Genomic DNA, 57,311 nt, shown 5'->3' on the forward strand with positions numbered 1-57,311 from the left:
CCCCCCCACCGCAGCCGCCGCAGCGGTCAGACCGCCCAAGCCCAAGGGACGCGCGGGCAAAGCTCTCTTGAGCTTCCTCGCGCTTGGCCTCCTGGGGGGCACTGGCTACTACCTTTGGGCCAGCCAAGAACAGCCCGACTCCCCTTACGTGAAGCAGATTGACGAATGGCTGGGGATGATCCCCCCCATCAGCGGTTCTAGTGAACCCGACCCAGAACCGTCCGCGCCTGAACCGGAAGTCACCTCACCTGAAGAACCCGTCGAAGAGGAAGTCGCTTCGCTTGGCCCAGAGCCGTCTGAGGAAGTCATGGTCGCCGACGTGACGGAGAACGACCCGGAAACTCGGGAAAGTCCCACGCCCGAGCCAGCAGCCGAAGCAGACCTCTCTTTTGAGGACTCCGAAATCGTAGAAGCCGAAGCGCGCGATTTTCTTCTGGAAGCGCCCAATCGCTTTCTCGACGAATTTCTCCAAGGTCCGACCAATCTGGAGGAGCGCGCCCCCTATTTTGACATCGCCTTGACTCCCGAGCTGCGGAGCCTTCTGGCCGAAACGCCCCTCGCCCGGCCGCTCACCACCCTCCGGCATGACTACGTCGATCTTTTTGGCGAAAAAGGGAGCCGGGAATTTTTCTATCTCTTTCGCGAGAATGGCAGTCGCTTCTTTGATGAAGAGGCCGAGCGCGATCCCATCCTGGTCCATGTCTATGAAGTGGGGGGCCAATTGAAATTCAATCTTCGCGCCTTTCTCCAGGCCTACCAGGGTTCGGCCGAGCAATTCACCAACTCCTCGACCGATCGCACGGAGCGATTCTTCGTCATCGCCAACCGCTCCAGCTCTCCTTCGACCGAACTAGAAAACCCCGACCAATGGATGGCCTTCCGCTTCTCGCTCTACCATAATGGCCCGACCGTGGCCTACGCCTTCACGCTGAAAGATTCGGACCTCGGGAAAAAAATGGCGGATGACATCCCTTGGATGTCGAGTCCTTGGAGCATGCCCAAGCCCATCGTGGTGGAATTGGCGACTGATGAACGCCACGGCTTCCTCAAAGTGCGAAACTACTTCGAAGGCTGGCGCAAGCTTTGATCGCTAGCGGGCTTGCCAAGCCTCCCAACCGTTCGCCAAAACATAGACCTCGGCCGTCGGAATCACTCCCTCGTCCATCAAATCCTTCAGCCGGACGGCCACTCTCCCGCTGGCATCGCAGGAATCCGAGGCGCAATAGACCACCACCGGTCGATCTTCCGCCAGCGACCCCGAGGCCATCAATTCAAAAAACGACTCCTCCCATGAGACATCGGACGCTTCCGAAAGAAGAAACGAATGGGGAACATGCCCTTCCTCGAATTCCTTTTTCGATCTCGCGTCAATCCACGTGACCCCGGACCCGCTCTCCCAAGAGAGCGCCTCCTCCACCGAAACCTCGGGAATCCCATGAAGCGAGGCCGTGCTCCCGTAGAGGAAAAGCTGGGAAAGTCGCGCATCCAAGAAAAAGGCCGTCACTCCCAAGAGAGCCACCACAAAGACGATCACGCCAAAATCTCGCAGCAGATTTTTCATATTCTCTGACCGGGGCAGGGGGGAAAGTGGCCGTCTCCGTCCCGGAGCCGGCCCAGGCAGGACCGACCCGGGGAGCGGATCTTGAGAGCCCGCTGCAAGGACCCTGAAGACTCGCTCACCCTCCCCCTCCTTCCTGCTCTCCCATCCCAACCGGCTGATCAGTCGGTGGATGCACCCGGAAGTAGGCGAGCGCTTGAGAAGATTTGGACTTAGCGAAGTCGGTTTCAATCTTCAGCAGGCCGTAAAGGACCTGGTCGGTGGAATCCGGCAAAAGATGAATGCGATACCGTCGGCCCTCTTCCACCACCTCCACCCGATGCTGAAACCCCGGCCGGGATGACTGGATGCCCTCTGCCAGCAACCCAGCCTGATGCGTTTCCGCCACCTCCACTTGGAAAGACTTCTCTTGCAACGGATCGCCTTGAGCCCACTCGAGGATCTTGGGAGAGATACGGAGCAGCTTGGGAATCTCGGCCCGAATGCGCAACCTGATCTCCGCCTGGGTCGAGGAGTTGGTTCGCACCGAGATGGACTTCTCCACCAAGCCGGAAAAATTGGCATAGCTGAACACCACCTCGATCGCCCCCGTCTCCCCCGGCCCCACTTCCAATCTCCGCCACTTGGGCAAAGCCAGACAGCCGCAAGAACCTACGATCTTCTCAATCACGACCGGTTCGGAAGACCGATTGGCATACGGAAAAGAGACAGGGATTTCGGTCTCAGAAAGATCGAGCTGTGGCTCCACCAGCGTTCGCTCGAAGACCAAGCCATCCCCCGAAGCCATCGCGAGATCCGCGAGCAGCCAACCGGCCGCAATCAGGAAGATGTTTCGGGAAACCATTGATAAAGGAAAAAGTAAATCAGCACTCCAGTGACCGAGACATAATACCACATCGGGAAGGTCCAGACAGCAATCTTCCGATGCCGGGCGTGATCCCCTTTGAGCGCCCGGATCATAGTCATCAAAATCATGGGCACGATGGCCATGGCCAAGATGAGGTGAGAAATGAGCATGGTGTAATAAAACACCCGCCAAAACCCTTGGCCGGCAAAGGTGGTGTTCATGTCCAGTCCCGCTGCCTGTTTCAGGTATTTGTGAAGGAGATATCCGACCAGAAACACGGCCGAGACGCAGAAGGCGGAGATCATACACCGCCTGTGGCCTAGCTTGCGCCCCGTCTTGATGAAGTAAAAGCCGAGGGTCAGCAAGATGGTGGCGACCGTGTTGAGACCGGCGTTCCAAGCTGGGAGAAGCTCGATCATCTAGCCTCTTTTCGCGTCCACCGCTTCCACCACTAGAGAATTCAAATCCCGCCGCAGCCGAGCGTAGGGATCGTCTTTCAGTCCGTCGATGTGAATGGAGTAACCGTCTCCGCGAAGATTCCCGGCGTGGTCCACCAATCGGATGCTCAAGTCGTGGGCGATGTCGTTCTCATCTTCCTCATTTCGCACCGGCCTGGAATAGCGGAAATACTTGAAGAGATAATCGTAAAGCTCCTCCGCACTGCCCGTCAAAAACCACCAATTCGGCTTGGCAGCCTCTTGCATCTCGACCCAATCCTTGAACTCATCGGGCGTGTATCGAATGGGATCCACCTGGAAGGAAACAAAATGCACGTTCGGGTTCTCGCCAAACTCGGAATACAGCTCAAGAAGTTGCGCCACCACCGTGCCACAGCCAGTTGGGCAATAGGGATAGATGTTGCTGACGACCAGGACCTTTCCTTGGAGGTCTGACACTTGGACTGTTTCCCCGGAAACGGCCTCCGTCAGTTCGATGCTTTTTTCAATTCGCTCCCGGTAGGCCAGCCGAGGGTTGGCCTGCTCGTTCTGGAACCGGATGAGATAATTCCAAGCCACTAGGAACCCCAGGACGATCACAATGATGATCGACCAGAGTGTGATGGGAAAGGCAGCGGCGCCCGCCTGTTGGGGAGTTGGAGATTCGGTCTCGTTCATGGTCGTGAAGTATCTACGAAAGGGGCCCGCGCCAGGCGACGCCGTAAAGAATCAAGGTGGCCGGCATGTAAAGAAGCGTGGCAAAAAAGAGCTTTCGTGCGGAATCCAAACTCGGTTTTTGGCGAAAGGCCCAGCCCAAAACCAGGAGGACCAAAGCCAGCGCCGCTCCCAGCCCCACCCCCCACCAAGCCATGAAGCCGTAGACCCATGGCAGAGCGTTCAAAAGTAGAAGCGGAAGGGTGAAGGCCAACATCAACCCGGAAGTGCGCTGGCCGTCCTCATCCCCACATGCCCACATGCGAAAACCGGCCCGCTCATATTCTGCGCGATACATCCAGTTGATGGCCAGAAAGTGCGGCATCTGCCAAAAAAAGAGCAGGGCGAAGAGGAACCAAGCCTCCACGGTGTAGCCCTGCCCAGCGGCCACCCAGCCAATCATCGGAGGGATCCCACCCGTGACTGCTCCCACCACCGTGTTGAGGGGGGTTTTTCGCTTGAGGGGCGTGTAGACAAAGACATAGATCGCCAAAGTCAGGGCCGCCAAAAAGGCGGCCTGAGGATTTTCCGGCACCACCATTTGACCCAAGTGGACAATCCCAAAGGCCGCCAGAAGCCAGCCTAAGACAAAAGCCCCCACTCGGGGCAGTCGATTCCCCACCAAAGGACGATCCTCCGTCCGCTTCATGCGAGCGTCCGGCTCGATTTCCAATAGTTGATTGAAAATGGCGGCCGCGAAGGCCGTCGCCAAGGTCCCGAGGATGGTGTGGAAGAGGGTCCAGCCGCTCCAGCTGAGGTTCGAACCAAACCAATACCCAGCTAAGGTGGTGAAGACGACCAGGAAGCTCAAACGGAACTTCACCAGCTCCATGAGGTCTTCTCCCAGACCCAATTTTCGCGTAGCCGACCTCATGCGGGCTGCAGGATAGCGGAAGCTTGGCTCGACCGCATGCGGAGGAAGAGTTGGAGGAGGAAGAGATACTGGAGGGACAGCAAGACGACCGCTCCGATGAGGTGCAGCACCTGCGCGGCCGGTGGCAAGCCGCCATAGGCCAAGGAGATCCCCACCACGACCTGAAAGACCACCGACAAGAGAATCCAGAAAGGCAGCCGCGCCGTGTTCTCCACCTGCTCCCGGCCCGCAAACCACCAGAGGGCCGCCGCTAAAATCAAAACGAGCCAGGAAAGCGAGCGATGAAGGTGGTCCACGAAGCCCACCTCCTCCAGCCGCTCCTCTCGCGGAATCGGGTGGCTGACCTTGGCCATCATTTCCAGGGATTCCCGCACCTGGGATCCCAAAACCAGTTGGGCAATGGAAACCCCAAAAAGCAAAATCACCAACCAACGCAGGCGGAAGAGCGGTCCCGCATCGACCTCGCAAGCGAGCGCTTTGTCGTTCGCCACGTAGGTCACCGTCAGGAGCAGGCACAAAATGATGACCGCCAAAATCATATGGAGAGTGATGACCCCCGGGGTCAGCCCGGACTTGACCACCTCACCCCCGAGCCACGCTTGGACCAGAACCAACAGCAAGGAGAGGAAGGCCCCCGTGAAAACCCAGGGCTTTTGTTTCGCGAGGAATCCCGCCGCAATGGCTGTGGCCAAAACCAAGAACCCAATGGCCACTCCGATCAGACGATTGACATACTCGATCCACATCTTGGTCGCGTTGAACTGCGCCACATCATACTGGGAGGCATCGATCGCCTCCACCCCACTCGGAGGCAGCCACAAGCCCCAGCACTTCGGCCAATCAGGGCAGCCCAAGCCCGCGCCCGAGGCCCTCACCAGGCCGCCCACGAAAATGAGGAACAAAACCGCCAAGACCGTGGTCACGGCCAGCTTCTGAAACCAGGAGATGTTTTTCTCAGACGACATGCAGAAAAAGAACTACCCACCAAAACTACGGCAGGCTCTGCCCGAAAGTCTTGCAAAAAACACCCGCCACCTACCTAGGCGTCGGTCGGAGCCTCGGGGGCAGGCGCGTATTGCGCGTTCCACTCCTCGCTCGGCATAATCGTCAAGAGATTGGCCATATTGGCATGTCCCCCTCCGCAGAGTTGCCCGCAAATCACGTCGACTGTTCCCAGCTCCACCGGGGTGAACCACATCGGGACGAAGAGGCTGGGATTGGCATCCTGCGCGATTCGCATTTTGGGGATGGCGTAATTGTGAATGACATCCTTGGAGGTAATGTAGAGAATCGCTGGCCGTTCCAGAGGCAGATTGAGAACACCGGACTCGACGATGTCATCTTCGGAATTCGGATCCTCCGGGTCCATGCCGACCGGGTTTTCACTGGTGACCAAGAAAGGATCGTGTCGGCCAAATTTCCCATCGGGGCCGGGATACTGATAGAGCCAGCCATACTGGTAGCCATAAACCCGAACACGGACCGTATCCTCGGACTCCGGAAAATCGTTCACGCGAACGGCCCACAGCGGGAAGGCAAAACCCAGCAAAAGCATGGCTTCCACCACGATCACTCCCACCTCAAGGTGGCTCGAGGTGTGGTTTTTGACCCCGCCGTGATCGGCCTTGGGATTCCGACGCCGGCGGAACCGGATGAGCGTGTAGACGAAGAAAGTGGACCAGCCAACAAACAGCGCCAGCATGAAAAGATGCAACATGGCTAGCATGTGATCGATCATGGGGCCGTGCTCCGACATGGGAGGCGGCATCCCCATCCATTCATTGATCTTCTGAAACACGGTCGGTCAGCTTGGGGTGTGAAAGGAAACTCAGGGGGCCTTGGCCTCGGTGAGCTTGCGGTGTTTTTTGGCTTTGCGAGCCATCCCCACGATGAAAAAAATCAGACCACCGAAAATCACTAGCAGCATAGCCACCATGAAAAGAATGGCGTTCCCCGTGGCAATGTCCATGTGAGTCCCAGTCTTCATGCAGACCGGGCAGGCGAGGAGAGAAAACAGGTTAGAGAGCATACTCTTTTAGGAATTGTTGGTGATGATTTTCGAGGACTTTTTCCAAAGGAACCAAATGCCGTAGCTGCCCAAGCTTCCTCCGATGATGAGGCTGACGGTGCCCATTCCATGAAGAGAGTCTTCGAAGGAAGCTTCGGCCGTTGATGAGAAGCAATAGAGCCCAAAAGCGGTCGAAAGCACGAAGGAGGCGATGATGAAAACGATGTGAAAGTATTTGAGCGACATCAGTAAGAGTTACGCGTGAGACCCAAAAATCGCTGGTCAGTAGTCGAAGTTCAAGTCTTGGCCGATTCCGGTCCACATGTCAGCCCAGAGGGTCAGAAAGAGCATCCCGATGACGAAAACGACACAAAATCCGAGCACCCAATAGATCAGCTTTTTCTCGGAAATCAAGTGCATGAAGTAGAGGGCCACCAGAGTCGCTTTGAAAGCGGCAATCAGCATCCCCACCGTCAGGTTGAGGGCGTGATTGCCCAAATCGACGAAATACATCGCCACCGTGATGATGGTGAAGATGAAGAGAGTGAAACCAATCAGAAGAAAGGTTTTGGTCTGTTTCTTGATTTCTTCCGGGCTGCTGGCCATGAGGGGGAGATCGGTCAGAGAAGATAGAGGAGGGGGAAGAGGAAAATCCAGATCAGGTCCACCAAGTGCCAAAACAATCCAGTGGCCTCCACCCGATTCGCCATCCACTCGGGATTCTTATCGTAAAACTTCTTCCCCACGAAGAGAAGGTAGGCGAAGACCACCGCGCCACCGATCACGTGCAGTCCGTGCAGGCCTGTCATGGTGAAGTAAATCGCGTAGTAAGTGTTTTTGGCGGGGCCGTAGTTCGAGAAGAACCGGAGACCATCCCGTGGCACCTCCACCACCGGATGAAGGGCGTGGTCGTCTCCCTCGGCTGCCTTGCCCCCGATCCCGTAGTCCGCCTCGGGCTGGCTGCCATAATCGGACTCCTGGCCGTCTTTCTTTTTGGCGTATTTCTCAAATTTTTTGACAACGTAGGCTTCCCAACGCGGCTTGACCGCCCCCTCTTCCACGAGGGACTTTTTGACGTACTTTTTGTGTTTTTCCCAGAGCTCATAAAGCGCAGGGAAATTCTTGAGGTAAGACTTTTCGATTTCGATGGCGTCGGCGGTGAAAGTCTCCAGATCGGTGGCTTCCCCGCTGGTGGCCAATCGTTGGAGGTCAATCTTGTCGATTGCCATCACGATCGGGCTGTCGATCTCTTCTCCCAAAAGCCTCGATCCATCCCGCAAGGTGTAGGTATCGCCTGTCCGCTTGGCCACCTCAGATGGCTTCAGGACCACTTCCTCCCCGCCAAGATCGAGAGTGAGAGTGGTGCGAATGACCGAGGGCGCAAACAGGGCTGGCTCGGTCCGATCCTCTTTTTCGGCCTCCGAAAGAGCCTCCCAAGCCCGTCTCTCCTCCTCCCAGATCAATTTGGCAGCCGCACGATCCTTTTCTCGCTTGGCCTTGAGGGCCTTGGTCTCGACCGGAAAGCCAAGGCCCGAGAGATAGCCAGCGGTTTGTCTCTCTTGCCCATGGCCAGCCTTGATCTGCACGACCAAGGAATCCGCCCGAAACTTCAAGACATTGTCTTTTTTCTCGAGATGCCCCGCGATCTCCACCCCATCCTTAAACCGGGCGGCGTAGTGGGTCAGCTTTCCCTTGTATTCGAAGCTCTTGATCACCATGAATCCCAACGCACACAGGATCGTGATGATGATGTAAATCTGAAACTGGAGCCAACTGCGAAGTTTGAGCGCCGCCCAAGCAAAGACCACCGTGACGCTCGAGAGGATCAAGACGGCGGTGTTGATGGCGCCTGGCCAGATGTCGAGCTCATGGATCGGCCAAGGGTAGTCGGCCCCCATTCGCAAAAAGATGTAGCTTGAGAAAAGGCCACCGAAGAGCATGACCTCCGAGGCCAAGAACAACCAGATGGCAATCTTTGAGTTCCAAAGACCGGTATCAGGCCGGGCGGTGACAGTGTAGGGAATCTCCATATCGCGTCAGGACAAAGAGCCGATCAAACCTTGGCTCCTTCCGGCTCCGGCACCCCTTCCAACTCGGGAACCTCTTCCGGTGCCATCTCACTTTGCGGACTGAAGTCCTTTTCAGCTCCTGGAACGCTGTATTCGTAAGGACCCCGGTAGACGGTGGGAATCTCGATGAAGTTCCCATGCGGGGGGGGAGTGGGTGTTTGCCACTCCAAGGTCGTGGATTCCCAGGGGTTGTCGGATTCAACCTTTTTACCGAAAAACTTGGATCCAAAGACGTTGATGATGAAGGGTAGTTGGGCCGCTGCCATGATCCAGACCGCCCACGACATGAGTTCGTTCAACCAGAGAAGGTATTCAGAATTGGTGTTTTCATAGGCGATCCCACCATTATACCAACGCCGGTGAAAGCCGGCCATCCCTTGGATGAACATGGGCGCGAAGATCACATTGACCGCGATCAAGGAAGGCCAGAAGTGAATGTGACCCAAGAAGTTGCTCATATACCTTCCGGTGATTTTGGGATACCAATAATAGACTCCACCGATCAATCCAAAAAGAATCCCCGGCGCCACCACGTAGTGAAAGTGGCCGATCACGTAGTAGGTGTCGTGGAGGTAGAGGTCGGTTAGATTGAAGGCGAGAGGCAGACCCGTGAGACCGCCGATCCCAAACATCGGGAGAAAGGCACAGGCCCAAACCATCGGCATGGTGAAGCGAATCGACCCTCCCCAAAGCGAGATCAAAAGTGAGGTCAACAAGATGACCGATGGAATAGAAATCAGAGCCGTGGTGGTCTGGAAAAACATACTGACCCCGCTTCCCATGCCAGTGAGATACATGTGGTGAGCCCAGACGATGAAGCTCAAAAAGCCCAGGACGATCACTGAGTAAATCATCGAGCGATATCCCCAAATCGGACGGCGAGTGTTGTTGGGGATGATCTCGGCGACACAGGCAAAGGCCGGCAGGAGAAGGACATAGACCTCTGGATGCCCCAGAAACCAGAAAAGGTGCTGGTAAAGGAGCGGGCTTCCCCCACCCGCATAGTCAAGGAGTTCTCCTCCGACGCTCAGACCGGTTGGCATGAAGAAACTGGTCCCCGCCACTCGGTCCATCAGCTGCATGACGGCGGCCGCTTCCAAGGGAGGGAAGGCCAAGAGCAACAAAAAGGCCGCCACCAGCATGGCCCACACGAAGAAAGGCAACCTCATCCAAGTGAGGCCCTTAGCCCGGAGATTGATGATGGTCACGATCACGTTGACCGAACCGAGGAGAGACGAGGTGATGAGGAAGACCATCGAGAGCAGCCACCAGGTTTGGCCGGTCATCCAGACGTTGAGCACGTCGATGTCCTGAATGGTCGACAACGGCGGATAAAAGGTCCACCCGGTCTTGGCCGCCCCCGTGGGTAGGAAAAAGCTCAGCATCATCATGACCCCACCGATGAAATAGAGCCAATAGCTGGCGCAATTCAGCTTGGGAAAGGCCATGTCAGGCGCCCCAATCTGGAGCGGCATGACATAATTCCCAAAGGCCCCGAAGCCCAGAGGCACCACCGCCAGAAAGACCATGATGGTGCCGTGCATGGCGCCCAGCATGTTGTAGTAGTCGCCAGTGATTTTCCCGTTGGCCAGCCAGTAATCCCGGTTATCGCCCAAAAGGTACTGGAGGAAGCCCGGAAGCGGCTCGTCTGGGTAGGCGATGCTCCAGCGCATAATCATCATCAGGAAAAACCCGATCAAGAGGAAAATCATGGCGGTGATGCCATACTGAATCCCGATCATCTTGTGATCGGTCGACAAAATGTATTTTTGCCAAAAAGGAAGCTCATGATCGTGATCATGATCATGCGCGTGATCTTCCAAGGAGTCCGGTGTGGTGGCTTCAGCGCTCATCGAGTGGTCTGTCTGTGTGAGTGGTTGCTAGCATCGGATGTGTTACTGACCTTCGGCGGCCTCGGACGCACCCTCGTCGCCTGCTCCGACCAGATTTCCGGTCTCCATATCGATCGGCGTTCCCGGCAGCATCTGGCTGTCCGGGATTTGTAGCAAAAGTTCCTGGGTCATCTGCCCACTATACTGCTCCGAAACGGCGAAGGCGGCCTCCGCCATCTCTTCGGTCACGGGGCTGGCTCCTCCTCCAAATTCGGATCGGATGTAGGTCATGACCCCGGCCAACTTGGCTGGTTGGTTGACGGCCGCCGCCTGGCTAGCCATGTTATTGACCCAAGTCTTTCCCATGACCTCGATCGGTCCATTGAGACCGTTCAGAATGATGAGCGCCAAGCGTTCGGTCGATCCACTGACCCACTCCGCCCCCGCCAGAGGCGGAATGTTGCCGCCCGGGTTGCCCGAACCGTTGGGAGCGTGGCAGGCCGCGCACGTAGTGTAAATCTGCTTGCCGGTTGCCATGAGCTTCTCGAGATCCGTTTTTTCGATGACCACGGCCGAGCCGTCATCGGGCCCCTGCGGCACATAGCCGGCCAGACTCAGGGTATCCAGTCCAAAGCCGTTGGTATGAGAACCGAGAAGGGCACCGCCTGCCAAGAGGAAAAGAGAGCAGAGCGCGAAGACCCAGATCGGCATGGGTTGCTCCTGGGTCGTCGGCTCGGGCTGTTCCCGGGCCGTGGCCGAGTGGAAGCGGGTTACGTCGGCATTTTCCGCGTAATCCACTTTTTCACTCGAAGAATCGCTGAGAAGCTCACTACTCATTTCGCAGGCTGGATCGTGATCAGGGAATTGTAGAGAAGGGGTCGGGGGAAGAGAGGAAACAGGTTACTCGCTGGTTTGAGCGGCTAGGGTGGTGGAGTCTAGAAGGGATGCTGGAATGGGCTGATCTTTTCTCAAGGCCAGAAGATAATCGACCAGAGCGACGGCTCGCTCGGTCGGGACAATTTCGAAGCCGTCTTCCGGCTGAAGTTCACCCGGAAACCGTAAGGCTTCAGAGGACGGTTGTCCTTGAATTTTACGCTTCTGGAAGAGGTGGCGGAACCCTGGCATGCTGGACCATTCGACCTCACTCCGAGGGTCATAAAGATGCCGATAATGCCAGGCGCGATCCTGGATCCGCAGTCCGACATTAGAAAGGTCAGGGCCGAGCCGCTGCACCCCGAAGTGAGCGTAGGATTCACCGAGGTAATCTCGCGGACGAGTCGTCCGAATCGTCCCCTCCTCCAAACTTCCCGCCCAGCCTTCCCGCCAGGTGTCGGTTCCCGCATACTCCGGCCGAATGACCTGGGTGTGGCATTGGAAACAGCCCTCTTGGGCATAGACGCGGCTGCCCCCTTCCACCACGGCCATCGTCCGGGCCGGATAGACGCTCTGGAGGGCCTCCTCTTCAATCTCATAAGCCACCGGTGCCAGCCCGGAGAAACCAAAGTGCGGAAAGACAATGAAGAGCAACCAAGGAAGCCCGAAGGTGAGCGTCAGCCCGAAGTAGAACGTCTTGAGATTCATATCAGGCCTGGATGGTCCCTCCCTCGACCGCTGGTTCCTCCTGCCCTTCCACCACCGACTTCAACTTCGAGGGCATCTTTTGGAAAAGGGTCGGCCCCTGATCTGCCTCCGATTTCACGAAAGCCAATTTCACCAAGTGATAGAAATAGACCGCATTGGCTGACAAGAGGAACAGCCAGAGAACACAGCGCATTGCCAGGTAGGACTGGACAAAGTCGTGAGACAATTTCCAAGGCCGATCATAGGCGCCAGAGCCCTGCTGGATTCCCCCGATCACGGTCACAATCAGCATGAAGACCGTGCCATAGGCGTTGAAGAGGAAATGAAAGCCGATCATCTTCCCGGAGACCCATTCCCGGCCAGTCAATCGAGGGACGATGAAGTAGATCGCCCCGAACATCACCATCGTGAAAAACCCATAAAGGACGAGAAATTGGTAGCCGATCTTGGCAATCGTAAATTGGGCGTATTGACTCATCGTGAAGAGAGACATCAAAGCAGCCACGCCCCCGAGCACGGTGAAGGAAATCGTGCCGAAGACGGTGAATCGCAAAGTGGGACTGTATTTCACCAACGCCATCCGTCCCTGCGCCGTCATGTGGTGATTGACCGCGATGACACTGATCGGGATGAGCATGATGAAGGCCGCCGCCGCACTCACCCCGGGCAGCCAGACCGGGAGCGGCCCTCCATTGAGAGCATACATGCCACTCCAACCAGCCAAGACCGCAATGCCCCAGAAACCAATGAAGGAGAGGCTGTAGCTGTGAATGGGCTTGTTGGTGATCTTAGGGATCAAGTAGTAAGCCACGGCCAAGCCGATCGAGCCAAACCACAGGAGAAGCAGATTGCTCTGGTACCAAGCATTGACCGCCGAATTCATGACGGCTGCGCTGGGGAAGACCTCCGTCAAAAGGAGGGCCGTGATGGCAATCCAGGGAAACCAAAAAACGCTCCCCAAAATATACCACATGGAAACGAAGGGCTTTTCATCCCGTCGGCTGCGGAAGATGGCCACCAACTGCCCGCCCAGATAGACCTGGGTCACGATCAAAACCGGCCAGATCCCTATCGGAAATTCCATCAGCTCCATGCCACTGCCGTAGCCGAAAAGGATTCCCAGGAGGCCGAAGCTGACCGTCATGTTCCAAACCCCAGCCGCCACCAGGAGGCTGATCGGGTTGCGAATGGCCACTTTCGAAAGCCGGGCGGTCATCCAAAAGATCACTCCGAAAGCCACGTTGAATCCCCAGCCATAAATAAAGGCTGCCAAGTGCATAGGCTGGAGTCGCCCGTAATTCAAAAGCGAGGTGACATCGAGAAAGCCGGGGAAGACCAATTTGACCGAGGCCCATGCCCCCAGCAAGATCGCCACCACTAGCCAGAGCATGCCGCTCGTGAGAAAGAAAAGCACCGGCCAGCGAGCCGACGCATCCACTTCAGCGCGGAGAGCGGCTTCTTCAGACAAAGGGCTGGCGGTCGATTCACTCATACTCGGTTCGTTCACCCGGCGCTTTCGGGAGAATCATCCAGCTTGCTCGCCTCGGGATCCTCCTCGGTTTCTTCTTCTGGGACGGTTCCCTCGCTTTCGGAGGCCGGTTCGGCAGCGGGAGCCGTCAGTTCTTGTAAGAGTTTGTCGTGGGTGGGTGTTCCGGGCACCGCGTGATCCAACCCGCTCAAAGGAGCGGGCTCCAGGGCGAGGTAATAGGAGCCGGCCAGGTCCATGGCTTGTCCGATAGGCACTTTGACCAGGCCCTTTTCTTCATCGACCCAAGACCAGTCCGCAATATTGGATTGCTGGGTCGCGACCACTTTGGCGAGGTTCTTTTTACCCTCTTGGAAACCAGCGGAATAGCTCGTTTCCTCCTCCAAGCCCAGCTGGTAAATGACGACCGCGATCAAGCCAAAGACCGACACCCCGAGGACGGTCCACCAAAAGCCGGCCAACCGCTTCACAGGATAATCTTCTTGGTTGTTTTGAGCCATCTTCTTTGAGGAAACTTTCAGTTGTGTGCGTTGATTGATTCCAGCAAGCGCGGGTCGCGTCGCGGAAAGAGGCTCTGGCCGGAAAAGGTCCGCAGATAGAAATAGCCCCAGAGGCAGCCCACGGCGCCCAGTGCCACGATGTCGAGAAGGATGGCCCAAGGGATCACAATGCCTTCATAAACCAGCGAGATGGAGCGCTCAGGAATCACGATCCAGTAAAACTCATAAATATGAACAGCGAGGACGTAGATCGCTCCGATGACCAGGAAATCGGGGTTTCGTTTGACCCACGCTCCCACCAATCCCACAAAGGGAATCACAAAGTGGAGCAAAACCAGCCCAATGCTCATGGTGTTCCATCCCTCGGTATTCCGAATCAGAAAGAACTTCGTCTCTTCCGGGATGTTGGCATACCAAATCAGGAAGAATTGTCCGAAGGAAATGTAAGCCCAAAAGACGACGAAGGCGAACATGAGTTTCCCCATGATGTGAAAGTGCTCCACGGAAGTGACTTTTTTGAGGTAACCCGCCTTGCGGAGGAAGTAGAGCGTCACGATCAACATGGCCATGGAACTCAAGGCCGCTTCCGCAAACATGTAGACACCCCACATGGTCGAGAACCAAGTGTAGTCGAGAGCCTTGTAAAAATCGATTCCCGCAAAACTAAAACCCACTCCGAAAATTGCCAAGCCCCAGCAAGACGACCCACGCATTTTGAAAGTCAATTTGGTGCCGCCGACCGTGTCTTGTTTGATCGACCACTTTCGCATGCGGTAAATAATGAGTGAGAGCAGCCCGAAATAGAGGACAACGCGAGTCGTCCACAGGGTGGTGTTCATATAGGCGGATTTCTTGGAGATCAGGTAGTGCTCGGGATTCTTGCTGACCTCAAGAGTGTGCTTGATCTCCTTCATCTTCTTTTTGTCGAAGATCGAGAGCGCATTGCCGTCATGCTCTGCCACGGCACTCCGGTAGGGCTCCATCCACTCCCAAAGAGCGTCCTGCACAGGCGTGAACAAAAACGGAACCGCCAGCACCGCCAGAAACCACATCATGCTGCCCAAGTTTTCCATCAGCCGTCGAATGGCCGTGCCCCAGCCGGAATTGGTGGCGTGGTGCAAAAGGGTCCAAAAAATCCCGCCTGCCGTGATGCTAAAAAACACGCCAAAGCCGAAGAGCCACGAGTAGGCGAACTCCTCACTGGTGGCCGGGATCAGGAAAAAGAGCAAAGACAAGAGGGCCAGGGAGCCCCCCACGACCAACAAGATGAACGAAAATTTCGAGACCTTGGAAGGATCGAAATGTTCGCCATCTTCTGGCAGGTCTTTGACTGAAAAGTGATGTCCCATCTTGCTTGGCTCTCTTGAATCTTACTCCACTGAGGCCTGTTCGGCGCTGTCGAACTCGGGCTTCACCTCGGTGTAAATTGTCCGCTGGCTCTTCTGGAGCGCCCGCAAGTAGGCCACCACCGCCCAGCGATCATAAACATTCAGCTTGTCGCCATACTTGCCCATCAAGCCCTTCCCGTTTGCGATGACATCGTAGAGATACCCATCTGAAATATTCCCCGGCAAAAGTCGCTCCTGGTGAATGCTGGCGATCCCGGCGAAACCCCGTTGGGCGACCACGCTCTGCGCATTCCCGTCGCTCCCGTGGCAGACGGTGCAAAAGACCTCGTAGCGTTCCTGCCCCCTGCGCAAGAAAGCGTCCATCGTGGCATCGCTTAACTCCAGTTCGATTGGCATTCCATCGCCCCAGAAATCTCCGAAGCGCCCCGTGTGATAGTAGTCGGAAAATTGGGTATAGCCCTCGGGCGCGACCTTGCCCTCTTGCGCCAGGCCGGGAGCTTTCACCAGGCCTTGGGGAACGGTCGTTTCAATGGGCCGGCGCGAGCCAACGCCATCGGCAAAGAGGTCGCTGCTGTCTTGGAACTTCACCTTGTATTGGTCGTCCATGTCATTGAACACCATGAAGGGACGGTTCGAATCCTTCGTGCCACGAAAGCCCATCATCCCAACAAAAAGCAGGGCGACCAAGGCGTAGGCGATCAGGAAATTCTTGAGCATAATTGCGTAGCGAGCGCCTTAGACCTCGTCCTCCACTAGTTCGATATCTTGGCCCCCGATTTCCTCGAGAAAGGTGCGGGTCTCTTCTTCGTGAAACTCTCCATCGACCGCTTCGATCGCGATGAACAAGCCATCATCGGTGGCCTTCTTGAACTGGGCTGAGGTGAACAGCGGGTGATTCATATACGGAAGCCGCGTGAATCCCAAGAGACTGAAGAGCGTGGTGAAAGCCGAGAGCAAAATGGTGAGTTCGAAAATGACGGGGAAGAAGGCCGGGATCGTGAAAATGTTGGCGGGCTTGGCCTGGACGATGGTGGGATAAATCACCACTTGAGTGAGGTATTGCAGCAAGATGCCCGTGGCGGTGCCCGCCATGCCGCCGAAGAACACCACCCAGGGAATCTTGGAACGGCTCAGGCCCATGGCGTCGTCCATCCCGTGAATGGGAAAAGGGGAGTAGACATCCCATCGCTTGAAGCCCCGGTCCCGGACCTTCATGGCAGCTTGGTAGACTGCCTTGGGGCTCTCAAAGCGCGCCAGGTAGCCATAAGCTTTTTTTAAGGGTTCACTCACAACAGGGTTCTCCGGCGGATTGGATCAGTAGGTGGAGTTCGGCTCGGATTCGAGGACGGCCACGCCCTCTTCTTCATCGTCCCCCAAGTGCACATTGGCCTCCGGCAGGGTCCATTTGACCTCGGCAATGTTGATACAGGGCAGGAAGCGGAGAAAGAGCAGGAAGAGCGACATGAACATCCCGATGGTGCCGATGAACATCCCGGTATCGACCCAGGACTGCTCATACATTTGCCATTCCCCCGGGAACCACATCCGCGGCAAGGTGGTCACGATGATGACAAAACGCTCAAACCACATGCCCACGTTCACGCACATACAAACACACATCACGAGGAGGAGATTCTTGCGACACGATCGCACCCAGAAAAATTGCGGCGCGACTACGTTGCAGGCCATCATCGTCCAGTAAGCCCAGGCGTAAGGACCGGTGGCCCGGAGAAAGAAGGCGTCATACTCAAACTTGTTCCCACCATACACCAGAGCCACCCACAGCTCCATGAGGTAGGCGTAGCCCACGATGGAGCCCGTCATGACGATGATCTTCGCCATGTTGTCGATGTGCTTCATCGTAATGAGGTCTTCGAGACCGTAGAGCGCCCGGGCCGGAATCATGAGCGTCAAGACCATGGCAAAGCCACCGAAGATGGCCCCGGCCACAAAGTAGGGCGGGAAGATCGTGGTGTGCCAACCAGGCACGACCGAGGTCGCGAAGTCGAAGGACACGATCGTGTGAACGGACAAGACCAAGGGCGTGGAGAGTCCTGCCAGGAGGAGATAGGCCATTTCATAGTGGCTCCACTGCCGATTGCCCCCCCGCCAACCGAGGGCAGCGATGCCGTAGAAAAGCTTGCGGAACTTGCCCGTGGCCCGGTCGCGAATGGTCGCCAGGTCGGGCACCATCCCGAGAACCCAGAAAATGGCCGAGACGGTGAAGTAGGTGGAGACCGCGAAGACGTCCCAAAGCAGCGGGGACTTGAAGTTCTGCCAAATCCAATTGGAGTTCGGGATGGGCGCCAGGAACCAAGCCAACCAGACCCGGCCCACGTGGAAGGCCGGGTAGATGCCGGCGCACATGACGGCGAAGATCGTCATGGCCTCAGCCGCCCGGTTGATGGACGTCCGCCAGTTCTGCCTGGTGAGGAAGAGGATCGCGGAAATGAGGGTGCCAGCGTGGCCAATCCCAATCCAAAAGACAAAGTTCACAATGGGCCAGCCCCACATGGTGGTGTTGCTGTTCCCCCAGACTCCCACTCCGGTGCTGACGAGGTAGGTCAGCCCCCCCACCACTCCGATGGCGGCGATGATGGCCGAAGGGATGAAGACAAACCACCACCAAATCGGCTGCGGCTTTTCGACCACTCCGCAGATCCGATTGGTGATCCAGGACATGGACCGGTTGTTGAGAATGAGCGGCTCGCGAGGGAGCTTCTCAATCACCACATTGGAATTTCCGGAATCGATATACATGAGAAGAAGCTAGTGAATGCTCACGGAGGCGTTTCCGATGTAGGGGGCGTCGGGCATGGAAGGATTGACGTTCTTGATCCGGGCGAGGTAGCTGGTCCGCGGACGGGTGTTGACGTAGGTCAGCAGATCATAATTCCGATTGTGCTTGTTGTGAACCGCTTTGGAGCGGTCCTCGTCCAGCTCCTTGTATTTCCGAATGGGATCGGCGGGATCCAAGAGATTTCCGAAGATGACGCACTCCGCCGGGCAGACTTGTTGGCAAGCCACTTTGAGCTTACCCGTGGGGATGCGAAGGTCTTCCACGCTGATGGCCACTTCCTCCGAGCGCTGGCCGAGGGCCAGGGTCTTCTCCCGAGTGATCTGCTTGCGCTCGATCTTGGCGGCCTGCAAGCGCTGGATGCAGTAGGTGCACTTCTCCATCACCCCGCGCATCCGCACTGTGACATTGGGATTGTTCTGCAGCTGAAGCGTGGTCTCTCCCCGGCCCTCTTTGGAATAGGGGAAAAAGGCCGGAGAGCGGTAGAGCTGATCGAGGGGACGCTTGTTGTAATCGAAGTAGTTGAAACGCCGGGCCTTGTAAGGACAGTTGTTCGCGCAATAGCGTGTGCCGATGCAGCGATTGTAGGCCATGAGGTTGAGCCCGTCTTCGCTGTGGACCGTGGCATTGACCGGACAAACGGTTTCACAAGGGGCTTGCTCACATTGGACACAGGAAACCGGCTGAGGGAGCATTTCCGGATTGTCCGGATCAAAGGTGTTTTTCTTATCGATCGAGAAGTAGCGGTCCATGCGGACCCAATGCATTTCCCTCCCCCGCCGAACCTGTTCCTTGCCTACAATGGGGATGTTGTTCTCAGCCTGACAGGCCAAAAGACAGGCGTTGCACCCCACGCAACTGTTCAGGTCGACGACCATGCCCCACTGGTGCTTGTCGTCATTCAAGAGCGGCTGGTTTTGGGTATCGGTCGACTTGTAAAGATTCACATTGGGCGGGATGTGCGCGTCCATCCCGTCGAGCTGGATCGGTTTGAGCTTCTTGCCATCGCCCCCGGCTCCGCCCGTCCCGTGGTCGTCATACCCCTCCCCCCCTTTCAGCTTATACGTCTTCTTGTAGGTCTCCAGGGTCCGCTCACGGACGAGGGCCCGACCAAACATGCTGTGATGCTCTTGGGTCAGCGCCAGCGGGTAGGTGCGCCCCAGGCTGGTGACCTTGGCCCCCTGCGCGAAGTATTGAGATTGACTGTCCCGCAGGGGGTAGACATTGAAGCCAACGCCGAAGCCCTGCTCATTGTTCGGGCTCTTGCCATCGGCCCCTCGTGCGACACTCCCGCAGTGGGCCAAGTCATGCCCGTAGCCGAGCGAAATCGTGATGGAGTGGTCGGAATGACCGAAGGCCAAAACGGCTGGGAGTTGGAGCTTCCGCCCTTTGATTTCCAGTTCGATGAGGGGGCCTTCGGTGTCGGGACTGGCGGCCGAGTTGGCGGCCCCTTTCGTGCCCGAGTAGGGAAGCTGCTCGGCCCGTTCCGGCATGAGCTGCTCCGCTAAGCCGAGCGCCCGCGCGGTGGCAGGACTTACCAAGGCAGCATTGTCCCAAGTGAGCTTGGAAATCGGATCGGGGGCTTCCTGCAACCAACCATTGTTGACATAGCGCCCATCGTAGACGGAGTAGTCGGTGCAAAAGGTGACCTCGAGAGCGTCGGCCGTGGGGCGATCTTTGAGGTCTTCTTGGATTTGGGCCGGCAGATTGGAAATGGCGGGAGCTTGGGCTTCCAGCGCATAGGCTGACCCTTTCAAGAAACCATCTCGCAAAGAGCGCTCCCAAGCATCGCCGGAAGAGGGCGGATCGCCCACTTTGGTGAGCTCCGCCGCAAAGGTCTCGCGAACCGCCGTGTAAGCCTCTGTCAGCGAGGTATTGGTGGCTTCGGCCAGCGCCTCTCCCGCGAGCAATCCTAGGAATAGCTCTAATTCCGAAACCCCTCCGTAAAGAGGAAGGATCATCGGCTGCATGAGCGAGTAGGTCCCGTAGCCGCTCCGAAGATCGCCCCACGCCTCCAAATAATGAACCCCGGGAACGTTCCAGGTGGCGAGCGCCGCGGTCGCGTTCCGTCGATTGCCTAACTGAATGACCTCCGGCACTTTTTTCTGCGTCTCAGCCCATTGCAAGTCGGCTGGCGCATCGTAGGCCGGGTCTCCCTCGGTCGTGAGAAACAGCGTTTCCACCGCTCCCCCATCGATGTCCTTTTTGAGCTCCGCCAAGGCCCCGAAGGTTTCTGGCTGGGTCTTCACGATGGAGAGGGTCTTGCCGTAGGCGCCCAAAAGTCGATTCATCTCGGCCGCGAGCAGGTGGACTGATTTCGGCTGCCGCGAGCCCACCACCACCAACGAATGCCCGGGGTGAGCGCGGAGGTCGCTCACGCAGGCCTTGACCCACTCGGAGGTTTTCTTGCCAAAGTCGGAGGGCGCCACGATGGCCCCGGTCTCGATCCCCATCTCCTCGGCCAAGAGGACGGCCAACTTGGCGACTTGGCTGGTGTTGATGCGGAAACGGTGATCGGCCATCCCGCCCGTCAGGCTGAAGGCAGACTCGGCCACATAGAGCCGGTTCATGGGAAGGACTTTGTCGCCCTTCTCCGGCTTGCGCATCTTGGCGAAATCCCCCACGGCATCGGTTCCCGTGCGTTCCAGGCCCAGGAAATCACAGTCGAGGGAGAGCACCCGATCTGCCTTGTCGAAATGCGGGAGCTGGCGAGCGCCCGCACCGAAGGCTTCTTCGGTCGCGGCCCAGGCGTTCTCGGGCAAGAGGGCCTCGTAGCGATACCAGCGGCTTTGGGGAAACTTTTTTTTCAGTTGGGCGATGACCCGTTGCCGGGTCGGCGAGGTGCTGTGGCCCACCAGAAAGGCCGCGCCCGCGCCCTGCTTCTCTGTCAGCTCCGAGGCGATCGCAGAAAAAGACTCACCCCACTCCTCGCGGCTGACCTTCTTGCCTTTTCTCCGGAAGTCCTTCGTCCGGTCTGGGTCATACAAATCGAGAATGGAGGCTTGGCCGAAGGAATCGGTGCCTCCCACGCTGTCCGGGTGGAGCGGATTGCCATCGACTTTGGTAGGGCGCCCTTCATGAGTCGTGACCACCAGAGGCGTCCCGCCATCCACCTTCGGCATGGTGGAGGCATAGAAAAGCGGCTTGCCCGGCACCACCCACTCCACGCTTTTGGTGTAGGCCTTAATGAGGTGCTCCGGGCGGCGACAGCCCGTCATGCCAAAGCCAGCCAAAGCCGTCGAAGCGCCCATCAACTGGAGGAAGCTGCGCCGGGAGACCTCCGTCTCCTCCTGCGTCATCTCGGCGGCGCCCCGGGGAAACTCCTGGTCGAGCCACTCCCGAAACTCGGGGGTGTCCTTGAGGTGACCAGGACCTTTCCATGCCTGCTGATCGGATGGCTCCGGTTGCGGCATTTTCCAGTAACGTTTCATGAAGAAGTCAGCGAGCGGAGAGGAGCGCCTCAGTAGTGGCAAGCACCACAGGATTCAGGGGGGACGATGTTCCAGTGTTCTTTCAGGTGAAGCCCGATCTCCCGCTGGGTTTCGAGCTTCTTGCCATCGACCACGATGTTGGCGTTTTCGGGCTTCCAATCGAGGTCGTAGATCGCCTCCAGAGGCCGGAGGTGCTTTTCGGGCTCACGGTGGCAGTCGAGACACCAGCCCATGGTGAGCGGCTCCTCGTGCCAGACCACCTCCATCTCATTGACCTTGCCATGACAACTCACGCAGCTTACCCCGCGGTTGACGTGGGCGGCGTGGTTGAAGTGCGCGTAGTCGGGGACCTTGTGAATGCGCTTCCACTCGATCGGTTTGCCGTCGTAGTTTTCATAGCTCTCATCGACCGCCCGACGAAGCGGCTCCAGCTTGGTGCTATTGGTCTTGACGTGCTGGTGGCAATTCCAACAAGTCTGCGCCGAAGGAATATTCGAGTGGCTCGACTCATCCACATGGGTGTGGCAATACCGGCAATCCATCCCGAGCTGGCCCACGTGGAGCGAGTGATCATACGGGATCGGTTGCTGAGGCTGGTAACCGACCCGGGAGTAGCGAGGCGTCCAGTAATAGCTGACCGCCAAAACCACGCCGCCGCCTATGAGAACCAGGCAAACCGCTAGCTTCAGCGGCAAGAGGTTCGTCCAACGCGGAAAGAAATTCGGCATCTGGCGCTTAATAGACTTTGTGAAAAATTTCACAAACGATTTTGCGCAGTTTTTTGTACAAAAACCGTCTTTGCCGGAGGCGGAGTAAAATGGGGTGTGGCTTTCGCGTGGGAGAGCCTTTTGCCAGGCCCCAAAGAGGTCCATTGACAAGCGCTTGCAACACCCGGACGGCTGCCCGAGTGGATCCTCAAAAAACGCCCCTTCCGGCCCTTCCTCGACGGGTCGTTCTCAAGTTGGGAACGAGGATCCTGACGCGACCCGACGGCGTGGGACTCGACCTCAAAAATCTCCAGGCCATCGTCGCGGCCGTGGTCGGACTCGCGAATCGGGGGGTCGAACTCCTGGTGGTCTCGAGCGGAGCGGTCGGCGCGGGGCTCTTCAGCTACGGAAAAAAGACCCGACCCGAGGACCTGGCAGCCCTTCAGGCGCTGGCGGCCGTGGGGCAGAGCCGCCTTATGCACCATTATGAGCAAGCCTTCCGCCAACACGACTGCCGGGTTGGCCAATTGCTTCTCACCTACCATGACCTCGATTCCCCTGAGCGGCGGCAACGGATCTTGGCCACCCTCGAAGCTCTCCTGACCCTTGGGAAGACCATCCCGGTCATCAATGAAAACGACTCCGTGGCGACCGAAGAACTCAGCTTTGGCGATAACGATCTGCTCTCCTCCCGCGTGGCCGAACTGGTCCAGGCCGACCTCCTGGTGCTCTTCACCAGCGTGGAGGGGCTGCATGCGCCGGGGGCCGAGGGCGACCCCCTGGTAGAGAGCGTTCCCGATGTCACCCGAGTCTTGCACTACGCCCGACAGCATGACGACCCTCTTTCCCGGGGCGGCATGCAATCGAAATTGAAAGCCGTGGAAGCAGCCACGCGGGTCGGCATTCCGGTCGTCATGGCCCATGGTCGCCATCCGGAGCAATTGCCTGCTCTCCTGGCAGGCCAGGGACGGGGCACTCGCTTTTCGGCCCGCCGGACCCCTTCTTGAATCTTGGCGGGAAATGGCTACCCTTCCCGCCCCATGTCGAGCCGCCCCAGCCCATCTTCCCCTCTCGAACAAGAAATTGAGGAAATGGGACGCCGGGCCCGCCAAGCGGCCTTGCGCTTGCCGCTTTGCTCGACCGACTCCAAGAATGCCGCCTTGCTCGCCCTGGCCGAGGCCATCGAGGCAGAACAGACCGCCATCCTGGCGGCCAACGAAATCGACCTCGCCGAGGGCCAGTCCAAGGGCCTCAGCGCAGCGATGATGGATCGACTGGCCCTCGATCCTCAGCGACTTCGAAAAATCGCCCAAGACGTCCGTGACATCGCCCAACTCCCCGACCCGGTGGGCGAAACGCTCGAAGAGTTCACGGGAGCAGATGGCATAGAGATTCGCAAAGTGCGCGTCCCCATAGGAGTGGTAGGCATCCTCTATGAAAGCCGACCCAACGTCACCTGCGACGCCGCCGCACTCTGCCTTAAATCCGGCAACGCCACCATCCTCCGCGGTGGCAAAGAAGCCATCCACAGCAACCGGGCCCTGGCGGCCGCCCTCCAGCGTGGCCTGGAAGGAACAGAAATGCCTACCGACGCCATCCAATTGGTGAGCCATACCGATCGGGAATCCGTCCGTCACCTCTGCCAGCTCAGCGAGTTTCTCGACGTCCTCATACCCCGGGGCGGTCAAGGGCTCATCCGCGCCGTCACCAGCATGGCCACCATGCCGGTTCTGAAACACTTCGACGGCATCTGCCACATGTACCTGGACGCCTCCGCCGACCCGCAAATGGCAGTCGACCTCGTCGACAACGCCAAAACCCAACGCCCAGGCGTCTGCAATGCCTTGGAAACTCTCTTGGTCGATCAAGCTGTCGCCCACAGTTTTCTCCCGAAGATTGCGGAGCGGCTCTGGGAAAAAGGCGTGGAACTCAGGGGCGACGCCGCCACCCGGGAAATTCTTGGCTCGAAAATCATCCCGGCCACCGAGGAAGACTGGAGAACGGAATACCTCGCCCTCATCCTCTCCATCCGGGTCGTCGATGGCTTAGACATGGCCGTTGAGCACATCAATCGATATGGCTCCCGCCACAGCGACGCCATCGTCTCGACCGATCCGAAACGTGCCGCCCTTTTCCAAACGGCCGTCGACTCCTCGGCCGTCTTCTGGAACACCAGCACCCGCTACAACGACGGCGGCTGTTTCGGCTTCGGAGCCGAAATCGGCATCAGCACCGACAAACTCCACGCCCGAGGGCCCTGTGGGCTGAAAGAATTGACCAGCTACAAGTATCTCGTGAAAAGTGAAGGGCAAACCCGCCACTAGCAACCAGCCTCTCCACTCTTCCTCTTAAGATTTCCTTTTCTCCGTTAAATTCTTCAACCGTCTGCACTCAGCCCAGACCAATGACCTAAGAAGGGTATCGCACCATCAGCGATGCGGAGGCTAATACAGAGGGCTGGAAATAAGGAGCGAGGAGCCTACAAGAGGCCCGAACTATGGCCACGAAAATAAGAACTCCTCCCAAGGGGCGCCCGCATTCTCCCTCCCACCGAGGAGGGCTACGCACAGCCCAGAGCAACGGACTGTTCCACTAATTTTCAGATAACCCGACCTTTCCATTCACCACCTAATCTCATTCTGAAAAGCTGCCCTATGATCAAAACATGAAAAATCCTGACCAACTCAGTTAGGCCTTTGTCGGCAAAAGACCTACCCCTGGCTTGCCTTCCATGCCTGATATTTTTCAACGACATCCGCAGGAGCTGACAAAGGCTTATCCAGCTTGGCATACTTGAAAGTGTAACTCGTTATACCAATGGTAAATTGGAGAGGCAATTGAGTCTGAGCGTCCAAAACTAGGCGAGACGGCCTCAGGTCCAGCCCTGCGATATAATCAGCTTCAGCTTCCTCCCGAGTCATCGATTCTCCACTTTCCTTTGCATCCAGCATCAATTCCTTGATATACCTCTCCATGAGCCTCAAGTCCTCCTTGCTGAGGTCAGCTAACGGGTCATCGGCAGGGTCACGTTCGAAAAGAAATACCAAACGACCTTCCACTCTATCAACCGAGACATAATCATCGAGTGTGATATCTTTGACGACCTCGAAAGGGCGCAGCGATGAAGACCCTACAGCACGGAAAAACGCAGCGCGCCTGAAATCATTAGACTCAATCACCCGTATCTCGGCATTTTCAAAGGCCCAAAATTCCTGCACAGCCCCACTCCCATACATTTTACGGGAAAGAATTTGGCTCCCATCTCTCACATACAAAATGCGATCCAAGGAGTTTGACTGACTTGGCCTCCTCTCTCCGCGATATGTCACCAAGACGGCGCACTGATATTTATCCGGTAGTTCACTGATTAAGGGAATTTTTGGCCTGGGTAGCTCAGCTGATTCTTGAGCCAATGCACCAATGCTAAGCAACCACAAGGACACTGCCATCACCGAGGAGAGGTTTTTTAAGCTTCGGAAGTTCATATACAGTTTATTCTACCACTTGTTCAACTGCGATATCAATGATTTGTGCTGTGAATCGATCCATAGACAAGTGAACCCAATATCTAGACTCACCTGCAACTCGGAAATCTGCGAAATCATTTTGGGCGGAGGGGGGAAGAGAACCCGTTTGGACCACTAAATCAATCAAGAAGGTCCACGTCCTCGTCGAGACCGAATCCACCAAACTGCGGGCAATCGCCTCCCGATTTGAATCAACCAGCCGATCGGGGTCAAGCTCGCCTGTATAAACTTCATTGATTAAAGAGGTCAGTCCAACAAAATCGCCCTCGTCCTCCAAAGCAGTAGAATTGGTGGCCGGCCGACCAATTATATCAGACAAGTATCGCAGTGGGCCTTGGCCGGTCTCTGCAAGAAGTGACGAATTGCTCGAGGTAAAATTGACAATTTCCTCAGCCAGCTGATCGACATCACTAGGACTGAAGAAGTAGTAATCGCTATTTGGGTCCGTAGGGTCGATATCTGGCAACCCCGCAGCCTTTTTTGCGGCACCCACCAAGAGGGCTTTTATTACTTCCTTGTGCGGTGTGTTGATATTGACCTTGCCGGCGACGAACTCTACTTCGTCGCGCACTCTTTCTCTTTCTTCTTCGTCTTCAATAGGACGTTCGCGGTCAAAGAGACAGAAATATTCTAAAAGAGCTCCATCAGCGCTATCAGGAGAAGCGAAATTAATTGTCTTCCAGGCCAAATCCCGAAACGCGTATCCCATTTCTCCTACCGATCGGAATGGACGGTTGAGTATTACAGGACGAACATACTCAGGCCTACCAACATCTTGCCTGGGCTCCGGTATCGACATGGGCCAAAACTTGGGACTTTCATCTTTAATATCCAGTGTGACATAGCGGCCATCTGATCCGCGAACGATACCATCGGCATCTTCATAATAGAAGGACGCTCCTCTGTTTTGGAGATTTGGGTTATTAGCTTGGAGAAGATGGACGAAAGCTTGAGAGTTACTTCTCACCCAGTTCGTCCCTATCCTGCCGCCGCGTGGTCTTGAACTTTTGACAGACCAGTCCAAAGCGGTGGGAGCGATCGTTGTTCCAATTGGCACAAGTAACGTCTTTGCGGCCACATTCCTGCTGCCATATTGATTGGTGTTGTAAAAACTTCCAAACCGATCTGTTCGTGGATCTGCCTTATATGTCATGCCCCCGTGATGAAGGGTTTTAACAATATCTCCAGTCGCCCCATTCGTGAACGTTTGATTCATCTTATCATAGGTGAAATATCTACCATCCACCTCAAACTGCAAAAAGAGCGACAGATTGTTTTTTCGCGTCTGGTATCTTCGAAAATAGTTTCTTTGGTTGGTATTGCGATTTAATATCCCGCCATCGTCTTGTCCAAAGATGGAAGGTCCTTGTATTGAATATCCGAGGAAAAAACCCACGACAGACCCCAAATCTCCTGGGAAGTCCTGGTAAGCTTCAGAACGATCCCCGCCTTCGCCTTCGTAGCTACGGTAACTACCGTTGAAAACATCACCTGAGTAGCCGCTTGGAGGCGCCAAAATCCCCGCCGCCGGGAAAGCGCCTGCTTCAAGAATATTCTGCCCCCCTTGATAGCGGGCCTGAGGGACAGCAACAGGACTGCCGGACTCACTCTCATTTTCCATTCTGAGAATGCGAGGTTCTCTGAAGAGTCCGTTCGAAGCGCTAGCATTGTAGTCTACCGTAATAGTCTCAGATCCCTCAATATACCCTGAGACATCGGGCATTTCCGGCCCTCCCCAATTAGAAAAATCACTTGTCCACCCGGTGCCACCACTACCTACGTCCCAACCGGATCGAACCCGAAGCGCTGCATGAGGAGCGTTGCTAATAGATTCTGCCGTTACCCTGAGCGCTTCTGGAATGGAAGTGAAACTCCCTTCAGTTTCCTCGTGTGGATTCCAGAGGATTGGTTGGATCAGATCGGCTATCAGCCAAGGATTTGTGGAGGGATCACCCGGCTGAGGGGCGTCTGAGACCATCTGCGGATTCTCCCAAGTCCAATCAGTCCCGAACTGAGTAACCTGATAGAGAGCCCGTCTCGCCATATAAATCATTGGCAAGTCTTCTTGGCCATAGATTTCGTTCCCGTTGAACACAATCCGGGTGGGAAAGTTATCCTCATCGTATTGGTCAATAATGCAGGCGCCGATTCGAATGATATGCTCATCAATCCACCTGTCCTTGATGTCCCTATCCGTCCGAAGGCCTGTTCCAGAATCCGCAATATCTGTGGAACCTTCGCTCAACCCATATTCATACCATGCGCCAAGGGACCCTACCTGGATCGCAGCTTTCAATACCTCGAAAAAATTAGGATCCCGCTCACTACTATCATCATCTAAAACTTCTTGGAGAGTTTTGATTCGATTGGATTTCGTCTCAGTATACTGCCACCGGAAATTCGAAGCGTTCCAGTCAAGTCCGAAGAATTTTTCGGCCGCCTCCGAGTCGATTGGGTTATCAGAAATGCTGTCTGGGGTATCAACGTAGCGAAGACGATCTAAGGGGAAGCGGCTCGACATGAGGGGAATGGACTCGGTTTTTCCATCAGCATTCACCACCTCCCGGGTCAGTCGCATAGGGGACGGATCTAACTCCTCCAACGGAGCGTTTCTCAAGTCGCTGCGATCTCCGCCGGGGCGTTCCGGATACAGGTTGGGATCGGGAGGACTATAAGTGGGAGTATTTAGGTCTCGGGACCAATGAGTCAGGAACGGCAGTGCGCCCTCGCTCACAATTTCGGGGTAGGACCGCTGGAAACCAATCAAATCTTGACGAGATCCGAAAAATCTATCTGAACCAAAGCCGGCCACCCGGTAGGGGAAGAGAAATCCTTTGGGGCCAATTTCTTCTCGAATAAGACGAAGAAATTCCTCTTCGTCCGAGCTTTCCCCCAAGGTAGCCTTGTCTCGCCAACCGACAAAGCGGTCGACTGCTGGGAAAGCCTGTCCATCGTTGATGGCTGTAAGATCAGCCCACAACTGAGACCCTTTGTAGGGGGCTTCACTTCCAAACTGATTCTCGTCAAAACCGGCCACGTTAGCATCTAAAAGACCCCCGGTATTGTAGATGTTAAAGGCGAAACGGCTGACAATCCTCTCATTCCGACTAAGAGCACCCGAATCATGCAAACCTTGATCCGTCATATAGACCCACTTGGGGAGCGTATTTTCCTCCAAAAATGCAGAGCTGCTATCTACGTTTTTAATCAAGAGTGGTTTAGCCCACCGTCGCGGGCTTACGATGCGGCCATTTTTGGAAGGGACGTCGGTAGGAATGGCGGACCCCTCGGGGATGAGCGGCTCAACGGTCGATGAATCAAATAGGGTGGATCCGCTTTGTTTTATCAACGAAGCATAGTCATCGTTAGGGTCGATTTCTGTCGTGCCATCATTCCGGCGGAGGCTTGGCACCATACTCGGATACCGGCCTTGCTGATCCTCCTCCGGAAGATAAAGGGTGATTTCACCCGTATTGTCTTCAATCGAGTTGGCTCGGATTTCTCCTCGGAGATCCGCTACGATGAGGTCGATGACGCCTCGGGCGGCGGTGTTGACTTTCATCCGCTCGGTCACGCCCCGTTCTTGCTCCAAAGCCGAGAGAGCACTGGTTAAGAGGGCCACCACTAAGGCCGTCAGGAGGACCAAGAAGGCCACCACAATGATGAGGGCGACGCCGGAACGGTTTTGGGGGTGGCGACCGCCTTTCGAAACAGACAGAATGCGCATTTTTGTTTGGGGGTTGTTCGACAGGCTTCCAAAAAAGCCTGCAATCACATTGTATACACATCGACATGACATCTGACAAGGTGAAATTTATTCCAAGCAATTGGTCCTGAGCACCGCAAGCCCGAAACCCGAGACCTCAAACCCCAAACCCCCCTCCCCCGGGCGTCTCCATGCGAAGCGCGTCGCCCGGACCCACTTCGATGGTGGCAATCGAGCGAAGCGGCTGCCAGGCCGCGTCGCCCCTTCGACGAAGAAACTGCTCCCCACATCGGCCTTTCCCTCCCCCCGCCAGACCGAAAGGGGCCTCCTTGCGGTGCTGCGTCAGGAGCGAAACTGTCAGGGGGGCCAAAAATTCCAGCTCCCGCACCAGACCCTCCCCTCCCGGAAAGCGCCCGCTTCCTCCCGAGCCCTCCCGCAGACCAAACTGGCGCAATCGCACGGGGTAGCGATGCTCCAAAATCTCCGGGTCGGTGATCGCGGTGTTGGTCATGTGTACCTGGATGCCCGAAGCGCCGGCCGCTTCCGGTCCCCCGCCGGCCCCGCCGCCGATGGTCTCGTAGTAGCCGAAAGACTCATCACCAAAGAGCAAATTGTTCATGGTGCCTTGGCTGGACGCTTGCAGGGCGAGCGCTTTCAAAAGCGTCCCCACTAGGCGTTGGCTGGTTTCGACATTGCCTCCTACCACCGCCGGGCAGTCGGCTGGAGCCGCCGCGAAATCCGGATGCAAGATACCCCTCGGGATGGCCACCTCCACTGGGCGCAGAAGCCCTTCATTCAGGGAAACCTCCTCCCGCAACCAGAGCCGCAGGACGTAGAGGACGGCACTCCGGGCAATGGCTGGGGTGGCGTTGAAATTACCGGGATGGGTCTGGCCTGAGCCGGCAAAATCGATTTTCAGCCGGGTGCCTGTGCTTCGGAGGTGAGCCACCAGCGGCGTGCCATCATCGAGCCGTTCTTCCGCGGAAGCCTCGAAGGGGCCGCGGCCCTCCAGAAATCCCCGCATCAGTTTCTCGCTGGCCGCCAAGAGCCCGGCCATCTGGTGGCGAACACGGGCCGCGGACTGCTCGCAAGCCAAGCTCTCCAAGAGACGCACCCCGTGGAGGTTAGCAGCGAGCTGCGCTTCCAAGTCCGCCAAGTTGTCTGCCAAGGCCCGGGAAGGGTAAGGGCCCTTTTCGAGCAAAGCACGCAGTCCCTGCCAATCGGGCTTTCCCGAACGGACGAGGTAACGAGGCGCGATGACCACCCCCTCTTCGATCAGTCGCTTGGCATCGGCCGGCATGGAGCCGGGAGCCTGGCCCCCGATTTCGGCGTGATGCGCTCGATTGGCCAAGTAGCCTAGTCGTTGGCCCTCTTCGTCAAAGGCCGCCGAAATGACCGTGACGTCCGGAAGATGGGATCCTCCGTGCGCGGGGTGATTCGTCACCACCACATCGCCCGGGCCGATTTCCAGCGATCGGACGACCTCGCGCACACACACGCCCATCGACCCCAAATGCACCGGCACGTGCGGCGCATTCATGACCAGAACCCCTTCCTCGTCCATGAGGGCGCAGGAGAAGTCCAAGCGTTCTTTCACATTGGTCGAAAGCGCTGTCCGCTGAAGGAGCGAACCCATCTCTTCGACCAAGCCAGCGAGCCGATTGCGAAACAGCTCCGCCTGGACCGCTTCGCCTTGCTCGGGCCGGTCTGGCAGGGCCTTCTTCTTCTCCTGCCGACGAAGTCGCCAGCTCCCGCGATCACCTGGCAGGGCTTGCCAACCCGCATCCACTACGCAGGTGGAATGGGCCCCAGAGAGCAATTTTGGCCCGGCCACCAGGCTCTCGCTTTCCGCAAAGCTCTCTTCGACACCCCGCGATGGAGGAGTGGCCGCCGTGACCCGGAGCGAGACCACTTCCAAGGGCCGGTTGGCTGGAGGCGGGTAGCCGTAGAGCTCGCGGTAGCGCTCGGCGAAGGCGGTTTCCAGTTCCTCGGGCTCGGCTTCTAGCGGGAGGGCGGTCTCTTGTCCCGCCAAGCGGACTTCCAGGAGTCGTCGGCGAATCCGTCCCTTTTCAAAACCATCTTCGGCCAGGCGAGCGAGCGCCTCTTGTTCCATTTCGTGCAACCAAAAAGACAGCTCCGACAAGCAATCCCCGAGGGGACGAAGGACTTGCCGGGCCACCACCCTTTCCACGAGAGCGCAGTGCAAGCCGTAGGCGCTCAGCAGACCGGCGTCTCCCGGCACCAGCACCTCTGGCACCCCTAGGACATCGGCCAGAGCGCAGGCATGTTGGGGCCCAGCTCCTCCGAAAGCCACCAAGGTGTAGTCTCGGGGATCGTAGCCTTCCCGGACCGAAATCCCCCGCATGGCATCGGCCATCCGCTCGACCGCAATGGCGCGCAACCCTTCCAAAAGGCGAGTTCGGTCAGGCACCATTTGACCATCCGCTTCCATCTCAGCGACCAGGGCCTCCAAGGCGCGGAAAGCCGCTGCCTCTTCCAGCGGGATGCTGATCTGGCTGGTGTCGAGATGGCCCAGGAGGAAATTGACATCCGTCAGAGTGAGGGGGCCTCCCTTGCCATAACAGGCCGGACCGGGATCGGAGCCCGCGCTTTCCGGACCGACTTGCAAGCGCCCCGTTTTCCATGAGCAAATCGATCCCCCTCCCGCCGCCACGGTATGGATCTTGAGCGCCACCGACTGCAAGCGCGCGCCTCCCACTCGCTGTTCAAAGTGGTAACTGTAATCTCCGTCAATCCGGGCCACATCCGTGCTGGTGCCGCCCATATCAAACGTCAGCAGCCTCTCCCTTCCGGTCGCTTTCGCGACCGCCGCCGCCCCGACCACCCCACCGGCCGGACCACTTAGGAGGCTGTCTTTGGGGTGAAAGCGCGCACTCGGTTCCAGGCCCCCGGCACTCGTCATGAGAAGGGCAGGGCGATCGGGCGGGAGACCGAGCGGCCCCGTCACCGCCCGAATGAAGGACTCCATGACGGGCGCCAAGGTCGCATTGACCACGGCCGTCTCAGCCCGGGGCAACCATTTGATGAGGGGAGACAGCTCTGAGGAGAGAGAAACATGCCGAAAGCCCTCCTGCAAAAGCAGCGCCTTCAAAGCCCGCTCATGAGTTGGCTCCAGGTAGGCGTTCTTGAGAGCGATGGCGGCCACCTCGAGGCCGCGCGAGAGGACGGCTTGGATTTGGGGTCGGAGGCTTTCTGGCTCGAGCGCTTCTAGCACCTCCCCGGTGGCCGAAATCCCTTCCGAGACCTCGATCACCAATTCGGGGAGCGGTTCTCGTCTCGGCTGATGGAGAGCGAAGAGTCGCTCGCGACGCTGGTCTCCAATCCGCAAAAGATCGCGAAAGCCCCGGGTGACAAAAAAAACCGTGGGCGCCCCCTTTCGTTCCAGCAGGGCGTTGGTCGCGCGGGTCGTGGCGAAGCGAAAATCCATGGTGGGAAAAGCTTGCCCGAGAGGCGTTTCCGTGAGCAAGCGCGCGCCCAAGACGGGAGCTTCCTCCTCCGTGGTCAGCTCGATGAGATCGCCACCGGAAAAGGTCCCGAGCGCTTGGTTTCCCCTGACCGGGAAGAACCCCAGTTCCGCAGTGGCAGGACTCCACGACTTCACCAGGAATTCGCGCGCCGCCCCTTCCACCTTGCGAACCCGAAAGCCTTGGAAAAAGCCTGCTGGCATGGCCCAATCCTGGTCGATGCGGATTCCTCCCCGCGTCACTTGCAAGACACGCGCCCGGAGGACTGAGGACGAGAGGACCTTGACCCGACGTTCCTTCCCTTCCGGATCGAGGGCCCAGCAGTCAGTGAAGGTCCCGCCGGTATCGGTGCGGACTTGCCAGACAGGAGCGGAGGTCACGATCCGGCGCCTTCTGCCAGCGCGACCTCTTCCAAGCGCCGCTTGTATTCCACCCAGACCGCCTGGTCTTCCGGCGAAAGCTCGATCGCCTGGCGCGAGAGCTGAAGGGCTTCCTCCGACTCTCCCAAGCCTAGACGCACCTCCGCCAAGGTATCCACGTAAGCCGCCTCCTGGGGTCGCAGCTCCAGAGCGCGCAGGACGTGTTCTTCTGCTTGGGGAAGGTCTTCGCGCACGCGGGAGAGGAGCCAGGCATAGTTGTTGTGGGCTTGGGCGCTCTCGGGGAAACGGGCCAAAGTCCGCTCATTGATGGCGCGGGTTTCTTGCAAAAGCTCCGAAGCCTCGGTGGGATCGGCCGATTCTTTGAGGGTCGGGAAAAAATCATCGCTCAAAAAGCCCGAACCCCGCATCATTCGATGCGCTTGGCGAGCGGCCTGCATGGCTTCCCGATCTCGACCTTGCGACCACAACCACTTGGCGCGCAAAAAATCCGCCTCGAAGCGGAAGCCCAGCTCGGGCAGCGCGCCCCCGGTGCGAGAGCTGGAGGCCAAAGCGGCCAGACAGCGGGCTTCGCTCAAGAGCATCGCCTGCTCCCAATCCTTCGCCCTCTTGGCGCTCGCGACCGCCGCATCCAAGAGCATGGAAGAGCCTCCTCGAGGCCGGGCGTTGCGGAGCAGTTCCCGGCTGCTGGAGACGGCCATCGCGCGGGTCAGATAACGCTGACTCTCCTCATAAAGCCCATGTGCTTCCAACAGCCGAGCCAGAAAGGTCAGTTGATCCACGTTCCCGAGCAACTCCCCCTCCAAAGGCCCCCGCACTCTCGCCGCCTCCTCCGAATCGCCCGCTTTCTCCCAACAGGCCGCCAAGTGCGCCAGCCAAAAAGAAGCCCCCGGCTGAGCCGAAGCGGCGAAGCCTTGGTAAAGATCAATGGCAGCCGCCCACTCCCCTCGCCGTACACAATCGACCGCCAGAGGCGCCAAGTCTGCCCCCTCCCAGCCAGCCTCGCGGAGCCGGTCCAGGCAGGCCATGGCCTTGGCGCCGTCTTCCTGGGCCCGGTAGAGCACGCGAAGGAGCAGCCAGCGGTCGATTTGTGGCTGTCCCCGCAGATCGCGCGCGGCCGCGTCCAAGCGCGCCAAGAAACCGGCGGCGTCCACGCCAAAGCTCTCGGCCGCCTCCTTGGAAACCAGCGCCAGCATTCCTGAAAGCACCGCTGGGTCGCCCGCCTCCACCTCCAGCCAGGCCGCTACCTCGGCCGCCAACTCTTGGAGAACCGCTTCGTCGAGAGTGCGCGCCGGGCCCAGCCCAGAGCCCAAGAGAACCCGGTATCCCAGGTCCTGCTCCCGATCCCTCATCGCGATCGCGCAATCCAGCCAGAGTTGGTAGGCGCCCAAGCCGGCTACATTCCCGAGCGTCATGCGAGTGAGCCCATCATGCTCGCTCGCAAAGAGACTCATCCAGAGCCGACGAAGCAGCCAAGCCGCGCTCTCTCCATCCCCATGAATCGAATGGGTCTGCGCCAACTCGGTCAGAAACGAAACGCGGGCATGCACCTCGGGTAGGTTGGAAGACTCTTCAATGACCTCGAGTTCTCGGGCCAGCCACTCTCGCCGGGCTTCTTCGCCCAAGCCCTCCAAACCAGCCCGCGCCAGGCCCTCCACATAGCGGCCTTGCTGCCCGAGCAGGGACAGCACCAATTCCCGGGTCGCGGTTTTCTCAAGAGCCAGGAGGGGATCGACCGCGCCATTGGCCGTCAAGAGACCGCTCAGCTGATAGACGCGATCCAAATTGGCTTCTTCCAGCATCCCCGCGAGCGACTCTCGAAGACGCGTCTCTCTGGCCGCATCCCCCGCCAAGCGGGCTGCGGCCAACTGGAACCCGCTTCGGATGAGCGGATCGCGACTCCTCTTCAACCAAAGATCCAACTGAGGCTGGTAGTCCCCCGTAGCAAACGCCGCCACCGCCGCCCAGTCCGGCTTGCCCTCCGCCTCGGCCCACGAGCGGGCGGCCTCCATCTCGCCCTCCAGCCGATCCCGGAAAAATCCTGCCCAGCCCTCCAAGTCAGAAAGCTCCCCGCGCGTGGCTCCCGGGCCCTCGCCCTTGGGGAAAAGCTGTCGCAAGACCACCCAATCCCGCGCAAACGTGGGCAAGCGCCCAAGGCAGGAAAACAAGAGATCCGCCTGACGAATCTGCCCCTCCTTCACCAAGGCCCGGGAATGGGGCAGCAGCCAAGCGATCACCTCTCTTTGCAAAACCGGAAGATCCTCTTCCGGAACGTGGGCCAAAAGCCGGGCCCCGATCTCCACCTCCTCCCTCACTCGGAGTTGCTTCAAAAGTTCCAGTCGTTGATTGGCGCCCGTCTCCGGCCGATTCCAAACTTCCACCAAATCGATCACCTCCTTGGGCGTGTCTTCGGTGATCCCGCTAAGCATGCGCTGGCGGATCTCCTGGGCTCGGACCGCGATCTCCGGGTCCTTGCTGGCGGCGGCCTTCGAGAGAGCTTCCATGGCCTGGGGCCCCGAGTCTCTCAATCTCTGTTCCGACTCCTTGCGTTCAGCCAAATTCCCCGCGCCCAAGCCCTCGATCCACCCTTGGATTTCCTCCTCAGTGGCACCCTGAGATAAGGGCAGAGAGAGGACGGCCGCTCCGAAGAGCAAGATGGGGAGAAAAGCTTTCAAGGGCATGGGAGAGAAGAGGGCACTTCAGAAGAGGGCACTTCGTAAGGCGTAAGTAAAAAATCGAATCGTTCCTCTTAGCAAGCCTGCCGCATGCCGAAGAGGCGTTAACCTTAAAGGGATTGCCATGAAAAAGAAAGCGCGGCCCCAGCGTTTGCTGAGCCGTTACGGCTGCGGCCCACCCTTTCGTCTTCCCCCGAATCCATGTTTCGCACCGCCCTCCTGCTCGCCCTGGCCTCGGTTGGGAGTGGGTGCGTCACCGATTATTGGAGCCAGAAGGCGGACCAGGAGGTCTTTTCGATCTTGGGGGAAAAGCGGGAGCGCGTTTTGGGCTTGGCGGAAGTGCCTTTCGATATCGACACCCCCTACTCCGCGGAAGACGCGGACGAGATCGCGGCGCTCCGCATCATAAGAGAGCGCCAGGCCTCGGACGAGCTGCGACTCGGCCTGAAAGAAGCTCTCGAAATCGGCACCGCTCGCAGCCGACCCTACCAGTTCCAAAAAGAAAGCCTCTATCTGGCAGGGCTTGAGCTGACTGGCGTTCGCCAAGACTTCACCCCCCTCTTGCAAGGGGGCTCGACCGCGCGACTCAACGAAACCTACCGGGAAGGCCAGGGCGGGGCCGACTCCATCAATCGCTCGGGAAGCGTCCGCAGTGGAGTCGAGTTCGATCTGTTGCTCAAGACCGGCGGTCGCCTGGCCGTCGATCTCGCCCAAGACATCTTCCGGTTTTACCTCGGCGGACGGCCCCCGGGGGGCTCGACTCGCTTCCTGGCAGCCAGCCTGACCCAGCCGCTCTTGCGAGGCGCTGGCAGCGAAGTGGCCGCCGAAAACTTGACCCAGGCCGAGCGCAATGTGGCCTACGCCATCCGCGACTTCAGTCGCTTCCAACAACGCTTTGCCCTCGACATCATCACCGCCTTCTACCGCATCCTTCAGGAAAAGGACCGGGTGAAGAACGAGTATTTCAACTACCGCAGCATCATCCTCTTCCGCGAACGAGCGGAGGCCCTCTCTCAAGACAGGCTGCCTCGCTTCCAAGTGGACCAGGCTCGCCAAGACGAACTCCGGGCCAAGAATCGTTACATCCAAGCCATCGAATCCTACCGACGACGGGTCGATGATTTCAAAATCCGCCTCGGCCTGCCCCTGCAAGGCGAACTCTATCTTCGGGATGACGTCCTGGCCGACCTCAATCGCATCGGCCTCCTCTCTCTCCGGGTCCAGACCGAGGGTGGTTTTGAACTCGCCACCACCCGGCGGCTCGATCTCCTAAATGAAATTGATCGCTTCGAAGACAGCCAACGGCGCATCCGCGTGGCGGCCAATGCCTTCCAGCCCGGCCTCGATCTCTTTGCCGGCCTCGACCTGGACACCAACCTCAGCCGTTCAGGGACTCGCTACTCGAATTTCGATGCCGACACCTACCGCACCAGAGTGGGCGTCGACCTCGACCTGCCCTTGGACAATTTGGACGAACGCAATGCCTATCGCCGGACCCGCATCGCCTTCGAGCGCCAACTGCGCGCCCTCTCCCTCGCCCTCGACCAGATTCAAAATGAAATCCGCGGCGGCCTCCGCAATCTCGAACTCGTTCGCCAGCGCTACGAAATCCAGCGCAATGCCTTCGCTCTGGCCCAACGCCGGGTGGAAGCCGTCGACCTCCTCTTGGAGGCCGGGCGGGCGGAAACGCGCGACCTCTTGGAAGCCCGAAACGACCTCTTGCAGGCACGCAACTCGCTCACCGCCGCCCTTATCGACTCGCATCTCTTCCGCTTGGAACTCCTCTTCGACTTGGGGATCCTCGACATCGAACCGGACGACTTCTGGTTAAAAAACCCGAACATTTCTCCAAAATACCGAAAACCAGCCAGCAAGGGGCCCGTAACGCCTAGCAGCGAGGAACCCGACTTCCTGACTCCCGAAGAACTTTTCCAAGAATCCGAATGAGCCAGAAGAACCCCCCGCCCTTCCTTGCGAAATTCCGCGATCCCAAAGTCTTCCTACCGGTCGCCGGACTCACCCTCCTCGTGGCCTGGCTCCTTTCCCGAGCGGGTTCGGACTCGTCCGCCAGGCCCTCACAAAACTACTTCACCGCGGAAAAGAGCCCCTTCACCATCACCATCCCTGCCGGGGGCTCCCTGACCGCGGTCGAGGAAGTGACCGTTCGCAACGAAGTCGAAGGCACCAATCAAATCATCCGCTTGGTCGACGAAGGCGAGTATGTCTCCGAGGGCGATTTGCTGGTGGAACTGGATGCTTCGAAATTGGCGACCGAGATTTCGGAAGCGGAAATCGCTTACCAAAACAGCTTGAGCAAGATTTCCGACGCCGAAGAAAAATTCGAAGTTGTCAAAAGCGACAATGAAATCCGCCTCCGGGACGCTGAATTGGCCTTTGAGCTCGCTCAAAAAGACCTCGAGAAATACACCTACGGCGCCTGGCCCCAAAACCGTAAAAACGCGGAATCGGCCATCGCCCTGGCTCGCGAAGAACTCAACCGCGCCCAAGACCGCCTCGCTTGGACCAGAAAGCTGGAGGAAAAAGGTTACGCCACCCAGTCTGAATTCCAAGCCGACCAGTTGGCGGTCAAGCGAAAGCAAATCGATCTCGAAAAAGCCCAGGAAAACCTCCGCCTCTTGACGCAGTTCGACCACCCGAGACAACAGCGCCAAATGGAGGCCAACGTGGCCAACACCCGCACCCGCCTGGAGCGCTTTCGTCGCCAAGCCGAGCTCCAGAGTGACAACGCCGGAAACCAACTGACCGCCGCGCGCGAAACCGCCCTCCTGCGCGAGGCCCGCCTGGAAGAACTGCGTGAGCAAATGGGGAAAACGGAAATCTTCGCCCCGCGTGATGGCCTGGTGGTCTACGCCCGCAATCGGCACAATCAAGTCCGCGTGGAAGAGGGAGCCTACGTGCGGGAGCGGGAAGAGCTTCTGCTGCTCCCTGACATCTCGCAGATGAAAGTCGAAGTGGATATCTACGAAAATCAAATCAGCCTGGTCGAGCGCGGGATGCTGGCTGAGGTCCACCTCGACTCTCTCCCTGACCGCAGCTTCCGCGGCGAAGTGCTCACCATCGCCGCCATCCCGGAGCCAGCCCGCTGGGGCAACCCGAACTACCGCGTCTACAAGGCCGAAGTGGTCGTGACCGATCAGCTCCCGGCCATCAAACCCGGAGTGACCGCCCGGGTCGACATCGTGGTGGCCGAGTTGGAAGACGTCATCAAAATCCCCCTCCAAGCGGTCGTGGGAGCCGAAGACCGGCAATTTTGCTTCGTGCAGGCGGAAGGAAAAGAGACCCTCGTGGAAGTGGAAATTGGCCTCTTCGACAATGAATTCGTCGAAATCCGCAGCGGCTTGCAACAAGGGGACCGCATCGTTCTCACGCCCCCCTCTCAACTCGAATTGCCGACGCCGGAGGAAAACGTAGACGAGAAAGAAGGGGACCTGCAACTGACCGAGGCCCAAGAAACCTTGGCCGCGGCCGGGTGAAAGACCCCTCCTCCAACGCTCGCGAGGTCATCCGCATCGAGCAGCTGGAGAAAACCTACCAGATGGGGGAAGTCTCGGTGCCCGCTCTCCGGGGCGTCGACTTTCTCGTCCGGGAGCGGGATTACGTCGCCATCATGGGGCCTTCCGGCTCGGGCAAGTCGACCCTACTCAATCTTCTCGGGTGTCTGGATCGGCCTACCGAGGGTCGCTACTTTCTGGGCGGGACGGACGTCTCGACCCTGGATGACGATTCTCTCTCCCAAGTGCGCGGAGAGCGCCTCGGCTTCATCTTCCAAGCCTACAATCTCATCGAGCAGCTCACCGTCATGGAAAACATCCTGGTCCCGCTCTTCTACACTGGCCAGGACACTCCCGAAGCGGCGAAGCGCTGCCGCCAAATTGCCGAGCGAGTCGGCCTGGGAGATCGCCTCGAACACCGACCCAAGCAGCTCTCCGGAGGGCAACAGCAGCGGGTGGCCATCGCCCGCAGCCTCTCCAATGACCCACTTCTCCTCCTGGCCGATGAGCCGACTGGCAACCTGGATTCCTCGACCGAAGGCGATGTCCTCGCCCTGCTGGAAGAACTCAATGCCGAGGGCCGGACGATCGTGCTCGTGACGCACGACGAGCACGTCGCAGAGCGGGCCCACCGGGTCATTCACATGAAGGACGGCGTCATTGACCGCGTCGTGGAAAACCGCTTGGCCGCCACCTCATGACCCATCGCCTTGGCCGCACCTTCGCCCTTGGGATCAAGAATCTCTTTCTCCACAAGGTTCGCTCCCTCCTCACCATGCTGGGGATCGTCTTCGGGGTGGGCTCCGTCATCGCCATGCTCTCGGTCGGCGAAGGCGCCGCCCTCCAGGCCGAAGAAGCCATCAACCGCCTCGGCCCGGCCAACATCATCGTGCAAAGCAAGCAGCCCCCCGAGGGCACACCCAATTCCACCATCGGCAATCAGGAGCGGAGGCGATTTGGCGTCACGCAGGAAGACGTCGAACGCATCCACGCCACCCTTCCCTTGGTCGAGGCCGTCATGACCGAACTCACCAAAACCGATGAAGTCACCTCTCCCCATCGCCAGCTGATCGCCAAAATCCGTGCCCTGCCAGCCCACGCGCCCGAAGTCAAAATGTTCACCCTGCTCGAAGGCCGCTTCTTCACGGCGCTAGAGGAGGCCCGGCAAGTCCCCGTCTGTCTGCTGACCCCCTCTCTCGCTCAAAAGCTCTTTCCCTTCGGCAGCGCGCTCGGAAAGAGTGTCCGGATTGAGAGCGACTACTTCCAAATCCTCGGAGTGGTGCAGCCTGGGGTCTCCGAGAGCACCGATGGCGATGGCCCCGACCGCCAAATCGGCGATGACATCATCTTTCTCCCCACGACCGCCGCGGCCGCCCGCGTGGCCGACTTTCGTTGGAGCCAGAAGGACTTTGATGAAGTCGTCGTCAAGGTGCGGGAGAAAGAAGACGTCCCCCAAGTGGCCGCGCAGCTCAAAACGCTCATGGAAAAATTTCACCGGCGAAATGACTACGCCTTGGTGGTTCCCCTCGAATTGCTCGCGCAAGCCCGCCAGACCCAAAATCTCTTCAAGGCCATCCTCGGCTCCATCGCGGCCATTTCCCTCTTGGTGGGCGGCATTGGCATCATGAACATCATGCTGGCCACCGTGACCGAGCGGACCCGGGAAATCGGCATCCGACGAGCCCTCGGCGCCAAACGCCGAGACATCATCCAACAATTCCTCGTCGAGACCGTCGTCATCTCCCTCGCAGGCGGGCTGGTCGGCGTGGCGCTCGGGATGAGCCTCCCCCTTCTCATCACCTCCTTGACCGATATCCCGACCGTCATCACAGCGGCCTCCGTGCTCCTGTCGGTCGGAATCTCGGCCCTGGTCGGGATCCTCTTCGGCCTCTACCCCGCGCGGCGAGCGGCTCTCCTGGATCCCATCGAAGCCCTCCGGATGTAGAGTGCCTTGACTTCCCGGGCGCGAGCGCCTTTCTGGGATCACCATCATGTTCGAAGCGCTCAAGCAACTCCTCGTCCTCCAGGATCGCGACACCCAGATCAGAGCCCTTCAAAAAGAAATCACCCAGGCCCCGGACGAAATCGCCCGCGCCGAAGGCCGTCGCACCCGCTCTCGGAATCAAGTCGACTCAGCCAAGGCCCTCCGCGTCGAGAACGAAAAAGCCATGCACCAGCTGCAGCTCGAAGCCGAGACTCGTCGGAACACCATCGGCCGGCTGAAAACGCAGCAAATGGAGACCCGAAAAAACGAAGAATACCTCGCCTTCGAAAAAGAAATCGCGAATTACCAGCAGCAAGTCACCGAGCTGGAAGACCAGGAACTCGCGCTCATGGAAAAAGCCGAGTCCCTGCAGGTTGAATTCGCGCAGGCCGAGGAAGCCTTTGCAAAAATCAGCACCGGAGTCGAGAGCGATCTCGCGGATATCGCCAAACGGACCGCCGCCGCCCAAAGCCGACTCGGAGAACTCCAGGAAGAGCGCTCGCGCTTGGCCGCAGGCGTGGAAGCGGGAAGCCTCTCCCTGTATGAGCGCCTCCTCTCGGGCGGCAAGCGAGACACCGCCATCGCCGGCCTCCGCCATGGGGTCTGCGAGGGCTGCCACACCAAAGTCATCGCCGGCACCTTGCACGACGTGAAAGCCGGGAAGGCCCTGGTGACCTGCGAAAATTGCGGACGCATCCTCTACCTGGCCGAAGAATAGGCCCAGCGCCGCTCAGCATCGGTAGCCACGGGCCGCAATCGCCTCGCCCGATTGCCGCAGCAAATCGCGCAGGATCGCAAACTCCTCCCCGGGAAACCCGGCTCCGGCCTTGGCGGCGGCTTCGCAATCCGCGCACCGGGCCGCCAAGACACGGTAACCGAAAGATCCGGCAGCGCCTTTCAGCTGGTGAATGATGGCCCCGATCTCCCCCCACTCGCCTGCCGGGAAGACCGCTTCCGCCCGCGAGAGCAAACGGTCCGCTTCTTCCAAAAAATCGCGGTAGATGTCGACAAAGTCTGCCGACCAGTTGTCGGTCACTTCCAAAAGCTGCTCCCAATCAATCAACCCCTCGGCCTCCGGCATGCCCAAGGTTACCAAAAATCGACCTCGGAGCAATGTCCTTTCTGGCTTGTTTCCCTCGGGAAACCTATAGTGACCACCTCATGGAAAGCCTCCTGGTGTACGATGACAGCCCCGTCTTCGGGGGGCATGAAGTCATGTCTCTCCACGGTCTTGATGGACTCCTCGAACACAGCGAAGTCTTCCTCCACGTTTTCTACAGCCAGGCAAATGAACGCTTGCACCAAGAGCTGACCACTCGCCTCCCCCATCCTCGCCTGGCCCTCGAATCGCTCGCTTTTCATTCCTCCAAGATCCAGAGCCTGCTCCATCACTTCCAGAGAAAGCGGCTGGCCGAATTGGCCACTCGCTTTCGCTCCTGCGGCGCTCCCCGCTTGCTCGCGATTCAAGGGAACATCGAACACTCCTCCCTCGGCATCCTGGCAGCCAAGCAAGCCGGGATCGAAAGCCTCAGCTACCTTCCCGTTCCGCACAGCCATCGGGACATGGGTGCCAAAGGCGCCTTCCTGCGCGACCCGCTGACCCGCCCTCTCTTCCGCAAGCCGGATCGTTTCTTGACCATCAGCGCCGAGATGAAACGTCTCCTCCGTCTCCAAGGGGCCACCGCCCCCATCGACATCGTCTTCAACGGCATCGATGCCGAGCGCTTCCAAGCCACCGCTCGCCCGGCCGCCAAAGAAAAGCTCCACTTGCCGAGCGAGCGCTTCGTCATCGGGATGGTCGGACGAATCGAATTCTCCCAAAAAAGGCAACACCTCCTGGTAGAAGCGATTTCCGAAAGCCCCTCCCTGCGAGCCAGCAGCCACCTGGCCTTCGCCGGGACCGGGCCCGATGAGCCGGCCCTCCGCTCCCTCTTGCAAGAGCGGGGCCTGGCCGACCAAAGCACCCTCCTCGGCTGGCGCGACCCTTCCGAGGTCTACCCCGCACTCGATCAGCTCGTCCTTCCCTCCCGCTACGAAGGCGTGCCTCTCGTCATGTTGGAAGCCCTCGCCTGTGGAGTCCCGGTCATCGCGAGCGACCGGGACGGCATGCGAGACCTCTTGCCCGCAGCTTGGCGATTTCCCTCTGGCTCAGCCAGCGCACTGCGCCAAGTCCTGACAGAACTCAGCCAGCATCCCCCCGAGGCCGACTGCCTTCGCTTGCAAACCCTCGTGCGAGAGAAAATGAACCTGCAAGCCTTTCGCCAGCAATTTGCCGAAAGCGTGCTTCAGCCCTGGGAAGCGTGACGCCTCTCCTGCCGGACCCAAAACAAGAAACTGGCCACTGCCACCACCGAGATGCTTCCCGCCACCAGAAACATCGCCTGGAGGTCCCAGTCAGCCAGCCTTCCCATCAGCATCGCTCCCACGATCCGGGGCAAGCCCACGATCATCACCGTGTAGACCCCCTGGATGGAATTGCGAAAGCGCGGCTCGGCGAAGCGGTCGACGTAGATCACGGGCAAGACGTAAATCGCGAGCACCTCCGGCCCGTGCAAGAGATGCACCAGCACCCCAGTCAGCGTGGAGGGAAAGACCGCCAGACAAAACAAGCGCACCACCCCCGCCAGCAGCCCGAAGAGCATCAAGCGCTTGAAGCCAAATTTCCGCTCTAGCCAACCGAGGCCCAGGACCCAACCAATCTCCAAAAGCACCCCGAAATTGATGACCAAACCGACCCACTTCGAAGGCAGTTGGACCACCTCCCGGAGATAGACTGGAAAGAAGCCATAGTAGGCCAGCGCCCCGAAATGCATCGACGCCAGAGCCAGGCAATACCAGCGGGCCCGACCTCGAAAAAGCGCCGAGAGGGCCGCCAGCGTAGGCAATTTCTCCTCGGCTGCCGGATCCCCGAGCGCCTCTCGCATCGGGGGAAAAGCCTGCGCGTTCAAGGCAGCCAGAACACAACCGAGCACCCCCAGCCAAACCACCCATTCCAGCCCGCCCTCCCCGTCCAAAAGGAAAAACAACCCCACGCTGGGCACCATGAAGCCAATGCTTCCCCAGACCCGAACCTGATAATATTGGGGAACCTGAGCGAGCCCCGCGCTCGCCAGCTGGCGGGTCTTTCCGAAAAAGAACCCGTCTAAAAGGGCCAGCTGCGGAGAATACATCAACTGCATGCCCCCCATGCACAGCACCACCAGCCAGATGGGCTGGAGCAGCTGCATCAGGAAAAGAAACCCACTGCAAGCGATGAGCGTCAGCCCCAGCAAACGGCGAGTGCTCAGCCAGGTATCCGCCAGAAAAGTGGCCAGCAGGGGCGCCAACAGCATGGCCAGGCTCCCCGCCGCTTGGGCATAGCCCACTTCGGTGCTGCTCAATCCCTTGACCTCCTTCAGGTAAACCGGGAAAAAGGGCAACACGCACCCTGCCACCGAAACCGCCAGAAAATATTGCCGCTTGATTGTCCTGAGCCACCCCATCGCCGCCCAGCCCTACAGCCCAATCGGCCTTTTCACAAAAGAAGAGAAAACTCGAAGTGCGAGGGGGATGCTTCCTCTCTCAAAAGCATCCCCCTCCGTTTCTCTCCTATGTATTGGTATGATACAAAGTCATCGGCCGCGAGAGCGGCGGGTCAGGAGCAAGGTGCTCCCCAAAAGGGCCAACAGGCCAGCGCTCGGCTCCGGGACTTGGGAAGTCTCGGAAAAGTTGTAGAGGCCAAACCCCTGATTCCCGGCCGACGTTTCCCCAGAGACATTCAAATACTCGATCTCAAACGCGGCCACCGCTTCGTCGAACTGGATCGTTAAATTTCCCTCCTGAGAAACCGAACTCGCTCCATTTCCAGAAGTCGCTTGCCAGGTGTGGCTGTCGATTTGCACGATATTGGCGGGGTTGAAAGGCGTGCCCGAGACCGGATCGATTTGGTTGCCGTCTTGATCGAAACCAATCACCATCACCTGGTCCGTGTAAAGGTTGGCGCCAGTGGTCGAGCTATCCAGGTCCCAAAGATCGAAACTCAGGCCTGAGACCGAAGAACTGAACTCAAAGCGGTGGGTGCTCCCGTCTCCGCTGAGCGCTTCTTGAAAAACATCAAGGTAGTCATCCGCCTCGCCACCGGTCCCGTTGAACTGCCAATTGCCCTCGGCACGAGAGGCAATGTCCGGAGTCCCGAATTGCAGCGTGGTAGCGGGATCTTTGGACCACGAGTAGGTGATCGTCAGGCCCTCGGAGGTCGTGAGCGATTGATTGTTCCCGCCGGCCACAAAGTCGTCTTTCCACTCCGACCAGTCGAGCGCGATGGCGGCATTCAGCTTGCCGCCCACGAAAATGAGCCCGGCGATGCTAAGCGATAGTAAGAATTTTTTCATAGAAAATAGAATTAAAACAAGTTCAAATAGCATGGAGAGCTTGATAATTACTGAAACTATAAAAGTAAGCAACCGTAAAATTTATATTTTTTATAATTTTGAGTCTTTTGGACAAAATCGAAAGCCAGGCCTTCCCCCGCCTCCGAATCGATCGACCACCCCCAAACCGGCCAAGAAGCGTTTCAAAGAGCCTCTCCCTCGACTCCCCTTCCCCTTGGGAGCCAAAGCGTTGGCCAGGCTGCTAAAAAGAGGGCCTCGTGTCAGCCAAAGTGGCAATCCAGTCGGATGGCGGCGGCCAAACGGCTCAGGTATTGGCGCCGCTTGATGCCCTCGGCACCGAACGTCTCCAGGTGAGGGGTGGTCCACTGGGTATCCAGGAGAACGAATCCTCGCTCACGCAAGCGCTCGACCAGCGCCACCAGGCAGCATTTGGACGAATCCGTCTTGCGGCTAAACATGCTCTCGCCAAAAAAAGCCCCACCCAAGCTCACTCCATAGAGCCCTCCGACCAACCCCTCCTCATCCCAAGCCTCCACCGAGTGGGCGTGCCCCAGGCGGTGGAGGGCCGTGTAGCTCTCAATGAGGTCGCCAGTGATCCAGGTCTCCGGCCGCTCGCCACAGCCATGCATGACTTGGACGAAGGCCTGATTGAAGGCGATCTCAAAAGGCCGCTTCCGCAAGGCCCTTCGCAAACCACGCGGGATATGAAAGCGCTCATCCAAAGGCAGCACCCCGCGCACTTCCGGGGAAAACCACCCGATCGAGCCATCTTCCATGCCCATGGGGAAGACCCCCTCCGCGTAGGCTGACAAGAGCACCTCAGGATCGATCACGGCATTATTCGGATGCATTCCCTTCGACCTGTCGAATGGTTTCCCATGCGAAAAGCCATCTATCCGGGCAGCTTCGATCCGGTGACTCGTGGTCACTTGGACGTCATCCAGCGCGCGGCCAAGCTTTTCGACGAAGTGGTGGTGGCCGTGGCCCGCAATGACCAAAAGCAGCCCCTCTTCACCACCGAAGAGCGCGTTTCACTCTTGGAGGCCAGCATCGACGGTGCCGCCAACATTCAGGTCATCGGCTTCGAGAGTCTTCTCATCGATCTCGCCCGGGAGCAGGGCGCCATCGCCCTCGTCCGCGGAATGCGAGCCGTCTCCGACTTCGAGTTTGAGTTCCAAATGGCCCTCATGAATCGGCATTTGGCCCAAGAAATCGAAACCATCTTCCTCATGCCTCATCAGGAGTGCATCTACATCAGCTCCCGGATCGTGAAGGAAGTGGCCCAGCTCGGCGGGGACGTCTCCGGCTTCGTCACGGAGCCGGTTCGCCAAGCCCTTCTGGAAAAATTCCACCCGCAGACCTCATGAAAATCAATTTGTCCGAGTTGCCAGAGGAAGGCCTCTCGCTCGAGGGAGAAACACCGGCCGAAGTTTTCGACATGCCGGAAAACGATGCCCGCCCCCTCAGCGGCATACGCTACCGCTTTCACGTGCGCCGGATCGAGAACACCGTCATCGCCCAAGGCGAGTTCTCCGCCTGCTTCCAACAAGACTGTGGTCGCTGCCTCGACCCTTTCAATCGCACCATCGAACTCTCCCCCCACCTGGCCGATGAAGAGGTCGGCGGCGAGGAAATCCTCGACTTGACAGAAAGAATCCGGGACGACATACTCCTCGCCCTTCCGACCTTCCCGCGCTGCGAGGAGGCCGACGAGGTTCGAGAGTGTCCCGCTCAGGGAAATTTCGAAATCGCCGCCGTAGGTGACATTCCCTTGCAAGAGGAAAGCACTGAAGGCGGTCCGTCCTCCGGCAACGTGTGGGACGCCCTCGATGGCTTGGAAGGAACCGAAACTGAATCTGATCGCTAATCTCTCTCCGCCATGGCCGCACCCAAACGCAGAACCTCCAAAAGCAAAGGCCGCATGCGCCGTGGGGCCAACCGCTGGCGCCGTCCGACCTTCAAAAGCTGTCCGGAATGCGGCTCAACCGTGCCTTCCCACATCGCCTGCCCCTCCTGCGGATTTTACAATGGTCGGCAAGTCCTGGACGTGGACGCCCTCTGATACCTGGTTCTCAGAAGGTCCTCTCTGGAAACTTTTGACCTTTGGCGAGGTTGGGAGAGCGTGTCGTTGAATCCACGCCCATGACCTCCCTTCGTTCTCTCTCCTCGTTCCTCCTTCTTTTCTCCCTCCTTCCGGCGGGGCTGATCCGAGCCCAAGAGGAGGACTCGGGCGTGTCGGATGACGCAGGGGCCCGCGCCTTTTGGGAATGCTCCCTTCCCTCGGGAGACTTCGTCGTTCACCTCTCGAAAATCGCCTCCATCAGCCTGCATGAATACCTCATCCCCGAAGCGGGCGTGCATGTGACGGAGGTGGATATCGACACCACCGGATCGGTCACAGCCCGCTTCTACTACATCGAGCCCTTCGAAGTCGACTCCCCCAGTCTCGGTGCCCAAATCCTCATCGACCGCACCCGCCAACTCTTGGAAACCGGGCAATCCCGCGCCAACCTCGATTCCGTGGTGGAAAGCGTCAAAAAGAACTACCCCACCACCACCCACGCCAAGACCGCCGAATACCAGCTGACCGACCGGGCCAATCTCCTGGCCCTCTACGAACACGCCCGCAAAGTCTGGATCAGCGGGCGGGGGCGGAAATTCTCGATCGAAAACTCCTAGCCGGTCCGCTGTGCTCGTGGACCCGGCCCTTCAGTCTCACCTGCTGGCCCGGTTTCAGGAAAACACCGGACAAGCGCTCTCCTCGCCCGAAGTCCGCTCGGTCAGCGGGGGCTGCATCCACCAGTCCTTCCTCTTGCGGAGTCCCGAGGGGGCCTTCTTTGCCAAAATCAACTCCGCTTCTTGCGCTCCCCTCTTGCAGGCTGAATCCGAGGGCCTGCGCCACCTGGCCACCACCAAAGAAATCCGCGTTCCCCGGGTCCTATCCCAGGGAACTCATGGAGAGCAGGCCTTTCTCCTTCTCGAAGCCCTCGATCTGGTGCCGCTGCGGGCGGGCCAAGCCAGCTTGGGGCGAAAACTGGCCGCCCTCCATGCTCACCAAGCGGCACGGCACGGTTTCCCGCAGGACAACTTCATCGGCGCCACCGCGCAACGAAACGCACTGGAAGAGAACTGGGCCGACTTCTTCACCCAACACCGCATCGAATTCCAAATCCACCTGGCCGAAAAGCATGGCTACCGCCTGGCGGACTCCCCTCGCGCCGTGGACCGTTTTCACCAGCTGCTATCCAGCCACCAGCCCGCCCCCAGCCTCCTCCATGGGGATCTCTGGGGAGGCAACGCCGCTGAACTGGCCTCCTCCCAGGAACCAGTGCTCTTCGACCCAGCCGTCTTCTATGGCGATCGGGAAACCGACCTCGCCTTCACTCGCCTCTTTGGCGGTTTTGAGGCCCGGTTTTATGCGGCCTACCAAGAGGCCTCCCCTCTTCCACCCGGCTGGCAAGAGCGATCCGTCCTCTACAATCTCTACCACCAGCTCAATCACTTGAACCTTTTTGGAGAATCCTATCTGCCCGCCGTCTCCCAGATCCTGGCGCGCTTGGCCCAGGCATCCTCCCTCCCCTCCTGAGCCAGTGTCGTCTCCCACTTCCACCGGATTGGTCATCCCCTGCTTTCGCGAAAGCAAGCGCCTCCCGAACTTCCTACCCCTCCTCTGCCAAGCCTTGGCCGAGGCCGAAAGCTCGGTCGCGATCCTGCTCGTCGATGATGGATCGGGCGAGCGGGAAGCCGAAAGTCTCTCCCGACTCGCGGAAAGGCTGCGGGCCACCTTCCCCGCCTTGCTCCCCCCGCTCCTTCTCACCCGGCACCAGGGAAAAGGAGCCGCCATACGGGCTGGCTGGGACCAGTTGGCTCCCAGCCACACCTGGCTGGCCTTCATCGATGCCGATGGCGCCGTCTCGCCGCGAGAACTTCTTCGCCTTCTCCAACTTCAAGGCACAGAGAGCGAAGCCATTTTCTCCTCCCGTCGGGCCCGCCCTCGCCGGAAAGTGGAGCGGGCTTTTGACCGTCGCCTCATGGGCCTGGTCTTCCACCTCCTCGAAAAACTCCTTCTGGACACCGGCCTGAGCGATACCCAATGCGGCTGCAAAATGCTCCCCTCCTCCCTCTGGCAAGCCCTCTCCCCCCAGGCCAGAGAGACCCAGTTTCTCTTCGACATCGAGCTAGCCATCCTGCTCCAGCGCGCCGGCGTCCCCATCCGGGAGGTCCCGATCGACTGGCAGGAAGTGGGCGGCTCGCGCTTGCACTGGAGTGAGCCCTTCCGCATGGCCGCCTCCCTCGGAGCCCTTCGCCATCGCCTACTCGGGCAGGAAAGGACCTGAGCCCTCCTCGTTCAGCACCCAGCTGAGAGCCAGGACCTCCTCGACCACCACCCGTTTGCCGGTTTCTCCAAGGGTCGTAACGTCTCGCGGATCGGGGGCGGGAAAACGCAGCCGGACGGTCACCGCCACCCAAGGGTCCTTCACCTCCCAATCGTCTCCCTGCTCTTGATCCAAAAAAAGAGCCTCCCTCAAAGAAGCCATCTGCGGAGAAGAGCGAGCGAGAAAACCAAAACAGAACTCGCTCTCGGGGGAAGGCGCGAACTTGAGACAGAGAAACTCTTCCTCCGGGAATTGGGTGGTCTCGATGGCGAGTCGCTTGGCCCAAACTCGGTAGACCAGCGACTCCGGCCTACGCTGAGAAATGAAAAGCGACCAAGGAATCGGCTCCTTCTGGACCGAGGCCTCCCAATCAACCTGGTAGGCCCCGGCCTCTTGCACCACATACACCCACCCCGCCTGACCCTGTGGCCCGGCCCAGCCAACCCGGAGAACCTCGGGGATCCCCGGCCGCTCCTCCACGATCGCCTGGATCTGAGGCTGACTCGTCCGCTCCAAAAGATTGCTCTTATAATAGCTCTCCATGGCCGGAATGAGAGAGACGCGATTGCGGACCACCTCGGCCCGTTCCCCCCAGGTCCTCGCCTGAAGGTAGCGCTGCACCAGCTCGATCACCCCATAGCGATCCACCAGGGCCCGCAGCGTCCGCTCATCGGTGGCCTCCCGAGCCAGAGGTCTCTCCTCTGGTTCCTGAAAAGAATCCCTCCCAAAACGCTCCATGCGCTCGGCCAACATTTGCCGCACCTCCCTGACCGTCATCGTCACGAAGCCCACCACCATGAGCGTCAGGGCCACCCCCTTCCAGGGCGGCTTCCGGCTCCGCGACCTGCCCCTCCGTTCTTGGCTCTTTCGGACGGATTTTCTCCGCCGACCACCGCCGGAGGAGGGCCCGACCGCCCTCTCAGGAGTGACCGCCCGCGACGCCGTTTCCCTCGCCTGCGGGAGCCTCGGAAAGCCTTCCTTTTGCTCCTCTTGCCGAGCAGGCTCAGAGGAAACCGTTTCAGAAGAAGGGGTGCCCGCCCTCACCTGCTCCTCCGCTTTCCGAACCGCCGCCGCAGGGAGGCTCATCCCACAACCACTACAGCTATAAGCCGTCTTGAGCGCCCCCGGCAAAATCGGATTGACCCGGCCACACCTGGGGCAAAGAACCAGCCCCGCCTTCGGTGCGCCCGAAGGAGAAGATCGGTCTGCTTCAGCATCCCAAGACGACATCGCGCCGCATCGAAACCCATTCCCTCCCGTCCTGCAATCCTCGAATCCCGGCCCTCCCCGGCCTCAGGGAGCCAACCAACCAAAGCGGACGAGATCGGTGATCACAGGCTGGGGCGGCCTGCCCTCCATGGAGCGAAAGCGCGCTCGCACCATCACGGGAACCTCGCGGGAACTCTCTGGCCCCACCACCATATTGGTCCAATGATCCCTCATTTCTTCGAAGGCGACGCTCCCCCGGTCGCAGTAGCCGATGGCTGAAACCTCATCGCGCTGGTCTCTCATCCGGAAAGCCAGCCAATCTTCCTCCCCGAAACCGTGATTGTAAAAATCATCCGGCCGGAGAATCACTCGCAAAAGCATCTTATCCTTCGGCTGATCTCTTAGGAACTCCTCCAGCAAGAGATCCCCCATTTCCACGAAGGCCTCCCACTCCAAAAGAAATCTTCCGCCTTCCTCCACAAAAGAGGCCCGCACCGGGCGATGCTCCTCATCGAAAGTGGAAACATGAAAGAAACGCTCTCCTTGGACCATTTCCACGGCGACCTGGTTTTTCTCCTGGTCACCGGGAAAACGAGAGAGCCCGCGAGGCGAGAAGCCACGCAGCGCATAAAAGCGCACCATGTGATCGCGAACCCGCTTCGGACTCCTCACATAAGCAAACTTTTCCCCCACCGAATCCGCCTTCAAAAAAGCCTCCAAGGGCGGCAGAATCTGCGCAAGCAGCTCCCGATTGGAGGGCAAGTCCGCTAGCTCGCCCGCCACGCCCCCCTCGGCCGGCCCTTCGGCCACATCACTCTCCTCGGCCGGTTTGGTCGAAAGCCTTTCCGGCAAGGTGACAAGCCCCAGCCCTAGCAAAAGAAAGAGTGCCATCCCCGAAAGCAGCCACTTCCCTCGACCGCGCCCCCATTTTCCCATGAGATCCGCCAGCGTCGGCCCCTTGCTCTCCGGATCCTCTCCTGGTTCCGGCAAAGGTAGCCTCTCTTTGACCCGTCGCTTCTCGAGCGGCGGAAGCGAGTCATTCGTTCGCAGCCGCAAGTTCCCCGCTCGAGCTGCCTCGGCCAAGCGATCGGCCGGCTCCTTCCCATCCGCCTCCAGCCGTCTCGGGCTGGGCAAAATCGTCCGACGCCCCTCAATGGCATATTCCGATTGAGGAAGAGAACTCTTCTCGTCCTCCCTCTCGAAGGCCGCCATCACCTCTCTCTCACTGCTTCCTTTCTCGGGCACCACCAAGGCCCGCTCACAATCAGGACAGACAATCTCGCGCCCGATCCCTCTGCTCGACACCACCAAAGGGCTCGCGCAGTGCGGGCAATTGAAAAAAAGATCCGTCTCGACGGTCATGGCCGGTAAAGAGGACTCACTTCAACAGCAGATCCTTAACACAAGCAAACAAATTACCAAACCACCCCAGTCATTGAGGAATGCCAGACTGACGCGAAAGGCACCGACTTCATATCCCTCGCACCCGAAACCCGAAACCCGAAACCCGAAACCCGAAAACTGAAAACTGAAAACTGAAAACTGAAAACTGAAAACTTAACTCAACTCAAACCCCCCTCCGAGCCAGCGCCTCCTCCATAGCCTTTTCTACCACTCGAGCCGCCAAGGCTTCCGTGGCCCGGTCCAAATCTTGAACCGCCGCCTTCAAATCGTTCGCCCTCCCCGCCCGCAGCGCCTCTTCCACCCGGCTTTGCGCTTCAAAAATTTCCCGCCCTTCCTCCTCCGGCAGCTCCTCGCCCACCACCGCCAGCGATTGCTCCACCGCGGGCAAAAGCTCCTCCGCTTTCAGGCGAGCCTCCGTCAGAATTCTCGCCTCAAAGTCCTCAAAGGCATGCTCCACACTCTCCTCCACCATCCGCTCCACTTGTTCATCTCCCACATCCACCGCGGCCGAATCGATCTCCAGCAGCGTGTCCTGGCCCGTTTGGGTGTCGCGGGCCAAGACCGTCAGGAGCCCATCCGCATCGATCTCAAACTGCACCCCCACCCTGGCCTGCCCGCGGGCGGCCGATCCGAAGCGCACATCCACCGTCCCCAACTCCCAATTGTCCGCCGCCAACTCCCTTTCTCCCTGTAGAATGCGCACCCGCATGGACTCCTGCCCATCGACGGCGTTCGTGAAAAGCTCCCCCGCCTTGCAAGGGATGGTGGTGTTGCGAGGGATGAGAACATTCATGAGTCCTCCCACCGTTTCCACCCCGAGGGACAAAGGCGTCACATCCAAAAGCGTCATCTTACGGAGCGTCCCGGAAAGCACCCCCGCATGAATGGTCGCCCCCAGAGCCACCGCCTCATCCGGATGCTGCGAAAGATCGGGTTCCCGCTCGAACCACTCCGCCACTCTTTCCCGCACCAAAGGCATCCGCGTGCTGCCCCCCACCAGCAGGACCGCTTGCAACTGACCGGCTTCGGTCTGGGCATCCTTGAGCGCTTGCAGGCAGTGACGCCGAGTCCGTTCCACCAGCGGACCGGCCAGCGCCGCCAAGTCTTCTCGACCCACCACCAGTTCCTGCTCCGTCAAGAAAGGCAGCCTGGCCACCGTCTGCCCTTGCTCGGACAGAGCCTCCTTGACCCGACGAGCCTCCGCCCGGACCCGGGCTTCGTCCGCCGACGAAAGTTTTCCCAAGGAAAGCGTGCGAGCCAAAAACTCTCCCAAAGCGGCATCGACATCGTCCCCGCCCAGCAGCGTGTCCCCACTGGTGGCCAAAACCTCGAAGATCCCGTCCCGCAACTCCAGCACCGACACATCAAAGGTCCCCCCACCCCAGTCATAGACCGCAATCCGCGACCTCTCCTCCAGCTTGTCTAAGCCATAAGAAAGAGCCGCCGCCGTCGGCTCGGCCAAAATGCGCTCCACCGAGAGCCCAGCCAATTCCGCCGCCCGCTTGGTCGCTTCTCGCTGGGCGTGATTGAAGTAGGCCGGCACCGTCACGACCGCCCGCTCCACCGCCTCCCCATCGAGCGCCTCTTCCGCCAAAACCTTGAGATGCCGCAGGATCTCAGCGCTCACCTCCTCCGGCGAATGCCCGGCCACTTCTCTGGCCGTCCCCATCAAACGCTTCACGGAGCTCACCACCCCCGCCGGCTGGACCGCGGCCAAGCCTTGCGCAGCCCGCCCCACCACCACTCCCTCATCAGTGAAGGCCACCACACTCGGCGTGATCCGCCGCCCCTCCCCATCCGCCAAAAGAATAGGGAAGCCACTATCCACCACCCCAATGGCCGAATGGGTCGTACCGAGATCAATGCCAGCGATCCGTCCCAAAACGATTGAATCTGAAAACTTGAATCTTGAAACTACTCTCCGCTCTGCTGCTTGGCCCACTGCTTCAGCCGGAGACCGTTCAAGCGAATGAAGCCCGTGGCATCGTTCTGGTCATACAGCTCCTCTCCGCCTCCTTCCATGGACGCGATGTCCTCGTTGTAAAGAGAGCGTGGACTGCGCCGCCCCGCATTCTGGACATTCCCCTTGTAAAGCTTCACCCGGACTTCGCCGGACACCTCCTTCTGCGTCTCCGCCACCAGCGCTTGGAGCGCCTCTCTCTCGGGCGCGAACCAGAAACCGTTGTAGACCAGCTGGGCATACTTGGGAATCAAGCTATCCCGCAGCTGCATCGTCTCTCGATCCATCGTGAGCAGCTCCAAATCGCGATGGGCCGCCATCAGAATAGTGCCCCCGGGCGTCTCGTAGACACCGCGACTCTTCATCCCCACGAAACGGTTTTCCACGATATCGATTCGCCCAATCCCATGCCGACCCCCCAGCGCATTCAGCACCCGCATCACCCCATAGGGGCTCAGCAAAGAATACTCACCCTGCCGCCCCTGGACCGGAATCCCCAGAAAGGACAAGAGTTCTTCCAGCCCTCCACAGGCCAGGCCGACACACTTTCCCTTCTCAAAAAGAAGCTGGAGCGACTCCGCCTCCTCGGGCGCCTCCTCGGGCGAAACCGAAAGCACATACATATCCCGATCGGACTCGCCCGTGGCATCGTGCCAAGGATCCTCCAGCACCCCACTTTCAAAACTAATGTGCAGGAGATTCCGATCCATACTGTAGGACTTGGCAGCGCTCGCTTGCACCGGAATCTTCTCGGCCGCCGCATACTCGATCATCTCCCTGCGACCGGGAAATTGCTCCCGGAAATCGGCCAAACGCCAGGGAGCGATCATCTCGATCTCCGGCGCCAAGGCAGCCGCACTCAGCTCGAAGCGGACCTGGTCATTCCCCTTGCCCGTGGCCCCGTGCGCGATGGCATCCGCGCCCTCCCGCCGCGCCACCTCGACCATCCCCTTCGTGATGCACGGGCGGGCAATCGAAGTCCCCAAAAGATAGCGCCCCTCATAAATCGCCTCCGCCTGCACCATCGGGTAAATGAAATCCCGGGCGAACTCCTCCTTGAGATCGCCGATGTAACACTTGCTGGCGCCGGTCGAAGTCGCCTTCTCCTCCAAGCCATCCAGCTCTTCGCCCTGGCCCACATCCGCGCAGTAAGCGATGACCTCCGCGCTGTAACGGTCCTTCAACCACTTCAAAAGCACCGACGTGTCCAACCCACCCGAATACGCGACGAGAATCTTCATGAGCCCTCATCCCTAGCCAGATCCCTCCGGAAGGAAAGGCGAATCTCCCGGTGGGCAGACGCCGCGAAGTGTGGTTGGGAAACCTGTGGTCGACCTTCCACTCGCACTCCTGGCCGCCTTCTGCATCGGCCTCTCCAAGACCGGCTTCTCAGGCATCTCCCTGGTGGCCGTCTTCCTCTTGGCAGAACTCTTCGGCGCCAAGGAATCCGTCGGGATCGCTCTGCCCATGCTCATCTTAGCGGACTTCCTCGTCTACCCCAGCTTCCACAAGCACGGGTCATGGAAAGAAGTCTGGCCCCTCCTCCCCCCCGCGCTGGCCGGGGTAGCGCTGGGCGCGCTCCTGCTCAATGCCATTGACAACCAAATCGCAGGCAAACTCATCGGAAGCATCATCGCCATCATGCTCGCCTCCCAGCTCTTCAAAAAGCGGCGACCGGACACCTTCGCCCGCTTGGCCGGATCGAAAAGCTTTGCCCTGAGCTGTGCCCTCTTCGGTGGAATCGCGACCGCCTTGGCCAACGCCGCTGGACCCATCATCTCGCTCTACCTCCTCTCTCGCAATTTCCTCAAACTGGACCTACTCGGCATCGGCGTTCGCTTCTTCCTCTTGATCAACCTCATCAAAGTCCCGCTTCTAGCCATCATTCCCTCACCCCGATCGGGAGCGGCTGGACTCATCAATGGCGAAACCCTCTGGATCAACCTCCAGCTGGCCCCGGCCATCCTAGTGGGAGTGGTCTTGGGGCGTTGGCTCATCGGAAAAGTCCCCCAAGCCGTCTTCGAATGGATGATCCTGGCCTTTGCCAGCCTGGGCGCCTTCAAGCTCCTTTTCTTCTAAAAACCACTTGCAGAAACCAGCACATCGGATAACTTGCGGGCCCGAAAACTCGGGACTCTTTCCTAAATCGCGGGGTGGAGCAGCCAGGTAGCTCGTCAGGCTCATAACCTGAAGGTCACAGGTTCAAATCCTGTCCCCGTAACCAATCTCCACCACAAAAGCCGTCTCTCACCGAGGCGGCTTTTTTGTATACATCACGGAAGGTTGCCCGGGCCGAAGGAGGTCGAAAAAGACCCAAAGCGACCTCACCTTCATCCCGCTCGAACCTCGAACCTCGAACCTCGAACCTCGAACTTCGAACCTCGAACCTCGAACCTCGAACCTCGAACTTCGAACTTCGAACCCCGAACCCCGAACCCCGAAACCCCGAAACCGCACACCCAACACCCACACCCAAACCCAGACAAAAGAAAAAAGAAAAAAAGAAAAAGAAAAAGACACACCAACAGCAAACCCC

The 57,311-nt window shown here is 58.8% G+C and carries 50 protein-coding genes and 1 tRNA gene; 17 read left to right on the forward strand and 34 right to left on the reverse strand.

What is annotated here, in order from left to right:
• Positions 1-1,087, forward strand: a 1,087-nt coding sequence (locus AAF555_05300; GenBank protein ID MEM6910982.1) for a hypothetical protein, incomplete at its 5' end; no start/stop codon positions are given.
• 3 nt (positions 1,088-1,090) lie between these two features.
• Here AAF555_05300 and AAF555_05305 read toward each other — a convergent pair.
• The 22 genes from AAF555_05305 to AAF555_05410 all read right to left on the reverse strand — a co-directional run bounded on the left by AAF555_05305 (position 1,091) and on the right by AAF555_05410 (position 22,211).
• A complete protein-coding gene (locus AAF555_05305) occupies positions 1,091-1,561 on the reverse strand; it encodes a rhodanese-like domain-containing protein (protein ID MEM6910983.1) in 471 nt (156 codons plus the stop codon).
• 115 nt (positions 1,562-1,676) lie between these two features.
• The gene (locus AAF555_05310) at positions 1,677-2,402 is read right to left on the reverse strand and encodes a DUF1573 domain-containing protein (GenBank protein MEM6910984.1); all 726 of its coding nucleotides are present in this window, start codon (positions 2,400-2,402) and stop codon (positions 1,677-1,679) included.
• Positions 2,378-2,824 (reverse strand): DUF420 domain-containing protein, encoded by a 447-nt coding sequence (locus AAF555_05315; protein MEM6910985.1) that lies wholly within the window; start codon positions 2,822-2,824, stop codon positions 2,378-2,380. The genes AAF555_05310 and AAF555_05315 overlap by 25 nt, the downstream gene beginning before the upstream one ends.
• Positions 2,825-3,520, reverse strand: a complete 696-nt coding sequence (locus tag AAF555_05320; protein ID MEM6910986.1) for an SCO family protein — start codon at positions 3,518-3,520, stop codon at positions 2,825-2,827.
• Positions 3,521-3,533: 13 nt separating this feature from the next.
• A complete protein-coding gene (gene cyoE / locus AAF555_05325; protein ID MEM6910987.1) occupies positions 3,534-4,430 on the reverse strand; it encodes a heme o synthase in 897 nt (298 codons plus the stop codon).
• Complete coding sequence (locus AAF555_05330) at positions 4,427-5,395, reverse strand: COX15/CtaA family protein (GenBank protein MEM6910988.1); 969 nt, start codon at positions 5,393-5,395, stop codon at positions 4,427-4,429. Before AAF555_05330 ends, cyoE begins: the two co-directional genes overlap by 4 nt.
• Positions 5,396-5,469: 74 nt before the next feature.
• A complete protein-coding gene (locus tag AAF555_05335; protein MEM6910989.1) occupies positions 5,470-6,228 on the reverse strand; it encodes a cytochrome c oxidase subunit II in 759 nt (252 codons plus the stop codon).
• A 30-nt stretch (positions 6,229-6,258) separates the two neighbouring features.
• Positions 6,259-6,417: a hypothetical protein gene (locus AAF555_05340; GenBank protein ID MEM6910990.1), complete on the reverse strand. Its 159-nt coding sequence runs from the start codon at positions 6,415-6,417 to the stop codon at positions 6,259-6,261.
• Positions 6,418-6,465: 48 nt separating this feature from the next.
• On the reverse strand, positions 6,466-6,684 hold the full coding sequence (locus AAF555_05345) for a hypothetical protein (GenBank protein ID MEM6910991.1): 219 nt from the start codon (positions 6,682-6,684) through the stop codon (positions 6,466-6,468).
• A 36-nt stretch (positions 6,685-6,720) separates the two neighbouring features.
• Positions 6,721-7,044, reverse strand: a complete 324-nt coding sequence (locus AAF555_05350) for a cytochrome C oxidase subunit IV family protein (protein MEM6910992.1) — start codon at positions 7,042-7,044, stop codon at positions 6,721-6,723.
• A gap of 14 nt (positions 7,045-7,058) precedes the next feature.
• Positions 7,059-8,468 carry a cytochrome c oxidase subunit 3 gene (locus AAF555_05355; GenBank protein MEM6910993.1) on the reverse strand — a complete coding sequence of 470 codons (1,410 nt, stop codon included), beginning with the start codon at positions 8,466-8,468 and terminating at the stop codon, positions 7,059-7,061.
• 23 nt (positions 8,469-8,491) lie between these two features.
• Complete coding sequence (locus AAF555_05360; GenBank protein ID MEM6910994.1) at positions 8,492-10,360, reverse strand: cbb3-type cytochrome c oxidase subunit I; 1,869 nt, start codon at positions 10,358-10,360, stop codon at positions 8,492-8,494.
• Between the two features lie 42 nt (positions 10,361-10,402).
• Positions 10,403-11,176: a cytochrome c gene (locus AAF555_05365; GenBank protein MEM6910995.1), complete on the reverse strand. Its 774-nt coding sequence runs from the start codon at positions 11,174-11,176 to the stop codon at positions 10,403-10,405.
• Between the two features lie 63 nt (positions 11,177-11,239).
• Positions 11,240-11,920: a cbb3-type cytochrome c oxidase subunit II gene (locus AAF555_05370; protein MEM6910996.1), complete on the reverse strand. Its 681-nt coding sequence runs from the start codon at positions 11,918-11,920 to the stop codon at positions 11,240-11,242.
• Position 11,921: 1 nt separating this feature from the next.
• The gene (locus AAF555_05375; protein ID MEM6910997.1) at positions 11,922-13,412 is read right to left on the reverse strand and encodes a cbb3-type cytochrome c oxidase subunit I; all 1,491 of its coding nucleotides are present in this window, start codon (positions 13,410-13,412) and stop codon (positions 11,922-11,924) included.
• Between the two features lie 11 nt (positions 13,413-13,423).
• Positions 13,424-13,906: a hypothetical protein gene (locus tag AAF555_05380; GenBank protein ID MEM6910998.1), complete on the reverse strand. Its 483-nt coding sequence runs from the start codon at positions 13,904-13,906 to the stop codon at positions 13,424-13,426.
• A 17-nt stretch (positions 13,907-13,923) separates the two neighbouring features.
• Positions 13,924-15,255 (reverse strand): hypothetical protein, encoded by a 1,332-nt coding sequence (locus AAF555_05385; protein MEM6910999.1) that lies wholly within the window; start codon positions 15,253-15,255, stop codon positions 13,924-13,926.
• Positions 15,256-15,276: 21 nt separating this feature from the next.
• Positions 15,277-15,972: a cytochrome c gene (locus AAF555_05390; protein MEM6911000.1), complete on the reverse strand. Its 696-nt coding sequence runs from the start codon at positions 15,970-15,972 to the stop codon at positions 15,277-15,279.
• An 18-nt stretch (positions 15,973-15,990) separates the two neighbouring features.
• Positions 15,991-16,545: a DUF3341 domain-containing protein gene (locus AAF555_05395; GenBank protein ID MEM6911001.1), complete on the reverse strand. Its 555-nt coding sequence runs from the start codon at positions 16,543-16,545 to the stop codon at positions 15,991-15,993.
• A gap of 24 nt (positions 16,546-16,569) precedes the next feature.
• Positions 16,570-18,015, reverse strand: a complete 1,446-nt coding sequence (nrfD, locus tag AAF555_05400) for an NrfD/PsrC family molybdoenzyme membrane anchor subunit (GenBank protein MEM6911002.1) — start codon at positions 18,013-18,015, stop codon at positions 16,570-16,572.
• A gap of 9 nt (positions 18,016-18,024) precedes the next feature.
• On the reverse strand, positions 18,025-21,483 hold the full coding sequence (locus tag AAF555_05405; GenBank protein ID MEM6911003.1) for a TAT-variant-translocated molybdopterin oxidoreductase: 3,459 nt from the start codon (positions 21,481-21,483) through the stop codon (positions 18,025-18,027).
• Positions 21,484-21,512: 29 nt separating this feature from the next.
• A complete protein-coding gene (locus AAF555_05410) occupies positions 21,513-22,211 on the reverse strand; it encodes a cytochrome c3 family protein (protein ID MEM6911004.1) in 699 nt (232 codons plus the stop codon).
• Positions 22,212-22,390: 179 nt separating this feature from the next.
• On the opposite strand from AAF555_05410, the gene proB reads away from it, so the two are divergent.
• Together proB and AAF555_05420 are read left to right on the forward strand one after the other, a co-directional pair.
• Positions 22,391-23,197 carry a glutamate 5-kinase gene (gene proB / locus AAF555_05415; GenBank protein MEM6911005.1) on the forward strand — a complete coding sequence of 269 codons (807 nt, stop codon included), beginning with the start codon at positions 22,391-22,393 and terminating at the stop codon, positions 23,195-23,197.
• Between the two features lie 33 nt (positions 23,198-23,230).
• Positions 23,231-24,514, forward strand: coding sequence for a glutamate-5-semialdehyde dehydrogenase (locus AAF555_05420; GenBank protein MEM6911006.1), 1,284 nt, complete (start codon positions 23,231-23,233; stop codon positions 24,512-24,514).
• Between the two features lie 387 nt (positions 24,515-24,901).
• On the opposite strand, the gene AAF555_05425 is transcribed toward AAF555_05420, so the two are convergent.
• The 4 genes from AAF555_05425 to AAF555_05440 form a co-directional block, all read right to left on the reverse strand.
• A complete protein-coding gene (locus tag AAF555_05425) occupies positions 24,902-25,675 on the reverse strand; it encodes a hypothetical protein (GenBank protein ID MEM6911007.1) in 774 nt (257 codons plus the stop codon).
• A 7-nt stretch (positions 25,676-25,682) separates the two neighbouring features.
• Complete coding sequence (locus AAF555_05430) at positions 25,683-29,492, reverse strand: hypothetical protein (GenBank protein MEM6911008.1); 3,810 nt, start codon at positions 29,490-29,492, stop codon at positions 25,683-25,685.
• Between the two features lie 88 nt (positions 29,493-29,580).
• A complete protein-coding gene (locus AAF555_05435) occupies positions 29,581-33,288 on the reverse strand; it encodes a hydantoinase B/oxoprolinase family protein (protein ID MEM6911009.1) in 3,708 nt (1,235 codons plus the stop codon).
• The gene (locus AAF555_05440) at positions 33,285-35,966 is read right to left on the reverse strand and encodes a hypothetical protein (GenBank protein MEM6911010.1); all 2,682 of its coding nucleotides are present in this window, start codon (positions 35,964-35,966) and stop codon (positions 33,285-33,287) included. The genes AAF555_05435 and AAF555_05440 overlap by 4 nt, the downstream gene beginning before the upstream one ends.
• A 195-nt stretch (positions 35,967-36,161) precedes the next feature.
• Between AAF555_05440 and AAF555_05445 the strand changes: the two genes are divergently transcribed.
• From AAF555_05445 to AAF555_05465, 5 genes are all read left to right on the forward strand, one after another.
• Positions 36,162-37,907, forward strand: coding sequence for a TolC family protein (locus AAF555_05445; protein ID MEM6911011.1), 1,746 nt, complete (start codon positions 36,162-36,164; stop codon positions 37,905-37,907).
• Complete coding sequence (locus tag AAF555_05450; protein MEM6911012.1) at positions 37,904-39,454, forward strand: efflux RND transporter periplasmic adaptor subunit; 1,551 nt, start codon at positions 37,904-37,906, stop codon at positions 39,452-39,454. The genes AAF555_05445 and AAF555_05450 overlap by 4 nt, the downstream gene beginning before the upstream one ends.
• A 62-nt stretch (positions 39,455-39,516) precedes the next feature.
• Positions 39,517-40,173 carry an ABC transporter ATP-binding protein gene (locus tag AAF555_05455; GenBank protein MEM6911013.1) on the forward strand — a complete coding sequence of 219 codons (657 nt, stop codon included), beginning with the start codon at positions 39,517-39,519 and terminating at the stop codon, positions 40,171-40,173.
• Positions 40,170-41,417 carry an ABC transporter permease gene (locus AAF555_05460; protein MEM6911014.1) on the forward strand — a complete coding sequence of 416 codons (1,248 nt, stop codon included), beginning with the start codon at positions 40,170-40,172 and terminating at the stop codon, positions 41,415-41,417. Before AAF555_05455 ends, AAF555_05460 begins: the two co-directional genes overlap by 4 nt.
• A 46-nt stretch (positions 41,418-41,463) precedes the next feature.
• A complete protein-coding gene (locus AAF555_05465) occupies positions 41,464-42,174 on the forward strand; it encodes a C4-type zinc ribbon domain-containing protein (GenBank protein ID MEM6911015.1) in 711 nt (236 codons plus the stop codon).
• Between the two features lie 12 nt (positions 42,175-42,186).
• Here AAF555_05465 and AAF555_05470 read toward each other — a convergent pair whose 3' ends face one another.
• Positions 42,187-42,537, reverse strand: coding sequence for an Hpt domain-containing protein (locus AAF555_05470; GenBank protein ID MEM6911016.1), 351 nt, complete (start codon positions 42,535-42,537; stop codon positions 42,187-42,189).
• A 32-nt stretch (positions 42,538-42,569) separates the two neighbouring features.
• Here AAF555_05470 and AAF555_05475 point away from each other — a divergent pair, with 32 nt between their 5' ends.
• On the forward strand, positions 42,570-43,760 hold the full coding sequence (locus tag AAF555_05475; protein ID MEM6911017.1) for a glycosyltransferase: 1,191 nt from the start codon (positions 42,570-42,572) through the stop codon (positions 43,758-43,760).
• On the opposite strand, the gene AAF555_05480 is transcribed toward AAF555_05475, so the two are convergent.
• The 3 genes from AAF555_05480 to aat all read right to left on the reverse strand — a co-directional run bounded on the left by AAF555_05480 (position 43,742) and on the right by aat (position 46,677).
• Complete coding sequence (locus tag AAF555_05480) at positions 43,742-44,938, reverse strand: MFS transporter (protein MEM6911018.1); 1,197 nt, start codon at positions 44,936-44,938, stop codon at positions 43,742-43,744. The genes AAF555_05475 and AAF555_05480 overlap by 19 nt on opposite strands.
• Before the next feature lie 129 nt (positions 44,939-45,067).
• Entirely contained in the window at positions 45,068-45,826 is a 759-nt protein-coding gene (locus AAF555_05485; GenBank protein ID MEM6911019.1) for a hypothetical protein, read from the reverse strand.
• Between the two features lie 260 nt (positions 45,827-46,086).
• Positions 46,087-46,677 carry a leucyl/phenylalanyl-tRNA--protein transferase gene (aat, locus tag AAF555_05490; GenBank protein MEM6911020.1) on the reverse strand — a complete coding sequence of 197 codons (591 nt, stop codon included), beginning with the start codon at positions 46,675-46,677 and terminating at the stop codon, positions 46,087-46,089.
• Between the two features lie 27 nt (positions 46,678-46,704).
• On the opposite strand from aat, the gene coaD reads away from it, so the two are divergent.
• From coaD to AAF555_05520, 6 genes are all read left to right on the forward strand, one after another.
• Complete coding sequence (gene coaD, locus AAF555_05495) at positions 46,705-47,193, forward strand: pantetheine-phosphate adenylyltransferase (GenBank protein ID MEM6911021.1); 489 nt, start codon at positions 46,705-46,707, stop codon at positions 47,191-47,193.
• A complete protein-coding gene (locus tag AAF555_05500) occupies positions 47,190-47,693 on the forward strand; it encodes a hypothetical protein (GenBank protein ID MEM6911022.1) in 504 nt (167 codons plus the stop codon). Before coaD ends, AAF555_05500 begins: the two co-directional genes overlap by 4 nt.
• Before the next feature lie 12 nt (positions 47,694-47,705).
• A complete protein-coding gene (gene rpmF / locus AAF555_05505; protein MEM6911023.1) occupies positions 47,706-47,888 on the forward strand; it encodes a 50S ribosomal protein L32 in 183 nt (60 codons plus the stop codon).
• Positions 47,889-47,968: 80 nt separating this feature from the next.
• Positions 47,969-48,505 carry a hypothetical protein gene (locus AAF555_05510; GenBank protein ID MEM6911024.1) on the forward strand — a complete coding sequence of 179 codons (537 nt, stop codon included), beginning with the start codon at positions 47,969-47,971 and terminating at the stop codon, positions 48,503-48,505.
• Positions 48,506-48,515: 10 nt separating this feature from the next.
• Entirely contained in the window at positions 48,516-49,412 is an 897-nt protein-coding gene (locus tag AAF555_05515; GenBank protein ID MEM6911025.1) for a fructosamine kinase family protein, read from the forward strand.
• A 4-nt stretch (positions 49,413-49,416) separates the two neighbouring features.
• A complete protein-coding gene (locus tag AAF555_05520) occupies positions 49,417-50,163 on the forward strand; it encodes a glycosyltransferase (protein MEM6911026.1) in 747 nt (248 codons plus the stop codon).
• On the opposite strand, the gene AAF555_05525 is transcribed toward AAF555_05520, so the two are convergent.
• The 4 genes from AAF555_05525 to AAF555_05540 all read right to left on the reverse strand — a co-directional run bounded on the left by AAF555_05525 (position 50,140) and on the right by AAF555_05540 (position 56,016).
• A complete protein-coding gene (locus tag AAF555_05525; protein ID MEM6911027.1) occupies positions 50,140-51,015 on the reverse strand; it encodes a hypothetical protein in 876 nt (291 codons plus the stop codon). The genes AAF555_05520 and AAF555_05525 overlap by 24 nt on opposite strands.
• A 480-nt stretch (positions 51,016-51,495) precedes the next feature.
• Positions 51,496-52,773 (reverse strand): hypothetical protein, encoded by a 1,278-nt coding sequence (locus AAF555_05530; GenBank protein ID MEM6911028.1) that lies wholly within the window; start codon positions 52,771-52,773, stop codon positions 51,496-51,498.
• A gap of 205 nt (positions 52,774-52,978) precedes the next feature.
• A complete protein-coding gene (locus tag AAF555_05535; GenBank protein ID MEM6911029.1) occupies positions 52,979-54,697 on the reverse strand; it encodes an Hsp70 family protein in 1,719 nt (572 codons plus the stop codon).
• Between the two features lie 32 nt (positions 54,698-54,729).
• Positions 54,730-56,016, reverse strand: a complete 1,287-nt coding sequence (locus AAF555_05540) for an argininosuccinate synthase (protein ID MEM6911030.1) — start codon at positions 56,014-56,016, stop codon at positions 54,730-54,732.
• 85 nt (positions 56,017-56,101) lie between these two features.
• Here AAF555_05540 and AAF555_05545 point away from each other — a divergent pair, with 85 nt between their 5' ends.
• Positions 56,102-56,854 carry a sulfite exporter TauE/SafE family protein gene (locus AAF555_05545; protein MEM6911031.1) on the forward strand — a complete coding sequence of 251 codons (753 nt, stop codon included), beginning with the start codon at positions 56,102-56,104 and terminating at the stop codon, positions 56,852-56,854.
• 68 nt (positions 56,855-56,922) lie between these two features.
• A tRNA-Met gene (locus AAF555_05550) sits at positions 56,923-56,999 on the forward strand.
• Positions 57,000-57,311 lie beyond the last annotated feature (312 nt).

It is taken from the genome of Verrucomicrobiota bacterium, from assembly GCA_039027815.1.
Lineage (GTDB): Bacteria > Verrucomicrobiota > Verrucomicrobiia > Verrucomicrobiales > JBCCJK01 > JBCCJK01.

What these genes read in the sequence shown, in the direction of transcription:
- AAF555_05380 (MEM6910998.1), bottom strand. Translation starts at nt 13,906, where the DNA reads ATGGCTCAAAACAACCAAGAAGATTATCCTGTGAAGCGGTTGGCCGGC.
- AAF555_05470 (MEM6911016.1), bottom strand. Translation starts at nt 42,537, where the DNA reads ATGCCGGAGGCCGAGGGGTTGATTGATTGGGAGCAGCTTTTGGAAGTG.
- AAF555_05420 (MEM6911006.1), top strand. Translation starts at nt 23,231, where the DNA reads ATGTCGAGCCGCCCCAGCCCATCTTCCCCTCTCGAACAAGAAATTGAG.
- AAF555_05480 (MEM6911018.1), bottom strand. Translation starts at nt 44,938, where the DNA reads ATGGGGTGGCTCAGGACAATCAAGCGGCAATATTTTCTGGCGGTTTCG.
- coaD (MEM6911021.1), top strand. Translation starts at nt 46,705, where the DNA reads ATGCGAAAAGCCATCTATCCGGGCAGCTTCGATCCGGTGACTCGTGGT.
- AAF555_05305 (MEM6910983.1), bottom strand. Translation starts at nt 1,561, where the DNA reads ATGAAAAATCTGCTGCGAGATTTTGGCGTGATCGTCTTTGTGGTGGCT.
- AAF555_05320 (MEM6910986.1), bottom strand. Translation starts at nt 3,520, where the DNA reads ATGAACGAGACCGAATCTCCAACTCCCCAACAGGCGGGCGCCGCTGCC.
- AAF555_05310 (MEM6910984.1), bottom strand. Translation starts at nt 2,402, where the DNA reads ATGGTTTCCCGAAACATCTTCCTGATTGCGGCCGGTTGGCTGCTCGCG.
- AAF555_05465 (MEM6911015.1), top strand. Translation starts at nt 41,464, where the DNA reads ATGTTCGAAGCGCTCAAGCAACTCCTCGTCCTCCAGGATCGCGACACC.
- AAF555_05340 (MEM6910990.1), bottom strand. Translation starts at nt 6,417, where the DNA reads ATGAAGACTGGGACTCACATGGACATTGCCACGGGGAACGCCATTCTT.
- AAF555_05530 (MEM6911028.1), bottom strand. Translation starts at nt 52,773, where the DNA reads ATGACCGTCGAGACGGATCTTTTTTTCAATTGCCCGCACTGCGCGAGC.
- AAF555_05345 (MEM6910991.1), bottom strand. Translation starts at nt 6,684, where the DNA reads ATGTCGCTCAAATACTTTCACATCGTTTTCATCATCGCCTCCTTCGTG.
- AAF555_05385 (MEM6910999.1), bottom strand. Translation starts at nt 15,255, where the DNA reads ATGGGACATCACTTTTCAGTCAAAGACCTGCCAGAAGATGGCGAACAT.
- AAF555_05330 (MEM6910988.1), bottom strand. Translation starts at nt 5,395, where the DNA reads ATGTCGTCTGAGAAAAACATCTCCTGGTTTCAGAAGCTGGCCGTGACC.
- AAF555_05405 (MEM6911003.1), bottom strand. Translation starts at nt 21,483, where the DNA reads ATGAAACGTTACTGGAAAATGCCGCAACCGGAGCCATCCGATCAGCAG.
- AAF555_05355 (MEM6910993.1), bottom strand. Translation starts at nt 8,468, where the DNA reads ATGGAGATTCCCTACACTGTCACCGCCCGGCCTGATACCGGTCTTTGG.
- AAF555_05315 (MEM6910985.1), bottom strand. Translation starts at nt 2,824, where the DNA reads ATGATCGAGCTTCTCCCAGCTTGGAACGCCGGTCTCAACACGGTCGCC.
- AAF555_05350 (MEM6910992.1), bottom strand. Translation starts at nt 7,044, where the DNA reads ATGGCCAGCAGCCCGGAAGAAATCAAGAAACAGACCAAAACCTTTCTT.
- AAF555_05460 (MEM6911014.1), top strand. Translation starts at nt 40,170, where the DNA reads ATGACCCATCGCCTTGGCCGCACCTTCGCCCTTGGGATCAAGAATCTC.
- AAF555_05510 (MEM6911024.1), top strand. Translation starts at nt 47,969, where the DNA reads ATGACCTCCCTTCGTTCTCTCTCCTCGTTCCTCCTTCTTTTCTCCCTC.
- AAF555_05445 (MEM6911011.1), top strand. Translation starts at nt 36,162, where the DNA reads ATGTTTCGCACCGCCCTCCTGCTCGCCCTGGCCTCGGTTGGGAGTGGG.
- AAF555_05475 (MEM6911017.1), top strand. Translation starts at nt 42,570, where the DNA reads ATGTCCTTTCTGGCTTGTTTCCCTCGGGAAACCTATAGTGACCACCTC.
- AAF555_05375 (MEM6910997.1), bottom strand. Translation starts at nt 13,412, where the DNA reads ATGAGTGAATCGACCGCCAGCCCTTTGTCTGAAGAAGCCGCTCTCCGC.
- nrfD (MEM6911002.1), bottom strand. Translation starts at nt 18,015, where the DNA reads ATGTATATCGATTCCGGAAATTCCAATGTGGTGATTGAGAAGCTCCCT.
- AAF555_05390 (MEM6911000.1), bottom strand. Translation starts at nt 15,972, where the DNA reads ATGCTCAAGAATTTCCTGATCGCCTACGCCTTGGTCGCCCTGCTTTTT.
- aat (MEM6911020.1), bottom strand. Translation starts at nt 46,677, where the DNA reads ATGCATCCGAATAATGCCGTGATCGATCCTGAGGTGCTCTTGTCAGCC.
- cyoE (MEM6910987.1), bottom strand. Translation starts at nt 4,430, where the DNA reads ATGAGGTCGGCTACGCGAAAATTGGGTCTGGGAGAAGACCTCATGGAG.
- AAF555_05425 (MEM6911007.1), bottom strand. Translation starts at nt 25,675, where the DNA reads ATGAACTTCCGAAGCTTAAAAAACCTCTCCTCGGTGATGGCAGTGTCC.
- rpmF (MEM6911023.1), top strand. Translation starts at nt 47,706, where the DNA reads ATGGCCGCACCCAAACGCAGAACCTCCAAAAGCAAAGGCCGCATGCGC.
- AAF555_05365 (MEM6910995.1), bottom strand. Translation starts at nt 11,176, where the DNA reads ATGAGTAGTGAGCTTCTCAGCGATTCTTCGAGTGAAAAAGTGGATTAC.
- AAF555_05450 (MEM6911012.1), top strand. Translation starts at nt 37,904, where the DNA reads ATGAGCCAGAAGAACCCCCCGCCCTTCCTTGCGAAATTCCGCGATCCC.
- AAF555_05455 (MEM6911013.1), top strand. Translation starts at nt 39,517, where the DNA reads ATGGGGGAAGTCTCGGTGCCCGCTCTCCGGGGCGTCGACTTTCTCGTC.
- AAF555_05370 (MEM6910996.1), bottom strand. Translation starts at nt 11,920, where the DNA reads ATGAATCTCAAGACGTTCTACTTCGGGCTGACGCTCACCTTCGGGCTT.
- AAF555_05410 (MEM6911004.1), bottom strand. Translation starts at nt 22,211, where the DNA reads ATGCCGAATTTCTTTCCGCGTTGGACGAACCTCTTGCCGCTGAAGCTA.
- AAF555_05360 (MEM6910994.1), bottom strand. Translation starts at nt 10,360, where the DNA reads ATGAGCGCTGAAGCCACCACACCGGACTCCTTGGAAGATCACGCGCAT.
- AAF555_05440 (MEM6911010.1), bottom strand. Translation starts at nt 35,966, where the DNA reads ATGCCCTTGAAAGCTTTTCTCCCCATCTTGCTCTTCGGAGCGGCCGTC.
- AAF555_05500 (MEM6911022.1), top strand. Translation starts at nt 47,190, where the DNA reads ATGAAAATCAATTTGTCCGAGTTGCCAGAGGAAGGCCTCTCGCTCGAG.
- AAF555_05540 (MEM6911030.1), bottom strand. Translation starts at nt 56,016, where the DNA reads ATGAAGATTCTCGTCGCGTATTCGGGTGGGTTGGACACGTCGGTGCTT.
- AAF555_05485 (MEM6911019.1), bottom strand. Translation starts at nt 45,826, where the DNA reads ATGAAAAAATTCTTACTATCGCTTAGCATCGCCGGGCTCATTTTCGTG.